The sequence below is a fragment of the Coleofasciculus sp. F4-SAH-05 genome (assembly GCF_040222985.1).
GTDB lineage: Bacteria > Cyanobacteriota > Cyanobacteriia > Cyanobacteriales > Coleofasciculaceae > Coleofasciculus > Coleofasciculus chthonoplastes.
In genome coordinates this window covers 1-44,014 of record NZ_JAVKBY010000057.1, presented here as the reverse complement: position 1 = coordinate 44,014, position 44,014 = coordinate 1, and the positions used below count along the sequence as shown (strand labels likewise).

Annotated in this window: 41 protein-coding genes and 3 pseudogenes; 24 read left to right on the top strand and 20 right to left on the bottom strand. The window is 44.7% G+C overall.

Going from position 1 to position 44,014, the window contains the following annotated elements:
* Window positions 1–57 precede the first annotated feature (57 nt).
* Window positions 58–165, bottom strand: a pseudogene (locus RIG27_RS06625) (IS607 family transposase); the annotation flags it as partial.
* 127 nt (window positions 166–292) lie between these two features.
* On the opposite strand from RIG27_RS06625, the gene RIG27_RS06620 reads away from it, so the two are divergent.
* Window positions 293–1,999 carry a PhnE/PtxC family ABC transporter permease gene (locus RIG27_RS06620; RefSeq protein ID WP_446343556.1) on the top strand — a complete coding sequence of 569 codons (1,707 nt, stop codon included), beginning with the start codon at window positions 293–295 and terminating at the stop codon, window positions 1,997–1,999.
* Window positions 2,000–2,089: 90 nt separating this feature from the next.
* Here RIG27_RS06620 and RIG27_RS06615 read toward each other — a convergent pair whose 3' ends face one another.
* Together RIG27_RS06615 and RIG27_RS06610 are read right to left on the bottom strand one after the other, a co-directional pair.
* Window positions 2,090–2,935, bottom strand: coding sequence for a transglutaminase-like domain-containing protein (locus RIG27_RS06615; protein WP_446343554.1), 846 nt, complete (start codon window positions 2,933–2,935; stop codon window positions 2,090–2,092).
* A 297-nt stretch (window positions 2,936–3,232) separates the two neighbouring features.
* The gene (locus RIG27_RS06610; RefSeq protein ID WP_446343552.1) at window positions 3,233–3,643 is read right to left on the bottom strand and encodes a DUF2294 domain-containing protein; all 411 of its coding nucleotides are present in this window, start codon (window positions 3,641–3,643) and stop codon (window positions 3,233–3,235) included.
* Window positions 3,644–3,768: 125 nt separating this feature from the next.
* Between RIG27_RS06610 and RIG27_RS06605 the strand changes: the two genes are divergently transcribed.
* Entirely contained in the window at window positions 3,769–4,200 is a 432-nt protein-coding gene (locus RIG27_RS06605) for a hypothetical protein (protein WP_446343550.1), read from the top strand.
* Window positions 4,201–4,271: 71 nt separating this feature from the next.
* Window positions 4,272–5,057, top strand: coding sequence for a response regulator transcription factor (locus RIG27_RS06600; protein ID WP_446343548.1), 786 nt, complete (start codon window positions 4,272–4,274; stop codon window positions 5,055–5,057).
* A 158-nt stretch (window positions 5,058–5,215) separates the two neighbouring features.
* Here the strand turns inward: RIG27_RS06600 and RIG27_RS06595 are convergent, their stop codons facing one another.
* From RIG27_RS06595 to RIG27_RS06585, 3 genes are all read right to left on the bottom strand, one after another.
* Window positions 5,216–6,022, bottom strand: a complete 807-nt coding sequence (locus RIG27_RS06595; protein WP_446343546.1) for an ABC transporter ATP-binding protein — start codon at window positions 6,020–6,022, stop codon at window positions 5,216–5,218.
* Window positions 6,023–6,028: 6 nt separating this feature from the next.
* The gene (locus tag RIG27_RS06590) at window positions 6,029–7,237 is read right to left on the bottom strand and encodes a hypothetical protein (RefSeq protein WP_446343544.1); all 1,209 of its coding nucleotides are present in this window, start codon (window positions 7,235–7,237) and stop codon (window positions 6,029–6,031) included.
* 369 nt (window positions 7,238–7,606) lie between these two features.
* Window positions 7,607–8,203 carry a hypothetical protein gene (locus tag RIG27_RS06585; RefSeq protein ID WP_446343542.1) on the bottom strand — a complete coding sequence of 199 codons (597 nt, stop codon included), beginning with the start codon at window positions 8,201–8,203 and terminating at the stop codon, window positions 7,607–7,609.
* Between the two features lie 267 nt (window positions 8,204–8,470).
* On the opposite strand from RIG27_RS06585, the gene RIG27_RS06580 reads away from it, so the two are divergent.
* Both RIG27_RS06580 and RIG27_RS06575 read left to right on the top strand, forming a co-directional pair.
* Window positions 8,471–8,752 (top strand): DUF433 domain-containing protein, encoded by a 282-nt coding sequence (locus RIG27_RS06580; RefSeq protein WP_446343540.1) that lies wholly within the window; start codon window positions 8,471–8,473, stop codon window positions 8,750–8,752.
* A complete protein-coding gene (locus RIG27_RS06575) occupies window positions 8,749–9,096 on the top strand; it encodes a DUF5615 family PIN-like protein (RefSeq protein WP_446343538.1) in 348 nt (115 codons plus the stop codon). The genes RIG27_RS06580 and RIG27_RS06575 overlap by 4 nt, the downstream gene beginning before the upstream one ends.
* A gap of 154 nt (window positions 9,097–9,250) precedes the next feature.
* On the opposite strand, the gene RIG27_RS06570 is transcribed toward RIG27_RS06575, so the two are convergent.
* A complete protein-coding gene (locus tag RIG27_RS06570) occupies window positions 9,251–9,592 on the bottom strand; it encodes a 2Fe-2S iron-sulfur cluster-binding protein (RefSeq protein ID WP_446343536.1) in 342 nt (113 codons plus the stop codon).
* 83 nt (window positions 9,593–9,675) lie between these two features.
* On the opposite strand from RIG27_RS06570, the gene cimA reads away from it, so the two are divergent.
* A complete protein-coding gene (gene cimA, locus RIG27_RS06565; protein ID WP_446343534.1) occupies window positions 9,676–11,406 on the top strand; it encodes a citramalate synthase in 1,731 nt (576 codons plus the stop codon).
* 348 nt (window positions 11,407–11,754) lie between these two features.
* On the top strand, window positions 11,755–11,973 hold the full coding sequence (locus RIG27_RS06560; protein ID WP_446343381.1) for a DUF4327 family protein: 219 nt from the start codon (window positions 11,755–11,757) through the stop codon (window positions 11,971–11,973).
* 55 nt (window positions 11,974–12,028) lie between these two features.
* Here the strand turns inward: RIG27_RS06560 and RIG27_RS06555 are convergent, their stop codons facing one another.
* The 4 genes from RIG27_RS06555 to RIG27_RS06540 form a co-directional block, all read right to left on the bottom strand.
* Complete coding sequence (locus RIG27_RS06555) at window positions 12,029–13,255, bottom strand: protein kinase domain-containing protein (protein WP_446343532.1); 1,227 nt, start codon at window positions 13,253–13,255, stop codon at window positions 12,029–12,031.
* 147 nt (window positions 13,256–13,402) lie between these two features.
* On the bottom strand, window positions 13,403–15,550 hold the full coding sequence (locus tag RIG27_RS06550; RefSeq protein WP_446343530.1) for a serine/threonine phosphatase: 2,148 nt from the start codon (window positions 15,548–15,550) through the stop codon (window positions 13,403–13,405).
* Window positions 15,551–15,832: 282 nt separating this feature from the next.
* Window positions 15,833–16,417 carry a pseudouridine synthase gene (locus RIG27_RS06545; RefSeq protein ID WP_446343375.1) on the bottom strand — a complete coding sequence of 195 codons (585 nt, stop codon included), beginning with the start codon at window positions 16,415–16,417 and terminating at the stop codon, window positions 15,833–15,835.
* Window positions 16,418–16,437: 20 nt separating this feature from the next.
* Window positions 16,438–17,325, bottom strand: a complete 888-nt coding sequence (locus RIG27_RS06540; protein WP_446343373.1) for a mechanosensitive ion channel family protein — start codon at window positions 17,323–17,325, stop codon at window positions 16,438–16,440.
* Between the two features lie 622 nt (window positions 17,326–17,947).
* Between RIG27_RS06540 and RIG27_RS06535 the strand changes: the two genes are divergently transcribed.
* Window positions 17,948–18,784 carry an SPFH domain-containing protein gene (locus tag RIG27_RS06535; protein ID WP_446343527.1) on the top strand — a complete coding sequence of 279 codons (837 nt, stop codon included), beginning with the start codon at window positions 17,948–17,950 and terminating at the stop codon, window positions 18,782–18,784.
* 306 nt (window positions 18,785–19,090) lie between these two features.
* Here RIG27_RS06535 and tatA read toward each other — a convergent pair whose 3' ends face one another.
* Window positions 19,091–19,255 (bottom strand): twin-arginine translocase TatA/TatE family subunit, encoded by a 165-nt coding sequence (gene tatA, locus RIG27_RS06530; RefSeq protein WP_446343369.1) that lies wholly within the window; start codon window positions 19,253–19,255, stop codon window positions 19,091–19,093.
* A gap of 281 nt (window positions 19,256–19,536) precedes the next feature.
* Here tatA and RIG27_RS06525 point away from each other — a divergent pair.
* The 5 genes and pseudogenes from RIG27_RS06525 to RIG27_RS06505 all read left to right on the top strand — a co-directional run.
* Window positions 19,537–19,617 (top strand): annotated as a pseudogene (locus RIG27_RS06525) (RNA-guided endonuclease InsQ/TnpB family protein); the annotation flags it as partial.
* Between the two features lie 146 nt (window positions 19,618–19,763).
* Entirely contained in the window at window positions 19,764–20,504 is a 741-nt protein-coding gene (locus RIG27_RS06520; protein WP_446343525.1) for a phycocyanobilin:ferredoxin oxidoreductase, read from the top strand.
* Window positions 20,505–20,689: 185 nt separating this feature from the next.
* On the top strand, window positions 20,690–22,108 hold the full coding sequence (locus RIG27_RS06515; RefSeq protein WP_446343523.1) for an HlyD family efflux transporter periplasmic adaptor subunit: 1,419 nt from the start codon (window positions 20,690–20,692) through the stop codon (window positions 22,106–22,108).
* A gap of 179 nt (window positions 22,109–22,287) precedes the next feature.
* Window positions 22,288–23,436 (top strand): ABC transporter permease DevC, encoded by a 1,149-nt coding sequence (gene devC / locus RIG27_RS06510; protein WP_446343521.1) that lies wholly within the window; start codon window positions 22,288–22,290, stop codon window positions 23,434–23,436.
* A 339-nt stretch (window positions 23,437–23,775) separates the two neighbouring features.
* Window positions 23,776–24,507, top strand: a complete 732-nt coding sequence (locus tag RIG27_RS06505) for a DevA family ABC transporter ATP-binding protein (protein WP_446343519.1) — start codon at window positions 23,776–23,778, stop codon at window positions 24,505–24,507.
* Between the two features lie 113 nt (window positions 24,508–24,620).
* Here the strand turns inward: RIG27_RS06505 and RIG27_RS06500 are convergent, their stop codons facing one another.
* The 3 genes from RIG27_RS06500 to RIG27_RS06490 all read right to left on the bottom strand — a co-directional run bounded on the left by RIG27_RS06500 (window position 24,621) and on the right by RIG27_RS06490 (window position 28,690).
* Window positions 24,621–25,397 (bottom strand): hypothetical protein, encoded by a 777-nt coding sequence (locus tag RIG27_RS06500; protein WP_446343562.1) that lies wholly within the window; start codon window positions 25,395–25,397, stop codon window positions 24,621–24,623.
* Window positions 25,398–25,707: 310 nt separating this feature from the next.
* On the bottom strand, window positions 25,708–27,369 hold the full coding sequence (locus RIG27_RS06495; RefSeq protein WP_446343517.1) for a D-Ala-D-Ala carboxypeptidase family metallohydrolase: 1,662 nt from the start codon (window positions 27,367–27,369) through the stop codon (window positions 25,708–25,710).
* A 55-nt stretch (window positions 27,370–27,424) separates the two neighbouring features.
* The gene (locus RIG27_RS06490; protein ID WP_446343515.1) at window positions 27,425–28,690 is read right to left on the bottom strand and encodes an RNA-guided endonuclease InsQ/TnpB family protein; all 1,266 of its coding nucleotides are present in this window, start codon (window positions 28,688–28,690) and stop codon (window positions 27,425–27,427) included.
* 98 nt (window positions 28,691–28,788) lie between these two features.
* Between RIG27_RS06490 and RIG27_RS06485 the strand changes: the two genes are divergently transcribed.
* The gene (locus RIG27_RS06485) at window positions 28,789–29,331 is read left to right on the top strand and encodes an HAD hydrolase family protein (protein ID WP_446343513.1); all 543 of its coding nucleotides are present in this window, start codon (window positions 28,789–28,791) and stop codon (window positions 29,329–29,331) included.
* On the opposite strand, the gene RIG27_RS06480 is transcribed toward RIG27_RS06485, so the two are convergent.
* On the bottom strand, window positions 29,299–29,451 hold the full coding sequence (locus tag RIG27_RS06480) for a hypothetical protein (RefSeq protein WP_446343512.1): 153 nt from the start codon (window positions 29,449–29,451) through the stop codon (window positions 29,299–29,301). The genes RIG27_RS06485 and RIG27_RS06480 overlap by 33 nt on opposite strands.
* Between RIG27_RS06480 and RIG27_RS06475 the strand changes: the two genes are divergently transcribed.
* A complete protein-coding gene (locus RIG27_RS06475) occupies window positions 29,434–31,266 on the top strand; it encodes an aspartate kinase (RefSeq protein ID WP_446343510.1) in 1,833 nt (610 codons plus the stop codon). The two genes, RIG27_RS06480 and RIG27_RS06475, sit on opposite strands and share 18 nt — an antisense overlap.
* 312 nt (window positions 31,267–31,578) lie before the next feature.
* On the opposite strand, the gene RIG27_RS06470 is transcribed toward RIG27_RS06475, so the two are convergent.
* Window positions 31,579–32,868 (bottom strand): TetR family transcriptional regulator, encoded by a 1,290-nt coding sequence (locus RIG27_RS06470; protein WP_446343508.1) that lies wholly within the window; start codon window positions 32,866–32,868, stop codon window positions 31,579–31,581.
* Window positions 32,869–32,978: 110 nt separating this feature from the next.
* On the opposite strand from RIG27_RS06470, the gene RIG27_RS06465 reads away from it, so the two are divergent.
* A complete protein-coding gene (locus RIG27_RS06465) occupies window positions 32,979–33,827 on the top strand; it encodes an acyl-CoA desaturase (protein ID WP_446343506.1) in 849 nt (282 codons plus the stop codon).
* 255 nt (window positions 33,828–34,082) lie between these two features.
* Window positions 34,083–35,006, top strand: a complete 924-nt coding sequence (locus tag RIG27_RS06460) for a DUF3326 domain-containing protein (protein WP_446343504.1) — start codon at window positions 34,083–34,085, stop codon at window positions 35,004–35,006.
* Window positions 35,007–35,052: 46 nt separating this feature from the next.
* On the opposite strand, the gene RIG27_RS06455 is transcribed toward RIG27_RS06460, so the two are convergent.
* Entirely contained in the window at window positions 35,053–36,543 is a 1,491-nt protein-coding gene (locus RIG27_RS06455) for a hypothetical protein (protein WP_446343502.1), read from the bottom strand.
* Between the two features lie 5 nt (window positions 36,544–36,548).
* Window positions 36,549–36,712, bottom strand: a pseudogene (locus tag RIG27_RS06450) (excisionase family DNA-binding protein); the annotation flags it as partial.
* A gap of 97 nt (window positions 36,713–36,809) precedes the next feature.
* Here RIG27_RS06450 and RIG27_RS06445 point away from each other — a divergent pair.
* The 7 genes from RIG27_RS06445 to RIG27_RS06415 all read left to right on the top strand — a co-directional run bounded on the left by RIG27_RS06445 (window position 36,810) and on the right by RIG27_RS06415 (window position 43,753).
* Window positions 36,810–37,094 carry a DUF3326 domain-containing protein gene (locus RIG27_RS06445; protein WP_446343560.1) on the top strand — a complete coding sequence of 95 codons (285 nt, stop codon included), beginning with the start codon at window positions 36,810–36,812 and terminating at the stop codon, window positions 37,092–37,094.
* 38 nt (window positions 37,095–37,132) lie between these two features.
* On the top strand, window positions 37,133–38,326 hold the full coding sequence (locus RIG27_RS06440; RefSeq protein WP_446343500.1) for a TauD/TfdA family dioxygenase: 1,194 nt from the start codon (window positions 37,133–37,135) through the stop codon (window positions 38,324–38,326).
* Entirely contained in the window at window positions 38,323–39,165 is an 843-nt protein-coding gene (locus tag RIG27_RS06435; protein WP_446343498.1) for a TauD/TfdA family dioxygenase, read from the top strand. Before RIG27_RS06440 ends, RIG27_RS06435 begins: the two co-directional genes overlap by 4 nt.
* Window positions 39,166–39,419: 254 nt before the next feature.
* On the top strand, window positions 39,420–40,493 hold the full coding sequence (locus RIG27_RS06430) for a threonine aldolase family protein (RefSeq protein WP_446343496.1): 1,074 nt from the start codon (window positions 39,420–39,422) through the stop codon (window positions 40,491–40,493).
* 6 nt (window positions 40,494–40,499) lie between these two features.
* Entirely contained in the window at window positions 40,500–41,135 is a 636-nt protein-coding gene (locus RIG27_RS06425; RefSeq protein ID WP_446343494.1) for a class I SAM-dependent DNA methyltransferase, read from the top strand.
* Window positions 41,132–42,466 carry a CmcI family methyltransferase gene (locus tag RIG27_RS06420; RefSeq protein ID WP_446343492.1) on the top strand — a complete coding sequence of 445 codons (1,335 nt, stop codon included), beginning with the start codon at window positions 41,132–41,134 and terminating at the stop codon, window positions 42,464–42,466. Before RIG27_RS06425 ends, RIG27_RS06420 begins: the two co-directional genes overlap by 4 nt.
* Before the next feature lie 87 nt (window positions 42,467–42,553).
* Complete coding sequence (locus RIG27_RS06415) at window positions 42,554–43,753, top strand: LL-diaminopimelate aminotransferase (protein WP_446343490.1); 1,200 nt, start codon at window positions 42,554–42,556, stop codon at window positions 43,751–43,753.
* An 82-nt stretch (window positions 43,754–43,835) separates the two neighbouring features.
* Here RIG27_RS06415 and RIG27_RS06410 read toward each other — a convergent pair.
* Window positions 43,836–44,014: RRXRR domain-containing protein (locus RIG27_RS06410; RefSeq protein ID WP_446343558.1), on the bottom strand; the 179-nt coding region annotated here is incomplete at its 5' end.

Below are 44,014 nucleotides of genomic sequence, written 5' to 3'. Positions count from 1 at the left end.
ATATGTCTTTGGGCTAGTAGCATTATTGTCCGTGATATTTTAACTCGGCTATAATCTTATCGTACCAGACGGCAATTGATGACCGGTCAAGTTTCCTTGTTTCCACCACCTCCAGGCAGTTCGATAACTGATTCCTGCTTTTTTGGCATAGTCTGAGAGTTTCATGTCTATATATTACCTAACATGACTACATCTGACTATATTCTTATTGAAACTTTACAATACTATTTGCTCTAAAATGTCGCCTATTTAACTATGTCCAACCCTTCCCCAGCTTCCCGATTATCATCCTGTGAAACGTCAGCCCTTATCTCGTCCCCCAATTCTCAACCCACAAACGGTTTGGGGATTGGTATTTATCGGCGCGATCGCACTTTCTCTTTACCAGGCGGGTATCTGGGAACAGGATATCTTGAATCCAGGTGGATTTTCCTTATTGGGGCGATTTCTCCAAGCTAGTCTACAACCGGAGTTAAGCCTTGAGTTTCTCCAATTAACCTTAGAGGCGACGCTTACCACGTTAGCCTATGCTGTCTGTGGTACGTTTCTCAGTGTGGTGCTGGGAATCGTTGGCGGGGTATTAACCTCTGAGGTGTGGTGGTTAGCGGTTTTCCAGGGTGCAATCGAGAGACACCCTGCTCAAATTTGGTTGAGTTTGCGGGGATTGTTGGCGGTTCCCAGGGCGATTCACGAAATGCTGTGGGGACTGTTTTTTGTGAATATTTGGGGACTTGATCCCTTAGTCGCCATTTTAGCGATCGCGCTTCCCTTTGGGGCAGTAGTGGCGAAGGTTTTTGCCGAAATTCTGGATGAGACTCCCCGTCACCCTCTAATTACGCTGCTTAATAGTGGGGTTCCACCCTTAACTGCGTTTCTCTATACCCTGATTCCCCAAGCCTTCTTAAATCTTCTCTCCTATACCTTTTATCGCTTTGAATGTTCGATTCGTTCGGCGGCGGTGTTGGGAATTATCGGGGCTGGGGGATTGGGATATGAGATTTTTCTGAGTTTACAGTCGCTGCGTTATCAACAGTTGTGGACATTTTTCTATGCCCTATTTATCTTAAACGGGATGGTTGATTTGAGTAGCGCTTGGTTACGCGATCGCTTAGGCTGTAGCAGTCGGCTGGATTTAAATGCTGATCAAGGTTCTACGTCTCCAAGGAAATTCTATCAGCGTGATCCGTTGATTACTCTGGTGGGTATCGGGGGGGTGCTACTCATCCCCTTTTGCTTTTGGTATGTCCATCCTGACTTTACCCAACTTTGGTCACCCCGCACGGGGAAATTATTGGTGGATGCGATAACCGTATCCTTTCCACCGGATATCAGTTGGGAACAATTGCCAGAATTAGTCCGATTATCAACCCAAACCCTATCCATGTCCATTCTCGCGATCGCACTGGCGGGTATGGGTGGTATTTTACTCTCGTTTCCCGCGACTCGTAATTTTTTCCTACCTGGAGGATTACTCAATCCGAGTCGTCAAGGAAGAGGGCGAGACGAGAAGATTTGGGTGTGGATTACCTTTTTACTCACCCGGGCGATTTTACTGGTGTGTCGGGCAATTCCGGCACCAATTTGGGCGTTAGTGGCGCTGTTTATCTTATTTCCAGGTATTTTACCGGGTGCGATCGCGTTGGGGTTGCACAATTTTGGGATTTTAGGGCGGCTGATGGCAGAAGTGACAGAAAATCTCCCCCAACCTCCATTACAAGCCTTGAAAGCTCAGGGAACCCCCGCTACGTTGGTGTTTTTATATGGGGTGCTACCGATGACATTACCCCGTTTTCTGGCTTATATTCTGTACCGTTGGGAAGTCTGTATGCGAGAAACTGTCATTGTGGGATTAGTGGGGGCGGGTGGGTTAGGGCGGTTATTGAGTGAACAATTGAGTAGTTTTGACGCGCCCGGTATTGTTACCACTATCACCTGTTTGATTATGCTGACAATTCTGGTGGATTGGGTGAGTGGAATCAGTCGGCGATCATTGCGTTAATGATTTGTGGGAAAAATTAAAGTTAACGGAGAGGATCGTTATTTGTCATTCGTCATTCGTCATTCGTCATATCATGTCTGTCTTTCAATACTAAATTAACGCGATCGCACGATTGGTATAGTCGGGAAGTTCAGGCGTTTTTCCATCCTGATCCGGAACCGCTTCGACAAACACATCCTTATAGTTCATCTGAACATCACCAAAAATAGTGGCAAACGCGACATCAGCCGCATCGCGCCCGATACCAATGCGAATTAACCCATTACAGGGGGCGAGTCGGGTAGGGTCAAATAAATACCAGCGATCGCCTAAATACGCCTCAAAATAGGCATGAAAATCTTGCGGTTCTAAATTATAGGCATATCCCGTCACAAATCGAGCCGGAATATTCAACGCCCGACAAAACGCAATTCCCAAATGGGCAAAATCTCGACAAACCCCTGCTCGTTCTGTCGCGGTATCATAAGCCGAGGTATGTTGATTCGTGCTACCCGATAAATAGGTGACATTATCGTAAATCCAGTTACAGATAGCCGTAACTCTGGAATAGTCAGGAATCAAATTACCAAACTCATTCTGTGCCAGACGCATTAACCGATCTGACTCACAGTAACGTGATGGATAGAGGTAATGTAAGGTTTCTAACGGTAACTTATCCGGAGGATTTTCTGCAATCGAACTGGGGTCTTCATCCCGATAATATAAATCCACAGTGGCTTGATAGGACACCTGTAAGTCACCTTGGGGTACATAGACTCGTAGATATCGGTTTTCCATCCGAGGAGAAACATACTCCTCATAATCCATGGATGGTTCAATTCGCAAGCTTTCTTGCAGAATTCTTTGATGCTTTTTCTCAACAACGCTGAGATTAAAAATAAAAGTGCTACTTGCCGCAACACTATAATTTAATTGACAGCCCAGATTGAATTTCATAATTAATCTAAACGAGGATTTGTTTTGGTTTTTCCATAGTACAGTAAATCTTCCATTATTTTATAGTTAAAGTCATCTAACTCAAGGAAGAGTTTTATCGTGAACTCCATAGACTATAGTTTTGTCAAAACCAATTCTTTATTGAACAAATCACAAATAGCAAATGACATTCTAAGTACCTGGACACAAATTCTGTATCCTGTACTAAGAAATGTTAACAACCCTCAAACCCTTACTGTTCCCTGTTAAGAGTTCCCTAATCTCAACCGTTAACTTTAATGCAAGTCCGACTCCTGATTAATAAGGTTGATGAGTCGGCTGTTTTGATGCTGAACCCGAACAGCGAAGTTGAGGATTATCAGCTAACACAGCAATGATTCCCAGCCTTTTAGTTTCTAAGGTAGTATCACTAAGCAAATCAACCACCTCTACTGCCAAAACGTCCTGGATTCGCTCTCTTAATAGAGGTTTAATGGCAGCATTTAAATCTGAGCGCACCTGCTGAGTTAGCGCTTCCTCTCCTTGGTTGGCGAGTAACTGCTCGGGCTGAGTCACCGCCTCTTCCAGAATCAGCGTAACTCGATTACCCTCAATACTGCTGGTTATTTTGCTCGGTTGATGCCCAAGTTGCTCACGGTACAGGGATTGTATGGCTTGAGAAAGGCGGCGTTCCAACTGCCCACGGGTCGGAAGTGCTTTTTTTGACATAGTATAATAACGGACGTAACGTAGAGGATGATAGCGATGAATTGGCTCAGATGGATGCTTGGAAATTAAGCGTACCACAAAATGTCACACCTGAAGCAGCAGGTAAGCATTGGCGTTAACTGAAGTTGAAAGCAAATTTTCCCCAAACCCGACACCCCAAACCCCAAACCCGACACCCCAAACCCCAAACCCCAAACCCCAAACCCCAAACCCGACACCCTACACCCCAAACCCCACACCCCAAACCCCACACCCTACACCCCAAACCCGACACCCTACACCCCACACCCCACACCCCACACCCCACACCCTACACCCCAAACCCCACACCCCACACCCTACACCCCACACCCCAAACCCCAAACCCGACACCCGACACCCGACACCCGACACCCCAAACCCGACACCCCACACCCCACACCCCACACCCCACACCCCACACCCCACACCCCACACCCGACACCCCACACCCGACACCCGACACCCGACACCCGACACCCCACACCCCACACCCCACACCCCACACCCTCAGCTATCACCCTCAGCTATCACAGTAACAGTTGTTACAAAATCTTGACATTAGCTTTGTTAACCTGAGTAACAATGCCGAAAAAGGAAACAAAATGCCGTGGGAGCATCGGTTTGTATTCAGATTATCGAGGGGAATCCCCATTTGCGATCGCTGCTAGGTTGGCACTTGCAGCAAGCGGGCTATTGGGTTTATCAATCTGCCTCCCTCTATCAAGCCAGAGAGACATTCTATAATCGCCAACCCACTCTCGTCATTCTCGACTCTGACTTACCCGATGGTGACGGGGTAGAATTTTGTCGCTGGATTCATCAGCAGCGACATTCGTTAATTTTAATGCTGTCTGCCCGTAATCATGAAGTTGATATCGTCCAAGGGTTAAAAGCGGGTGCCGATGATTATCTAACCAAACCCTTTGGGATGCAGGAATTTCTGGCAAGAGTTGAGGCGCTGATTCGCCGCATCCGGATGACGGCTGTACCAATGACGCTGGAATATGGTGATCTCAAAATTGATTTAGTTCAGCGCCGGGTGTGTTACAAAGGGGAGTTTGTTGATTTAACCCCTCAAGAATTTAGTTTGCTTTACGTCTTAACCCAAGCGGAAGGATTGCCCTTAAGTCGTTCTGAATTACTCCGTCGGGCGTGGCCCGATGCGATTGATAATCCTCGTACTATTGATACCCATGTCCTCTCACTACGCAAAAAAATTGAAACTGATCCCCGACAACCAAGTTTAATTCAAACGGTGCGGAATGTGGGTTATCGGTTTAATTTAGAAATGCTGGAGAGCAGCCAATCAACTGGAGGAGAAGCAGATCCTCATTATCCAACTTCTCGACCAGATGTTGCACCCGTAGCCGCGAGTACAGCTTGGCGACAATAGTGTTCTTGGATGGAGAGGGGCAAATGTATACAGAGACAAGGAGGTTCACTGCACAATTTAGTCAGGGCGGGTTTTGTATAAACGTTACCCTAAATAGCGATAAGAAAGTCCCTAAACCCGCCCCTACAAACCAGGTTCCCTTGAGGGAAGCAGACGGATCAAAACTCTTCCACTCCCCACTCTTGTGCTGCTTGGGCTTTGGCTTGAACTAAGGATTCTCGTAACAGGTTCCAGTCCAAATTAGTCGCTGATGTATCTTGCATGAGTTGACCTGTCTGGAGATACAATATCCGATTACAGAAGAGTTGAGCCATGTCTAACTGATGATTGACCATTAAAACAGTGATCTGATCCTGATTCGCCAAGTCAGCTAAGACACCCAAAAAATGAGAAGCTGTACCCACATCAAGGGCGGATGTCGGTTCATCTAATAGGATAATTTTAGGTTGACAAATTAAAGCCCGTGCGATCGCAACCAGTTGTCGTTGTCCCACTGAAAGTTGTAATTCCGTGCGTTCTAGCCAATCTTCTGGGATGTGCAGCTTTTTTCGATAGGTTTGAATCCGTTGTGCGATCGCGGATTTTCCTAGTTGCTGTAACACCAATGGGTAAGCTAGCGCCTCCCGTACCGTCATTCCTAATAGCTTCGGTTCTTGGCAAACCAGCATAATTTGCCGTCGTAACTGCAACACGGGAATCGTCTGAATATCTTGATTCTCCAGATAAATCGTACCACTGGTGGGATCACTCAATCGGTTCAACAGCCGCAGCAGTGAACTTTTCCCCGCACCAGCCGGACCAATTAAGGTTACGCGATCGCCTCTAGCTACTTCAAAGGAAATATCGCTGAGAATCGTGGTTCCTGGAATCGCGCCTTTGGCTGATGTAACCAAACTCACTTGTTTGAGTTGGAGTTGAGCCAGCGTCGGGGATAATGAATCATCAGATACCGTGGGCGAGTTCATGGTTACTTATTTTTCTCCTGATTCCTCTATTTCTCTTATTTCTCGGATTTCTTTAACGTTTCCCAGTTTTACCGTCGTTTCCGCCCGGGCAATCACATCTTTGGCTAACCGTTCACTAAAGCCAACTGTAAACGCGATCGCAAAATAAAATAATTCTTCTTTTCTACCAGTAGCCTCTGTTGGGTTCGTATCCAGGGGAATCAGTCCAGAACTAATTAGGGTATACATAAAAACGCCAAATGATGCCCCAATAATTGGCTTAAACGCCCCGATTAAAAAGGGGATAACTGGATCGAGGATTTCTCGAAACTCTACATCAAACTCCTTCAGTCGAATTAAAATACTGACTACACTTCCCAACGCTCCCGATGCGCCAACCACAAACACTCGGAAAATAATTTGAGAATCTTCTGGCGATAAAGAAATCGTTTCCAAACCAAAGGGCAAAGTGATAGTTAATTGTTTAGCCGATTGATTTTGTTCCTCCATTAATTGAAGTTGTTGCTTGACCTGATTATCGAGGGATGTCAACGTTGATTCAATCTCGCGGATTCTTTCTTCCATTGGAGTTGGACGGCTGTCCGCACCTAATGAACTTAACGTTCTTTGTGGTACCTCCATATCTGCTAAACTTTGTTTTATTTCTTCACGTTCATTGCTGATTTTCTCCAAAGATTCACTAACTTGTGATAGTTCGGATATTTGAGTTCCATAATTCAAAAAATAAACCGAAGAAATTAGTGCAATAATCCCGGCAAAGGAAAAAGGAAAGCACAGTCCGATAATGACTTTAGTGGGTACTGAATCTAAATAGTAAACATCGATAAAACTATTGAAAATTGAGCGTCGGAGGATGAAGAAAAATGATTCGTGTCTCCGTAACGATCGCAACAGCCTAATGCGGGTCTGTTTGACCAGAGAAATACCCGCTTTGCCATCCACAACCGATTTAACCGCTGGAATTAAAACCTCAACGATACTGGTAAGTTCTAGAACTCTGGGTTCATGTCCTCGGTCAACTTGCTTCTTTTTTATACTTAGTCTTTCAATCCGTTGAATAAATACTAAAATATTAGAAATCTCATCAAGAATATTTTGGCGAGATTTTGACGATTCATCAATACTGTTCTGTTTATTGATTAATGCATTAACTAACTCCATAACTTCTTGCTTTTTTATAGCAAAATTATGCATATAGTCTTGAGTTAAATTCATTTTATATCAGAGTCAAAAATTGATAGATTAGTATAGCCTTACTAAGGCAGGTTAGGACATTTTCTACTGTTCCCTGTTCCCCGTTCCCCGTTGGGATTAACTGATGTCCTAACGTATCCTCGTAGTGCTATATTTTTAGATAGCACCGACATCATCCATGTCTGAAAGCTCCAGATGTAGGGGCGGGTTTGACCTAGTACTGTCCCGCTTAAGTTGACTAAACCCGCCCTTCTACGGGAGCTAATTGCTAAAAACAAGGCTGGATCAGGGTTTAGATCAAGCTAATATCAATAATCGACGTGCGCCCATAAAACCGATAAAATCTACTGTACTTAAACGGATCACACCTGTAGGATTGGTTCAAATTTTTCAAGCCATCAAACCTTGGCTAAAAACCGTCCAAATTGTCCAACCATCGACAAGTAATAGCAATAGCGTCAATCCTAACAAAATTAGATACATCCAGGGTTGTGCTAAGGGACGAATATCAGAAGTATCGATACCCGTATATGTTTCCACCAACTTAACTAACCGCGCAAAACCCACCACACGCATCGGTAGTAAATACGCTCGTTCCGATGACTGACTGACAAAATAGTAAACCAATCCACCTTGTCCCGTCGTCCGCATTTTTAAATCTTTAACATCCGCCCAAGGTAACTCCCAACCCTTACGGAAAAAACCAGGAACCCATTTGGGATAAGTCACCTGAATTTTCTCGTCATCCACAATGACTCGTTCACTCAACGCCCCATACAGCGCGAATAAACCCAAACCAATTCCTCCCCACAGCAATGCTGGCGGTAGGGGAGCATCAGACACTTGAGCTAAAAAGGGTAGAGGTACAGTTAGCGCCACGTATAAACTCAAAAGCGTGATCCGAATTAAGGGAGAGAGGTAAAACGTAGAAGGACTAGGTTGAACGTCTTGTTCTGATTTTGATAGAGTTTCAATGTTTGATGACATAGACTTAAACGTGCCTATAAAAATATTTTTTTCCAAATTTCACACACCAGCTAAATCAACTAGCCTTTTTAGCTTGTTATTGTACCATTTTAAAGTGCTACACTATGCTCCAGCAAGACTTTACGTAAATTAAGCGGTCATGCATTTAAATTGGGAATGGGTAGGGAGCAAGATGCTCGCACTACAGGAATTCCCATGAATTTACCCTCAGAAAGCATCGTCAAGCTAAAATTGATCTGAGATTTACCCTTCACGGAGTAATCATTAATGGTAAGGTTAACAGATCATTGTCACATTGTCAGAAATGACGAAATACTGAATAGCGAACCCATTATCAAAGGCACCCGAACACCAGTCAGGGCAATAGTGGAAATGTGGCGTATCGGAGTTTCGCCGGAGGAAATTCCTCAGCGGTTAACCCATCTTGGTCTATCACAGGTATTTGATGCACTCAGCTATTATCTGGATCATCAGGCAGAAATCAATGAATACATTGAGCGCAACCGTATTCCAGACGAACTTATTGATCCACGAGTTCGTAACGTATGACTGATATTTTTATTCATGTTTATTTGGACGAAGATGTTGATGTATTGGTCGCAAGTCTTTTGCAATCTCGTGGTTTCCAGGCAACAACAGCACAACAAGCCGGACAACTCGGTAGAACAGATGCTGAACAGTTAGAATACGCGACAAGTCAACGGTCTGCTATCCTAACCCATAATCGTATTGATTTTGAAGATCTTGCACGGATATACTTTAATACAGGAAAGTTCCATTCTGGAATTATCATTGCGGTCAGGAAACCATACTTGGAAATTGTGCAGAGGTTGCTCATAATCCTAGATTACACCACAGCAGATGAAATGGAAAACCAAATTCTTTACATCTAAATGATATAGACTCAAAAGAGTGATCCGAATGAAGGGAGAGAGGTGAGAAGGTATGAGTAGCGAGCAAGATGCTCACACTACAAAGATTTCACCATTATTGTTATTATTAAATGCCGAATAGCCTCCTCATCCGCCCAAATCCAGCTTATCTTCCCTATCTCCCTTCTGCTGTCCAAACAATATCCTTGCCTTGTCCCCAAAAGCCGTCATATTTTGTCACCTGAACATCTCCCAAAACCTTGGTCTGACAGGCTAAACGACGATTAGCAGTGGGAGAATGGGGCGGAAGAGAACGCCTTGCCTTATCTTTCCAGTTCGCCTCTGAAACCTCCCCTTCTACCTCAACCGCACAAGTGCCACAACTACCAATCCCCATACAGTTGATAATTTTGGCATTGCCGTTGTAAAGCGGTACACCATGCTCCAGCAAAACTTTGCGTAAATTACTGCCTGGATCACATATAAAGGTTTTCCCTTGAGCTGTTACTTTAGGCATTGATGATTTATCTATCGTAGTAGACTACACTCTTACTTTTTCTAGTTTACATTTCTTGACAATTTACACAACTATCTTTACTTATGGCTTCACAAGCGCCCAATCCCATCTGGATTTACGACACAACCCTGCGCGACGGTTCCCAGCGCGAAGGTCTTTCCTTGTCCATCGAAGATAAACTCCGCATCGCCCGACAACTCGACCAATTAGGGATTCCCTTCATCGAAGGCGGTTGGCCCGGTGCTAATCCCAAAGACGTGCAATTTTTCTGGCGACTCAAAGAAGAACCCCTAACCCAAGCAGAAATTGTCGCCTTTTGCTCAACGCGACGTCCTCATAAAACGGCGGATGAAGATCCGATGTTACAAGCTATTTTGGCAGCGGGGACACATTGGGTCACCATCTTTGGTAAGTCTTGGGGTCTCCATGTCACAGAAGGGTTAGGTACTACCCTTGACGAAAATCTGGAAATGATCCGAGATACTATAGAATACCTTCGTAGTCAAGGGCGGCGGGTTATCTATGATGCCGAACATTGGTTTGACGGGTATAAAAATAACCCCGATTACGCCCTGAAAACCCTGAAAACAGCAATGGATGCGGGGGCAGAATGGTTAGTCTTTTGCGACACAAATGGTGGAACTCTACCCCATGAAATTGGTCAAATCGTCCGAGATGTTATCGAAAGTTTAGAACTCAACCCTGAAAACCAAGGCAGGGCGGGTTTTGAACCAACGTTATCACCAACAACAGAACCAGATGAACTCAACCCGCCCCTACAGACGCGCCATGGCGCGTCTCTACATTCGCCTCGATTGGGCATTCATACACACAATGACTCCGATACCGCCGTGGCGAATGCGTTGATGAGTGTGGTGGAAGGCGTCTGTATGGTTCAGGGAACGATGAACGGCTATGGTGAACGCTGTGGTAATGCGAATCTGTGTTCTTTGATTCCTAACTTACAGCTCAAGCTAGGGTATCACTGTATGCAAGAGGAACAATTAGCTACACTAACTCAAGTTAGCCGTTCTATTAGTGAAGTGGTTAATCTTGCCCCCGATGACCATGCGGCATTTGTAGGTCGGTCGGCATTTGCCCATAAAGGCGGGATTCACGTTTCCGCCGTTGAACGCAATCCACTCACCTACGAACATATTCCGCCCCAACAGGTGGGGAATCAGCGAAGGATTGTGATTTCTGACCAATCTGGACTCAGTAACGTTCTGGCAAAAGCCAAGAGTTTTGGACATGAACTCCACAAACAAGACGCCGCCTGTCGCCAAATCTTGGGACGCCTGAAAGAGTTGGAAAATGAGGGCTATCAATTTGAAGCCGCCGAAGCCAGTTTTGATTTACTAATGCGAGACGCCCTGGGGCAGAAGCAGCAGCACTTTGAACTGAAAGGTTTTCAGGTTCACAGTGATATGCTTCAAGGTATCGGCACGCCTTACAGTAATGCGATGGCGACAATTAAGGTTACGGTTAATGGTGAGGATATTTTAGAAGTGGCGGAAGGCAATGGACCCGTGTCAGCACTGGATGCCGCGTTACGGAAAGCCTTGGTGCGATTTTATCCAGAGATAGGAACCTTTTACCTGACCGACTACAAAGTGCGGATTCTGGATGGTGCGGCTGGCACATCAGCAAAAACTCGTGTGTTGGTGGAATCAAGTAATGGCAAGCAGCGCTGGACGACAGTGGGTGTTTCTGCCAATATCCTAGAAGCGTCTTATCAGGCGGTGGTTGAGGGGATTGAATATGGTCTGTTGTTACAGTCTGCTGTGAAGACAGCGGTTGAACAGAACGTGTGAACTAGAGGAGAATCTAAGCCAACTGACTTAGATTCTCTTAACCCATAAAGAAAGTCAAAACCTTTATCGCGACAGCTATAATTTTTTCTTCCCCAGCTCCCCCAGCGCCCAGACGTAGCATGCTACGTCTCTACATTGCTCCCCTTAACGGCAGCCATTCCAGGGGCAATGGTAGTGATTTCCGTACATTTTTCTAAAAAGGGTTGCGTAAATGTCCTCGGATGGGTTATAAGAGTATGGTAATGCTTCCTTGCCGAGAGCCAACTCTACGAACCGGCAAAAATAAATAATAGGAAGCGTTTTTTTGATCCCAGCATTTGCAAAAGTTATTTCGAGAAAATTGAGAGTATGACTCAGCAAGTTACTCACCCCATGGTGAAGATGCAGCGTCAGGTGCGTTCACTCGTGGAATCCAAGATAATCAAACCCAGCGACAGTATATGGAAAATCGCCCTGCTTTATGGCGACGACTGGTCGTTCTGGAAAAAGGAACTCATCGAATTTGGCTTCACCATGCAAGATCCAATTGGTGACTTACTCGCCGTGGAAGCATGGGATGAAGAATAGGTCCTGACAACCGTTAATAGCGAATAATAGCGAAGCGATCGCGCCAGCAGAAGCTTTAGACGCTTGTCGCTAAAGCTTCTGCCAGCTCTTTAGCCGTTTGGTAGCGCTCGCAAACTTTGAGTTGGCATACCCGGTCGATTACTTCCCGTAACGCGGGATTAATCGTGGGGGCTTTGGACAAGTCAAATCCATAGCCTAAACTACGGCGGCGATAAAATTTAAGGGGAGTCATCCCAGTTAACAGAAAAATCAGGGTCGGACCAATGGCATAGAGATCGGATTGAGTGACTGGAGTCCCTCGGTCTTGTTCAGGGGCGCTATACCCTTCAGCACCAATTCGAGTTCCTGGCATTGTCCCGATCTCCTTCACGGCGCCAAAGTCAAGGACTACTATGCTGTTGTCTCGATGACGTACTATCAGATTCGCGGGTTTAATATCCCGGTGAATTAAGGGCGGATCGCTGGAATGGATGTAATCTAGAACATCACAGGTTTGAATCATCCACTTAATGGCTTGATCTGGGGTAACGGGTCCAGCCATCAAAATCCGTTGCTCCAAATCTTGTCCGTGGATGAGCGCCATTGCCAAATACTTTTTACCCCTTTCGACAAAAAAGTCATAATACTGAGGAATTCCGGGATGATGCAGGGCTTGTAAGGCACGCGCCTCTCGCTCAAACAGTTCTTGGGCTTTAGCAATTTGTGCCACATCCGCATTCATTTCTTTGAGGACGAGTAACATCGGGCGTCCCTCGATTTTGCCTGTATTATCCCAGGCGAGATAGGTTGTCCCCATTCCTCCCTGTCCCAGGGTTCGTAACACTTGATAGTGGCGGATAACTCGTTGTACAGGGACTAAAGGTTGACCACAGTGAATACAAAATAAATTACCGGGAGGATTGCCCAGGTGAGTGCAAGACGGTTTAGATTTAGGCGTTGGCGAGACTAAGCCAGAATTTGGCACAGAAACCGGGTTCAGTTCAAATTTGAGCATCGGTCCTTCTCGAGCCAGCCGAATCAAGCCCTGATTCGGGAGTATCTCTCGTGATACCAGCACTCCATTGAGAAACGTGCCGTTGGTTCCCTGATTAACCAACTGCCACTTATGTCCAGATTGGACGCCGGTGACTCTCAATTCTAGGTGATACCGAGATACTAACGGATTGTTTAGAATCACATCATTATCTGGCGATCGACCAATACGAATTGTAGACTGGTTGTGGAATTTCCACTGTTGTAATGGAGTGGATGCCTGCGGATGTAGAAGGGTCAGCGTGACCATAGTCCTCAGTTTTTTGTCCTTAACTCACAGGGCTTGTTTCAATGTATTGGCGGGAGTCCCTTGAGCCAAACTCTGGCTCTTGAAGCCCGGTTTGGTATCCGTGGTTTATTATTTAGACGGATTGTATGACAAATGACCAATCATCAATCACCAACTCCGTTGCTGAAAATTAGGTCGCACTTTTACTCGGATGAGTATCGCTGTGATGTTGTCGTGACCATTCTGCTCATTGGCTAGGTCAACTAACTGTAGGATACCCTGCTCAAGGTTAGCGCGAGAACTGAGCAAAGGAGCCAGGTGGGTCTGCCAGTTATTCTCGATAAGTTCATTATCGGACAACCCATCGGAACACAGAACGAATAAGGTATCCTCATTCAGTTCCAAAAAATTGATGTCAGGAGTAACAAACTGGTCGCTGCGGGGTCCTAGGGCTTGAGTAAGTTGATAAGCATCCGGGCGAGAATAGGCGATCGCTTCTTCTACACCGCGTTTCATTTCCCGTTGACCGACTTCATGGTCTACGGTGAGTTGCTCTAAACCGCCTTTGCGGGTTAACCGATAGAGACGACTATCGCCAACATGGGCGATCGCGACGTTGGTATTCTGAACCAACATCATTGCCAAGGTTGTCCCCATGCGACCACTGCCTGATCGCGCATTTTGTTGGTTGACATCATAAATGTCCTGGTTCGTTAGGCGCACCGCTTCGCGAATACTTTCTTCTGTGGGTAACTCGTCCTGCCAATGGTCTTGAAAATACGCCTCCAGCTTTTCCACCGCCATAGAACTCGCCACTTCTCCGGCAGCATGTCCACCCATTCCATCACAGAGAATATAAAGACCGCGAGCGTCTAAGGTTCGACCTATGGGGGTTTCGTGCTTTTTCACCTGCGCCTGAATCCCAAAGCAGTCTTCATTGTGATCCCGTTGACGACCAATATCCGTGCAGCCAACATCATCAAGGCTGAGTAATTGCATGGGTAGAACAACCGTAGGACCGCCATCGTCGTAGCTACCCACGTCCCCTGTGGGCATTTCCAGAAAACTCATCATCTCTTCAGACAGGGGTTCAGCCATATCTAAGGTAACTGCCGTTGCCTGTTCTGCTTGTGCCTCTTCTTCAGCGTGAGCGATCGCTTCTAACTCGGATCGCAATTGGTCAATCGTGGTAATTTCCTGGGTACACATCTGCCGAAATACCGTCCCCAATGAGGTCAGTTGAGTCCGTTGGGACTGGTTAAATAGCAGCCGCCACATTTGCCCCAAATCCTCTAAAAGGGGTGGATCATCTTCAGAATCATGATAGAGGCGCTCTAACCCCAGCACCTGGTCTTCATCAACTCGTAAATTGGTAATTTCTAATAGACTTTGACGACAATGCCAGGGTTCAAGTGCTTGCCAAAGTCGTGCCATTTCATCAAGCCAATACAATAGCTGTAAGGTCGATAATGTTTCACTGCCCCACAAGTCACCGAGAAGTTGCCAGCTTGAGCGATCTTCAAGCAACATTACAGACTGATTATCCTGCTGCCACGCATCATGAACCTCTGGCACAGTCGGATAATGGTTTTGTTTCAACGCCAAATAGGGTTGTGCGATCGCCGGAATTCCCAGGATTGGCGAGGATTGGGATGGGGATTGCTCTGATTGTTGCTCTAGTAGGGCTTCCAGAAGGGATTTCTGAAAGGGCTGGCAGTCCAACACTTTGACAAACGTTTCTGATCCGGCGGGGGCATCCGCTAAGGTGTCGGGATTTAGGGGTTCGATGAGTCGGTAACGTTGTTGAGCATCCAGATAGGCGATCGAGTGAGCATTGTAAGCAGAACTTGCCTCAGATGTCGCCGTCGATGAGGCTTGAGTCTCTAGATCGGGTTCAACTGTTGATTGTGCCATCAACGTCGGACTCTTTGCCGTTTCTGGTTGATCCGTTTCCTGAGAAAAAGCCTCAGAATCGGTTTTGGCATCATCGGGAATTTCGGCAGACGTTAATTCACTGTCCTTCGTTTGTGTCCCCTGGGCTGATGACTCTAAATCCGCAGGGCTAGCGATTGGCTCAGAATTAGTTGAGGCACCTTCTGGAGCCGGGGTTAAGGTTACGCCATACTCTGGCTCTTTGGCAATAATTGCCCACCAAACCGTTCCCGTAAACGCACCGCAATTATGGCAGGTTTCAGCATTAACGGGAACTTGGGTATCGCATTCAGGACACACCTTATGGATCAAGGAAGTTCCACATCGCTGACAAAACTTGTGAGTATTCGGGTTTTCAAAATGACACTGGGGACAAATTAACATAACGGAACTTCCTCAATTCCTATCGGGTTTCTCAGGCTGGGATTATAAGCTAGCTGCCATCTAGTTTGCCACGCCAGAATCAAAGGTTGCAGCTTTTAAGGGAGTTGTTATCGAGTGTATTGGCGCAACAGAGCAGTATTGGCAAGGGAGTTAACTAAAAACTCAGCCAGGGCGGGTTTAGTGTAGAGACGCGCCATGGCGCGTCTGTATCAGGGTTTTCTCCTGAACGTTATCGGTAAAACCCGCCCCGGAAAGACGCTTCTGGCATCATGTCTGGAACACTCAAAACTTCACCAGTTTCTGGAGACAGACAAGTTCCGGGGGCGTCAGATCACGCCACTGACCCGGTTGCAACCCAGAAAGACGCAGATGAGCGATCGCGACCCGGATTAATCGTAAGGTGGGAAATCCCACGGCTGCTGTCATGCGCCGTACTTGACGGTTACGCCCTTCGGTCAAGGTGATTTCTAACCAGCAAGTCGGTACAGTTTTGCGAAAGCGAATCGGGGGATCGCGAGGTGGTAGATCGGGTTCTTGGGGTAATCGCTGCACTTGAGCTTTTCTGGTCTGATAATCTTTAATCACTACACCCTGGCGCAATTGATTCAAGGCAGCTTCATCGGGGATACGTTCCACTTGCACCCAATAGGTACGGGGATGTCGAAAGCGCGGGTTAGAGAGACGATGCTGCAAGCGTCCATGATTGGTCAACAAGAGCAATCCCTCGCTGTCTCGGTCAAGGCGTCCGACGGGGTAAACCTCCGACACCGGAATATAGTCTTTGAGCGTTCGACGGGGACAGTCCTCCCTATCCGTAAACTGACTTAAGACATCGTAGGGTTTGTAGAACAAAAGGTATCGATACACATTTTCAATCTTAACCGTTGTCAGTTAGAACCTTCATCTGGGGACGGGGGTAAATAATCATTGAATCGTTGCTGGTCATAGAAGTAAAGCGTGCGAATAGGATAAGGAATATTAATGTCGGCGTGATCAAAGGCTTTTTTAATCGCCATAATCGATCGAGTTTGCACCTGACGGACTCGTTGCTGCTGGGGTAAAGTCCAATAGCGGACAACGAAATCAATGGAACTGTCGCCAAAGCTGACTAAATCGATTTCTGGTGAGGGCTGGGACAAGACACCCTCGACCTGAGTAATGGTTTGCTCGAGCAGTTCAGCTGCTTCAGACAAGGGAGTATTGTAGTCAACTCCGACACCTAAATCCGTTCGTCGCTGTCCGTAAGCTGTTCTGACTTGCACCGCACTGGTAAATACCGTTGCATTCGGTAGGAGAACTCGTTCGCCTTGATAGGTACGAATTTGGGTAGTACGGATGTCAATCTTCTCCACCGTTCCTTCATAGTCTTCTATAATCACCTGATCGTTGATGCGAAACGGTTCTTGCACCAGTAACAGCACCCCAGCTAAAAAGTTTTTGAAGATATCTTGAAAGGCAAAACCAACGGCGACTGAACCCAACCCCAGCGCCGCGATAATGTCACCAAGCCGCAAGCCAGGGAAGGCGATAACACTAGCGGCTAAAACGCCAACCACCCACGTTGCTACATAACTCATTTTCGCCAGCAGCAGTTGCAGCGATTGGCTACGGATTGTACGCTCTCCTATCTTAGCGGTGACTTGCTCAACACCATCAGCGCTGTAGCGAGTCAACAGGACGATGATCACTCCGCCGATAAGTCCGGGCAAAACCTCAATGGTCGAGCCAAGTAGATTGAGTAAACTGGATTGGATTTGTTGAATGAGACTGTTCACAACTCGATTAGTAAAGGTTTAGACTGGCTTACACTAGACCTTAAGAAAATATCCCACCCGTGTAATTGGTCTAGAGGTTACCAGTCAGGATAAAATCGGCAACGGGTAGGTACGAGGACAGAGGACGGGAAAAGGCAATTCTACGTCTTGAGTCCAGCCAGGGGGACGCCGAAGAAAGCATCTACAGCTCTTATCCTTTCACACAGGGTCTATGAGAGTGGCAGAATTTCTCGAAAATTCAGCTAAAATGCTGAAATAACCTGGCTGAATCTAGCTTATTATTCTGGCACAAGCCAAGGATGTTTCATTGGGAGTCAACTACCGCACACTGAACCTACGGGTTCAGATGTCCACCCCACTTGCCGCATTTAGGCGTGGGTATTGTCCCTCCTTTCGGAGGTCTTACCTGAAAGTAGATTGTAGGTAACACTTGCTGCCAGACAAAGCGGCTTGAGGACAAGCCTCATTTGAGGAAATCTGAAGTTAGCTTAGATCTAACTGTATGTAAATTCAAGCTAGGTGTTACCCACAACCTTATTGAATAACATTCTAGACAATTCTATTTGTCACTCCAATTCATTCATTAACCTTCTAGTGAAAGTTTAAAAACATGGGATCTTTTTTGTCGTATATTTTTGCACTGTGTTTAATCGTCAGCGGCTACGGCATCGGTTCCGCCAAAGTTATCAATCAGGGCAATCAAGCTATAGTTGAACGTTTGGGGAAATATAAGAGGACTTTACAGCCTGGACTAAGGGCGGTTTGGCTTTTTTGGGAACGTATTGCCGTGGAGGAAACCCTCCGTGAACAAGTTTTAGACACCGAACCCCAGCAGGCAATCACGAAAGACAATATTTCTGCGTACGTCGATGCGGTGGTGTACTGGAGAATAAACAACCTCTATAAAGCCTACTACGATGTTGAAGATGTAAAAGAAGCAATTGGAAATTTAGTTATCACGACGTTACGGTCGGAAATTGGCAGAATGGATTTAGATGAAACCTATTCATCCCGCTCTGAGATCAATGAGAATTTGTCAGTTTATCTCAAAGAGGCTGCCGATAGCTGGGGGGTAGAGGTGATCCGCGTGGAAGTCCAAGGAATTAAACCACCCCAGACAGTTTTGGACTCCTTGGAGAAGGAACGGGCAGCAGAAAGCCAGAAAAAAGCAGCAATTTATGAGGCAGAGGGGGAGAGAGAAGCCGCGATCGCCCAGGCAGAGGGAACGGTGAAATCCCTAGAGATGATCTCAAAAGCGCTGCTCGAAAAGCCTAACAGTCAGGAGGTGTTGAAGTATTTGATTGCCACTCGTTATGTGGAAGCAAATGAGAAATTGGGTGAAAGTACCAACTCCAAAATCGTATTCATGGACCCCAAAGCCTTGACTGAAGCGATGACCGATTTAATGGAAATTTCGGAATTACCTATCAAGAGGGATGGTGGAAATGGCTCGAATTAAGCCTTCGGATCAGTAATTCAACCGAGGCATTTCCTGATCGAACGTGGTCACGAAAGTATCTTTACTTACCCGGCTTTCCCCAGAAGGGCTGGTTTAGTTAAGTTATCGGTTTATCGCCATAAGTTATCCGTCAAAAGAAGCTCCTATACCCCCTACTTTTTACCTTAAGTTGACACCAATGGCGGCGGGCGCGAGCCACAATTGTAGGGGCGGGTTTAGGAAATACAATCAGCTATCCAGAAATAACTGAACAACAAAACCCGCCCTTATTCATACATCATAAAATAGAGGATGGACGGCTAAACTCTAGTCAGCGTCATCCCCTTTAGATGTTGGAGTATTCATCTCTTCTTTAAAACCTTTAAGCGTTTTTCCTAATGCGCGACCCATATCTGGGATCTTCTTGGGACCGAAAATTACCAGGGCGACAATCCCAATAATCGCCACTTCGGGCCATCCTAAGCCAAACATACTCCTCTGCTCCTATAAACTCTGCTTACTTATATTGACATCTTTTCTGATTATCAAAGCCCTACCCTTACTATATCTACGCCGTGCACCTGTTGACAAAGGCTACAACCTATGAATAAAAGAGACAGGGATTAAGCCAAGACGCGCCATGTTCGGTAATGACAAAAAGCAGGCAGATTTAAGATTGTGGCTATGCCAATGGAATCGCCATAATATAATTTAGCTCTGTTCGCCGGAAGCCCCACACCAACCTGGGTACAGGTATGGTGTCGGGATGGATAGCTATCAACATAAAAAATAGAGCGGAGGGGCATCCCGTTCTTAAAGCTCAACGTCTCCTACGCAATAGCCGGATTGGTTGAGAAGCCTACACTATACCTGTACTCAGGTTAGTGTAGGAGTATGTCACTACAAGCTAATCTTTGATTGACTGTAGGAGTAAGCCAAAAGCTGATATCCTAGACCTACCCCCCTATCATGATTGATTTAGCATTTCACGTTTTAAGGAATGTCAATAACCACCAAGCCTTCCCTGCGAGAGCAACAACACCCTCTTATTCGCCAATTAGCCGACTGTATTGAAGCTAACTGGCGGCGTTACCTGGATTTGTCGCCCTATCAGCTTCCCTCTGACTTAGGCTATGTAGAGGGGCGTCTAGAGGGTGAGAAACTCACGATTGAAAACCGTTGTTATCAGACACCACAGTTTCGTAAACTGCACTTGGAACTGGCAAAAGTGGGAACAATGCTCGATATCCTCCACTGTGTCATGTTTCCTCGCCCAGAGTATAATCTACCCATGTTCGGCTGTGATTTAGTCGGCGGACGGGGGAAAATCAGTGCCGCGATCGCAGACCTTTCTCCAGTGAATGCTCAGCGTATCTTACCTGACGTCTATCGCCAACCGTTACAAGCCTTACCAACCCCTCATTTCCAAGACGTTCGTGAGTTGCCAGAGTGGGGCGACATTTTTTCGGAATTTTGCATTTTTATTCGACCCAACACTCCTCAAGAGGAACAGCAATTTTTATCGCGAGTAGAGAATTTTCTCCAAATTCATTGTACTCATGCGGCTAATGCGACACCCGTCTCGGCTGAAAAACAAGCAGAAGTTTTAGCGGGTCAGCATTATTATTGCACCAAGCAGCAGGAAAATGATAAAACCCGTCGTGTGTTAGAAAAAGCCTTTGGTGCGGATTGGGCAGAGTATTATATGACAACGGTATTGTTTGACTTGCCATCTGTGTGATTAGTCATCTGTCATTCGTTGATTAGGAACTCTCTCCCCCTGCTTCCACAGCTCCCCCAGCTCCCAGACGTTCCACCGGAGGAGTCTCTACTACCCCATCCCATTAGACGTGCCTTATTCCTAGCGTCTATAACTGAAGGAGGGGCGCGAATTCTAGAGATTAATCCTATTTATATTAGGAATATATGGGGCATAAACCAGGGATGGATGAAGGACTATTTTCAAAACCGATAACTCGTTGGGCGATCGCGCTAGCTGTTGGCGGAACCCTGGCGACTGGAATTGCTGCCGTTTACAGCCTACATCGGGTTCAACTCCGTCCAAATCAATCAAGTTCACAGCCTGCGGCTACACCCACGCTCGAAGCTGTAACCGCCTTAGGACGCTTGGAACCCGCTGGAGAAGTTCTGACTATATCCGCTCCGACATCGCTGGAGGGAGCCAATGTAGTGAAAGCATTACTCGTCTCGGAAGGCGATCGCGTTCGGGAAAATCAAGTGATTGCGATTATGGATAACCGCGATCGCTTACAAGCGGCTGTCGATCTTGCCAAAAAACAAGTTGAAATTGCTCAAGCGAATCTAGAACGAGTGAAAGCAGGTGCTAAAGCGGGTGCAATTCAAGCTCAACAGGAAACCATTAATCGTCTGGAAAAAGAATTAGAGGGAGAAACAAAAGCCCAACAGAGCAAAATTAATCGCTTAGAAACTGAACTGAGAGAAACCACCAAAGCTCAAGAAGCCACGATTCAAGCCCAACAAGCCACTGTTAAAGGTCAAGAAGCTACGATTAGACGAATCGAGGCAGAAAAACGCAACGCTGACAACGACTTTGCCCGCTATCAACAATTAGCCGAAGATGGAGCCATTTCTACCTCAGAATTAGAAAGCCGCCGTTTGAGGGTGGAAACAGCCCTAGAACGCCTGAGTGAGGCACAAGAAAACCTCAGTCAACAACAGGCGAATCTAATTCAAGCCGAAGCAAACAAAGCTCAAACCATCGCTAATCTTAACGAACAGCTTGAAGAAGCCAGAGTCAACCGCAACAAAACAATTGGCATTCTCGAAGCTCGGATTAAAGAAGAAGAAGCCCGCCTCGAAGAGATTAAAGAAATTCGTCCGGTTGATATTAAAAAAGCCGAAGCTGAAGTGGAAAGTACACTAGCTGCCGTTGAACAAGCCCAAGCTGATTTAGATTCATTAGCTTACGTGCGGGCTTCAGAAGATGGTCGGATTTTAGAGATTAATACCCGGGCGGGGGAAACCATTAAAGCAGGGGAAGGAGTTGTCGAACTGGGAAAAACTGACGAGATGATAGTGGTTGCTGAAGTCTACGAAAGCGATATTAGCAAAGTCCGTCTCGGACAACGTGTTGCCATCCGTAGTGAAGGCAAAGCATTTGAGGAAAAACTTCAAGGAAATGTTAGCCAAATTGGACTACAAATTGGCAAAAAAGATATTCTGGATACCGATCCGGCTGCTGATGTTGATGCCAGAGTCGTGGAAGTGAATATTCGTCTACGTCCAGAAGATAACCAAAAAGTTACCGGATTAACTAATTCAAAAGTTATCGTAGAAATATTCCTAGAATCAGAGTCGAATTAATTGAAAACCATGTCCTTTAGCGAAGCGAAGGATCAAGTCGAGGTGGGTTTAATTATATCAGGGTCAGGCAATAAATGATAATAGTGAAACCTGCCCCTACACACAACTTAAAATTTAAAACCAGGTTCCCTCAAACAAAATGAAGGGTCAACACGAAAAACTCAACCCTCGAAACTTCAATGAAAATTCCACTCGCTTGGTTACAACTAAGCCGCGAAAAAATCCGATTATTGGTCGCGATCGCGGGAATTGGCTTTGCTGATATTTTAATGTTTATGCAACTCGGGTTTCGTGATGCCTTGTTTGAGAGTAACGTGACCCTACATAACAAGTTAAAAGGTGACATTTTTCTCATTAGCCCTCAGTCCACATCAACTATCGCAATGAAAAGCTTTCCCCAGCGGCGATTATATCAAGCTTTGGGTTTTGAGGGTGTTCAGTCTATTAGTCCACTCTATATGGATTTTGGATTATGGAAAAACCCGCAAACTCGAGCAACTCGCGCCATTATGGTTTTGGGATTTAATCCAGCTAATCCAGTATTAGATCTACCTGATGTTAACCAAAATTTGAATAAGATAAAAATAGAAAATGGGGTTTTATTCGATGATACTTCTAGACCAGAATATGGTTCAATTGCTCAACTATTTCGTCAAAAAGAAGAGGTAACGACAGAAGTAGAAGAACGCCGCATCCGGGTGGTGGGATTATTTAGTCTAGGCGCTTCCTTTGCTGCCGATGGAAATATTGTTACAAGTGATCTCAATTTTTTGCGGATCTTTCCACGACGAGATAAGGGACTAATTGATATTGGTATAGTTCAATTACAACCCGGAGTAAATATCCAAAATGTTTTAACTAACATGAGACAGGAATTTCCTGATGATGTCACAATTTTGTCCAAGCAAGAATTTATCGATTTTGAAAAAAATTACTGGCAAACCAGTACCGCGATCGGTTTTGTATTCACTTTGGGAACAGTGATGGGGTTTGTTGTCGGTACAGTGATTGTTTATCAGATTCTTTATACCGATGTTTCCGATCATTTACCCGAATATGCCACACTTAAAGCCATGGGCTATACCAATCGTTATTTATTGATAGTGGTTTTCCAAGAAGCGCTTATTCTGGCGGTTTTAGGATATATTCCCGGAATGGTAATTGCTTCTGGATTGTATGGTTTAACAAAAGCCGTAACTCGTTTACCGATGATGATGTCCTTGACTAAAACTATAACTATTCTAATTTTGACAATTATTATGTGTTGTGTATCAGGGGCGATTGCTGTGCGGAAACTGAAAGCTGCCGATCCTGCTGATATTTTTTAGAGGGTGAATAAGGGAGAAGGGAGATGGTAGAAGACAGTTTAAAGGCAAGTGTACACAAGGGATAGAGAAGGTTATCAAATTTGATTTTGGATGACGTATTAATTATGAATAAGGGCGGGTTTTGTTGTTCCGTTATTGGTGAGGAGGGCGGGTTTTGTTGTTCCGTTATTGGTGAATATCTGAATTGAGTCCCTAAACCCGCCCCTACGATTGTCCCTAAACCCGCCCCTACGATTGTCCCTAAACCCGCCCCTACGATTGTCCCTAAACCCGCCCCTACGATTGTCCCTAAACCCGCCCCGACAAGAGACGTATAAAATTATAATAGATTTATGAGTTATGACTTATCACGTATTACGTAAATCTCCTGTTGTCTCGATTAAAAATCTAAACCATTATTTTGGTAAAGGTTCTCTACATAAACAAATTCTCTTTGATATTAACCTAGAACTATTATCTGGAGAAATTGTCTTAGTGACGGGTCCTTCGGGTTCAGGGAAGACAACCTTATTAACCCTAATTGGCGGCTTACGTTCACCCCAATCGGGTCAAGTTCAGGTTTTAGGACAGGAACTTGTCGGTGCAACAGAAGAAAAACTGGTGCAAGTGCGCCGTCATATTGGTTATATCTTTCAATCTCATAATTTGCTCAAGAGTCTTACGGCTTGCCAAAACGTACAAATGTCAGTGGAACTTCACCCCGATATTTCTCCCGTCGAGGCGGTAGCGAAATCAACAGCGATATTAACCACAGTCGGTTTAGCCAATCATCTTAATAACTACCCGGATAACCTTTCTGGCGGACAAAAACAGCGGGTGGCGATCGCACGGGCGTTAGTGAGTCGTCCTCAGTTAGTTCTAGCCGACGAACCCACAGCAGCTTTGGATAGTCAATCTGGACGGAATGTAGTGGAATTAATGCAACAGTTGGCAAAAGAACAAGGATGCACCATTCTACTCGTGACCCACGATAACCGAATTCTGGATATTGCCGATCGGATTATTCATATCGAAGATGGACATATTCAAAGATGTCATAACCATGCCCTCGATGGTCGCGAAGGGTCATAAGCAATAAGTAATACGTTATAAAATGGAGGATTTAGTAGCATCAGTTACTTGGATTAAGAACGACATTTATGGTTGAGCAACTTTATCTAATGATTGGTAGATGGTAAATGGGTTTAGTTAATCCGCGCCCGATTTGTTCTTAAGGTCACGTTAACCCCCTCACTGGATTGCTGAAGCACCAGTAAAGGAGTTGGTTTAGCCTTTTGATCCCAGTGAATTGAAACAATTCGTCCTTGAATCGTGGGTTGCCAGCTTTCATCCTCTGGACTAAGAAAAGTTTCGATACAATCAATAATCTGACTAATCGTGGCTGAGGTGGCTTGAGTCGGTAATTTAGTCAACTTGATTTGAATCCGGAATAGCACTCGCATGGTACGTTTACCACTGCTTTCTGTCTCATACTTCACATCAAACAGTTCATCAACTTGTCGTCCCGTGGTACTAGCAATCCCGATCGCGCTTTGAGTCGCCTGATTCGGTCGTAGCGCCACACTGATGATGTTTTTAACCTTGATTTTGATTTGATTAACGATAGCAAAATGGAATACCTCTTCCTCCATCCGCAATCGCAGATAGTCTAAATTGAACTCGCGAGAGTGAACCAAATCCGGATTCGTTTCCATTTTACGGATCGTGTTGAGCGCCAACTTCAACTTTTTCTGGAGGTCTTTGGTTTTAAACTGCTCAAATTTCAGCTTTTTCGTCGCGGCATTCAATTGCATTTTGCCATAGACCAGTAAGCCGATCACGAGTAACAACAGTCCCATGGAGACAAACATCCAGGGTGATCCGAAAGACTCATTGTTTGGGGGTGAAGGAGAGACAGCCGTGGGTGACGGCTGAGAAACTTGAGCTAATGTAGATTCTCTAGGGATAATCGAACTGGACATAATGCCTGCTGGAGAAAACGTAAGAGTTATTTCTAGAATGCCTTCCAGGGAGTGCATCGGGTGCAATCTCGCCCTTGCTAAATCTGCTGGGGTATACCGACAGCCATTTTTTGTCGGTGGGGAAAACACTGTACCGAGTCGTAAACTCTTGCGAAAGTCCCCTAGGACTCCGCCATGAATGTTAGATTGTTCTGGATTTGTGTGGTTGATCTATTTGTCGCTTCAATTACAGATGCACCCATGCAGATTTTGAATTACAGTCCTGGAAAAAGGTAGCAGCAAACAGAGGTGTTTGTGCTGATTGTTACCCTTAGTGGCGCCAGCGTGCCCGGTAGCTGCGAGCATCAATGTGGCACAAATTAGGAAACCGACTATAGCGACCTAAACCACCGGGCCACCATGGTTCCAGAGACCAATAAATCTGATTACCACTTAACCCTTCACACACAAAATCCATGGCATCTCCCACCAGATGCCGACTATACGTGGCACCCCCAACTGCTCGATTAATGTGAGGAGGACGATACCAACTGGTGACGATAAAAGGTCGCCCAATGCGATCGCGTGCCCGTTGTGCCAGTTTCGCAATGCGAATCATAGCATCCACTGTAGCTTGGTTAGGGGGCATACGTGTACCTCCATGGGTGGCTTCCGCCCAGGTAAAGTTACCATCGGGAATAATTGGTGCTAATAGCTGAATATTGTAGGGTGTCCACCGTTCAGGACGTTTGGGAGTCAAAATAGGCGTCGGCTTGGGCGGTGCTTCTTGGGCTTGGCGACGGGCTTCATTCATCCGTTTTTGGTCTTCCAGGAGAGATTGCACCGCCTGATTTCGGGTGGGCAAATCTCGCCACAGTTGCACCAGACGAATTAACGCTTCCCGTTGGTTGTCCTCTTCTTTATAGTCTTTGGGTATCTTGCCGACAAAGCTGATCAGTTCTCGATCGAGTTCCGCTGCCAGTTTTTGCATGGCGGTGGGATCAGTAGTATTCGCTTGCAGGATGTCTGGATTAATGCCGAGGTGACTTAATACCGTGGCGCGGGAGTCAAATTGATTCCAGAGTCGAAAGCCTTCGGTGAGGGCATTGCGTTGGCTACCTTGTCCCTGATAGAATTTCGGCACACGCTCGACGAATGCCACCAGAGCCGGATCAATAATATCCAGATTTTCTTCGGGGGAGGCACTTTTTTCCAAAGACGCGATCGCTTCTTCTCGAGTTCGCAGTTGACGCCATAGTTGACTTAGGCGCAGCAATGCCTCTCTTTGATGGGGATAACCGCTATAGTTGGCAGAAACCCGCCCCATAAATTGCTTTAGGGGAATATCCAATCGGGATTCATCCTCACGCGCTGATTCTACCTGATCCGTTGGCACTAACGAAGCAATCGCCGCATCCGGCGTATCCAGTTCCCGCCAAATTCGCACCCCTTCGAGCAACGCATCCCGTTGATGAGGTAATCCCCTATAGTAATCAGGAAGTCGATCCACAAGCGTCAGTAAGGCTTTATCCAGATAGGCAAGGTTTTGGGGCAGGTTTTCACTGGTGAAGTCGGCAGCTAAATCCGCTAGATAGGCTTGTTTAAGAGACTCAAAGTTACTCGGTTCTAAACGTGCTATATGGGGTTGACTAGCTGGCGGTGCATATCCGCTGGCTACGTTTTGCAGGAACTTATCACTATAATGTCCCTGTTCAGACAGCCATAAATCATTCCCCTGCTGTCCTTGAGCAATTAAACTATCAGTAAGCGATCGGATCGCATTCGCCGCATACTGGACTTGTTCTGAGAACGTATTCACCTGATCAGGGGATACCCGATTAGCCGGGGATATGCCTAACCCTGTTTCCTCATCACCCAGGGTGGGAGAAGAATGAACCTGATAGAGAGCCGCCAAAATTGGCTTGTGAATCCCCGCTCGTTCGGCAGCTAGAAGATAATAATAATTCCGTTGGTCTGGTGAGAGTATTGTCATGATAAATTTTGATAATTCAAGCTATAGCACCCATTACAGATTGACACTCCCCCGGTTAAAACGCGGGGGATACCTTCTTCTCCGACTCGCCGTTAGACGACAGGATTGCTCCAACCGTCCAAGAGGGCAAATCTCCCCAAGCGTAAGTTCCGGTGTGCCCCACCGTACTTAATCCTTTTTGCAGGATGTTTAAACTAGCTGCAATATCCCTGTCCTCAACATACCCGCAGTTACCACAAACCATGTCCTCGAACGAAGTGAAGGAATGGGTTCGTTGAGACAGGGATTTTTTGACTCGATGGTGACACTCTGGACAATCTTGGGAGGTGTAGTGCGGAGGAACCGCGACTGTCACTTTCCCATACTTGTGTCCAAAGTATTCTAACCACCGTCTAAATGTAGACCAGCCTGCATCAGAGATAGACTTAGACAAGTGACGATTTCTTACCAAACCTTTAACATTTAAGTCTAGCCTTCGGCAAGCCGCTGGCGCGTCTACGTATGCTACCAAGTCGTTAGATTGGATCACGGAGTATGCGACTCGCTTGCAATACTCTTTTCGCTGCCTACTTACTCTTAAATGCTTCCGGGCATATCGGCAACATGCTTTTTGATAGTTGTTTGACTGCGGTTTTGCTCCCTTTTGGTACTTCTTAGACTTCTTACGGTTGGCTCGATTGAGCTGTCTTTCCGATTGGCGGTAAAACTGCGGCGACTCTTCTGTATGTCCAGTTGAGTCAGCTAGGAAATATTTGATTCCTAGATCTAATCCGATGGCTCTACCTGTTGGTTGAGTTTTTATTCGGATATTAGCTTTAACCGCAAATTGTGCATAGTAGCCGTCAGCACGTCTAACTAACCTTACCCGTTTGATTTGGTCAATAGAGTAGAAGAGGAGGTCGTAAGTACCCTTAAGCTTTAGTCGCCCTATTCCTTTCTTGTCGCTAAAGGTAATGGCTTTTCGATTTTCAGACAGTTTCCAGCCGCTCGTCTTATACTCGACAGAGCGGCAATTCTTCTTGAATCGGGGGAAGCCAATATTTCCCTTGATTTTGTTTCGACAGTTTTCGTAGAAGCGACTAATTGCACTCCAAGCACGTTCAGCCGATGACTGACGTGCTTGAGAATTGAGTTCCCCAGCAAAGCTAAACTCTTTTGCTAGTACGCGGCAATATTTGTTGAGGTCGTACTTGTCGATACCTTCGTTATCTATCCAGTACCGCAAGCACTTGTTCTGGACGAACTGTGCCGTCCGAATCGCCTCATCAATGGCAGCGTATTGAGCGGGTTTAGCTTTTACCTTAAACTCAAAAACTATCATTGTTTTTGCTCAAGATTATAATGTTCACTATAGAATAACTAGACCAATTGCGCCAGCCACAACTAAAGTTGTTAGGTTGAACCTTGCTCGGTGAAACCTTGAGCGAAGTCGAAAGGTTTCATCCCCCGACTAAAGTACGGAGGTTTTCACCATCGCGTTCTATAACTACCCATCGCCAACAGTTAGCTCAAACCTATCAACGCCTCAAATCTGAATTTCCCCAGCTTCACGAATCCCCTGACAATCGCTTTCGGATCACCGACTGGACGTTTGATAATCGCAATCTCAGCGTGGAGCAACTCGAACACCTTAACGCTCTTTGTATCTCAATGGATTGGGGATTTACCTATAGTTCGGTGCAATGTCACATCAAACCCCGATCTCAGGATAAAGCGACTGGATTAATCCAAGTGTTACGTGACCATTTTCCCCAATATCAACCGGAACAAGTTCTGACAGTGGGTGATAGCCCTAACGATGCCAGTTTATTTAACCCCCAGTTATTTCCCCTATCCGTAGGCGTGGCTAATGTTTTGGATTATAGGGATGAACTGGACTATAAACCCGCTTATGTTACCGATGCTACAGAAGGTGAGGGATTTTGTGAGTTAGTAGAGTACCTGCATCAGGTAGGAAGGTAATTGCTCCCTGACTCTTGACAAATGACTCTTGACAAATGACAAATGACAAATGACAAATGACAAATGACAAATGACAAATGACAAGGTGTAGGAGCAAGATTTATGGTGCTGGTTGTCCAAAAATACGGTGGAACCTCGGTGGGATCAGTTGAGCGGATTCAAACTGTCGCTCAACGCCTCTTAAAAACAGTCAAAGCGGGTAACTCTTTAGTCGTCGTCGTGTCAGCCATGGGTAAAACCACGGATGGGTTAGTTAAACTGGCTCACGAAATTTCCGCCAATCCCAGCCGTCGGGAAATGGATATGTTACTCTCCACTGGCGAACAAGTCTCCATCGCTCTACTCGCGATGGCGTTGCAGGAAATAGGACAACCTGCAATTTCTCTGACTGGCGCACAGGTGGGGATCGTCACGGAAGCCCAATATAGCCGCGCCCGTATTTTTAATATCCACACCGAACGAATTTCTCGTCATCTCGACGAGGGTAAAGTGGTAGTGGTAGCAGGGTTTCAAGGAATCAGTAGTATGACTGACTTAGAGATTACCACTTTGGGACGCGGCGGATCAGATACCTCCGCCGTGGCGTTAGCAGCATCATTAGGGGCAGATCGTTGTGAGATTTACACGGATGTCCCTGGTATTTTAACCGCTGATCCGCGCTTAGTCTCTGATGCTCAACTCATGGACGAGATTACCTGCGATGAGATGCTGGAATTAGCAAGCTTAGGGGCGAAGGTACTGCATCCGCGTGCGGTGGAAATTGCTCGCAATTACGGGATGCCTTTGGTTGTATTATCCAGTTGGACGGATGATCCGGGGACGAAGGTGATTTCTCCTACGCCACAACCCCGTTCGTTAGATGATTTAGAAATAGCTCGATCAGTGGATGCGGTAGAATTTGATACCGATCAGGCAAAAGTGGCAATGCTGCGGGTTCCGGATCATCCCGGTGTCGCCGCCCAATTATTTGGAGAGATTGCGGGTCAAGATTTGGATGTGGATTTAATTATCCAGTCGATTCACGAGGGGAATACGAATGATATTGCCTTTAGTGTAAGTAAGGGTATTCTCAAACGGGCTGAAGCCGTGGCAGAAGCGATCGCGCCCGCTTTCCGTAGCCCCACTAATCCCAGTGATGATGAGGCGGAAGTCTTAGTGGAATCAAATATCGCCAAAATCGCGATCGCGGGGGCGGGGATGATTGGACATCCGGGTATTGCGGCGCAAATGTTCACCACCTTGGCAAATGCGGGAATCAATATTCAGATGATTTCCACCTCTGAGGTAAAAGTAAGCTGTGTGATTGATGCTGCCGATTGTAATCGTGCGATCGCGGTTTTGTGTGACCAGTTTAATATTAAGAGTTCCCCTGCCCGTTTACCGATTTCTGATAATGTAGAGACGCGCCATGGCGCGTCTCTACATTCAAACCCCGTCCGAGGGGTTGCCCTTGACCAAAATCAAGCCCGTTTAGCCATTCGCTATGTTCCTGATCGTCCAGGTATGGCAGCTCGCATATTTAGTATCTTAGCCGAGCAAACCATTAGCGTGGATATGATTATTCAATCTCAGCGCTGTCGAGTAATTGATGGAATTCCCACACGCGATATTGCCTTCACCGTCGCCCAAGCTGAGGCAGAAAATGCCCAGAAAATTCTCCAAGAGGCAGCACCTATTTTAGGATACGGCAAGGTTCTCCTGGATGCCGATATTGCTAAAGTCAGTATTGTGGGTGCAGGAATGATTGGACAACCCGGTGTAGCCGCGCGAATGTTTGCCGCCCTTTCTCAACACAAAATCAACATTCAAATGATTACCACGTCGGAAATAAAGATTAGTTGTGTAGTGAATAAAGAACAAGGGGTGACAGCATTACAAGCCATTCACCAGGCATTTGGTTTAGCCGGAAATCAGCAAGTTGAAGTTCCCACATAGGAGTGTCCATTTTATGTTGTCTGCCTTGATTATTCAGCTAGTGTGGATAATACACAAGAGATGTCGTTGAAATATACTCTTGATGGAGATGCTGGAATAGACTTTGATGGGAGTAATAGTTTTACAGATATTCTACTGCCTAAAATAGTACCTCCAAAAGTTGAACTACTTAAGGCGATCGTTAGACGTAAATTGGATGCAATTGTCAGACTGTAAATTCACTTTTTTACAGAACAAAACAACGGAATATTTACCTACTGAAAGAAGGCATAAATATAGCAATTTTAGCATCTCAGACAAAAAGCGAGTTACTCAAGGCTTTTGATCTAAACGAATCGCCCGATCCAACGCCGTTTTTTCTCTTGACCGACGAACATAAGGCTCTAATTCTTTGACATCTAAACCGCTTAAAATACTCAAATCCTCCACATTCATCCCTCTCATTAACAGTTCCACACACCATGTCTGTCGCGCTTGCTCAATTGAGGGAGATGGCGTTTCCAACTCAGAGGTAAAATTACGCCATGTAGCTCTTAATTCTGCCACAGACATCCGTTCCAAGGCTTCATTAACAAACAGGGGTGAACGATCATCTTTACGACTTTTGAGCCATTGGTTTAAGGGATTGCGGGTGTAAGAACCATAACGCTTACCCATAATCCACTGATTTACAGGGACTTGGCGCACATTACCTTGTGTCACTTGTAACAAATGTCTGTGAGCGTCACTAATTTGGTGCGATCGCTCTAAGGCAATAATTTCTTCTATCCGCAACCCCGCACCAAAGAGGACATAGGCGATAGCATAATCCCGTAATCCACTTTTTTTGGCTTGTTGCAAAATGTCATGAACTAAGGATGCGGGTAAATCGGCTACAGTCTCAGAGGAGATCACCGGAGAAGGCGCATTCGGTGAAGAATTGGTTACAGGCGGGCGCACTGTCTCCCCTGTGTCGCCGCTTCCCGGTTCTTCCTCCGCCTCTTCCCGTCTCTGTAGCTCTGTGTCTGCAAAAGCTCCGTGTAAGATGAGTTCGAGCAAACTTTGCAAAAACTCCTCCTGACTTTGCCACAGCTGGTGGAACTCGCTAGTTAGTTCAATCACCAGATACCCGAATAACATCACATTAACCAAGCGGGCTAATTTTCCCGCCGACAATCGCAACACTAAGCGATCGCGTTGAATCACGGTGGTAAGATAATCAGCAAAGTCCAGGTTGGCTTGAGTAACCCCTTCTCCTAACGCCTGACGATGCTCAACCGTATATTTTCCTGACTCCCCAACCACAGAGCGCAGTAATTCGGGCATCTGTTTGAGAACCTGAAGGCGATCGCGTCCATAATTAATCAGCGCCTGCTCAAATGTCGTTGTCTGATCGACTTGGGCTCTGAGTGATTCACCCAGACGGGTAAACACGCCAGAGTCTTCGATCACGGCTAAAAGCAATCCTTGTTTGTTCCCAAAGTGACGGAACAGTGTGACTTCATTAACCTGGGCTAATTCAGCAATCTGACGTGTGGTTGTCTCAGTAACCCCCTGAACGGTAAACAACTCAAGCGCTGCTTGAATTAAACGCGCTCGTGTTGTAGAACTGGTACGAGACATAGTTTAACAATGTAAGTGATACTTGCATTTTGATGGAGTAGTGGTTAAGCTGATGGTATAAGTGTAAGTAAAACTTGCACCTCAATTCCTACTGTAACGATTCTCAATAGATGACTAATTCCTCAATCTCAGCGCCTCCTCAAAGTCGCGCTAATCTACCCTTCCATTGGCCCAGTCTGCTGTTTTTTGGCACAATTCACGCCTTGGCACTGCTGGCACCCTGGTTTTTTTCATGGTCAGCCTTGGGAGTAATGATACTTCTCCACTGGCTCTTTGGCAGCATTGGCATTTGTTTAGCCTATCATCGGCTTTTGACCCATCGGAGTCTTCAAGTGCCTAAGTGGTTAGAATATATCCTGACCACCATCGGGGCTGTAGCTCTCCAAGGAGGACCAATCTTTTGGGTAGCAGGACACCGTCAGCACCATGCTCACCCTGATGATGCAAACAAAGACCCTTACTCAGCACGAAATGGGTTTTGGTGGAGTCACATGCTTTGGCTGTTCTATCATAAGCCCGAATTTTTTGATTACGACGTATATCAAAAATACGCTCCTGATATCGCTAGAGATCCTTATTATCGCTGGTTAGATCGCTATTTCTTATTGTTACAATTTCCGCTGGGTCTATTGCTTTACGTCGTCGGGGGATGGCAATTTGTATTCTGGGGTGTCTTTGTCCGAGCTGTACTACTGTGGCACAGCACCTGGTTAATTAATTCTGCCACTCACCTGCGCGGTTATCAGACTTATGAAGTTAATGATGGGTCTCGCAATCTCTGGTGGGCAGCAATCTTAACCTACGGAGAAGGTTGGCATAACAATCACCACGCTCATCCCAATGTTGCTCCGGCTGGACGTAAATGGTGGGAAATCGATATGACCTGGTGGGCAATTCAACTACTACAAGGAGTAGGTTTAGCCAAAAAAGTCGTCCTACCGCCCAAAAAGGCAGCTTAGTAACGTTCTTTGGGAATTAAAAAGTATGACGGTATGTGGCGCAACGTTAGTGTAGAGACGTTGCATGCAACGTCTCTACAACTATCAAAAAGGTTTTCACCCATTCAGGTAACAAATGTAACGACAACACCATAAACCCTGATGTCGCAAGTCTATACCAAAGATTTTGAAATTCAATGTCCTCCCCAACAACGTAGTTGGAGAAAAATTGCTCAATAAATTGGCAATCTTCCTTTACCCGGTGTTCCGATTCGCTTGATTTTAACCAAGGTTGACGGAGATACGCTAACCTTTGAATCCAGCTTTATCGAGACGGATAGAGAGCCGGTTTGGTCATCATTACTTGATATTAATCTGCGTCAACGGGTTTCTGCCCAACCCTTTGTCGCCGTGAGTATTATTCCGACAGGCGTTAGAGCCGAAATTGGTGGTTTTGCTGGAGATGCGACTCCAAGTACTAATCTTTTAGCGGCGGCTTGTGATTATCTGGTGACTAATCCCAATGCTGTAACCGCATCGGATATCTATTTGGCTCAGGATAATGTGCTTTACCTGGAAGGGAATCTGATTTGTCAGTTACTACTGGGTAATATTGGCGTGATCCCACAGAAGCGCAACACTATCGCCGCGATTATTGAAAAGCCACGAGATCAGCGATTTTTAAACAATGTTCTTAATGCTCTCAATGGCTTGCGGGCTGTGGGCGGAATTAATATTGATCCGGTTGTTGTCACCGGTGGGGCAGTGGAAACTGCTTGTACCTATTCCCCGTATGGTAATGCTTCTGCAGAATTTAACGGGATGGAGGAGTTGATCAAGGCGTTAGATGTGGTGGAAACGTCTTCGGCTAGGGCGGTGGCGTTAATCACTACGTTGCACGTTGATGATCAAGTGCGTCAAGCCTACTACCAAGGAGAGTCTATTCCCAATCCTTGGGGTGGTGCAGAAGCGATTATGACTCATCTGACAACTAATTTCTATCCGTTTACGGCTGCCCATGCCCCTTTATTATTGGAGTGGGAACATACGGGATTTGGTAAATTAGTCGATCCCAGAGATGGTGCTGAATTAATTTCTAGTGCTTATGTTTGTTCGCCTTTACAGGGTTTAATTAATTCTCCCCGCCCGGTAAGGTTTGATACCGCTTCTAAAAACCTAGACAAACCTACCCATAAGTAATTCTGCCTTGGTATAAGTCCACGGTGTAACTTTTGGTCGATAACCGTTAACGCTTACGCTTGGCTGATACCCGGCATTGTTGCTCGATATCAGCCTTAACCAACGGCTCCCAGTTAGAGACACTATAGTAATCGTGTCTACGATTGACTACAGGGCATCGACCCATAAAATTATTAAATTGATATAGAGCGCTCCATACGTGCTTTCTCGGATTCACTCCGAGATAGGCGGACACAGAGCGCGGCAATCTTTCACTATACTTCATTCCTCTTCTGGCAATTGCTAGGGCCGCTGCCACATCAGATGATAGTCCATACATTCGACTATATTTAACCAATCCAATCAAACTCGTGTAAGCTGGATTGACCAACTGATAAGCTATTCCTCGGTTGGATAAAATCGATGACAAAATCTGATAAAAACGACTGTATGCCCAGGCAGAAAGCATTCGAGCATATTTTTTGCCACGCTCTCGTAGTTGAGCTTTCTTTGTCGAAAAATCTAAGCTTTCGCACAGAATAGGGATCTGAAAATCCCTGGCTAAAGCTGCCAATTTCAAACAAACCTCTACAATTTGAGCCTCTTGTTTGCCTGTGGGTAAACCCGTCTGAAAAGGAAGAGTCCCCCATGCTCTTAAATTTCCTTGACTATCAACATAAGCCCAACCGATAGAACTAGGATTTAGATCGATACCCAGGGCACCATACTGAATTTCTCTACTAACTTTCTCTACCGATGCGGGCGTGAATTGAACAGCGACCACCCAGCGATTATCCTTTCTATAGAAGTGCCATGTTTTCGCACCACTATTGGGTAATCTATTAATCTTTCTTGAGAAGCTGCCAATTTTTGATGTGACATATTTTCCAAATTTGGCTTCTAGACAATCGGGAACCCTCAACTTGATCGTATCCCCAGACCATTGACAAGTTTGATTCCCATAACTTTCATCCTTGGAACCAACAATAAATAGTTCGCCTCTGGATACCTTCACTCTAATTTTCGCCGATTTCAGATGTTTAATTTGATTTTGAAGTCGGTGGATATATCGCTTTTTCTGATGCAGACCTTGACGCAGATGATACCCGTTAGTTTTTCTCGTCTTCAGGTTTGACGACAAGGGAAAATTACAGCCGTTTTTTGAGGATTGCCAGTTCTTTTTTTTATAGAACTTCCGAGCCAACTTAATTTTCTTTGTGGCTTTGGCTACCCAATCTTTCGCTGACTTAACTCGTGATTCTAATTGCTTTATCTGGCGCTTTCTGCATTCTTTAGCTGAGGAAGTTTTTCCTCTAGCTAATGCAATGACTCCGTTAGCATAACGCTTGCTGATTCCGTATTTCTCTTGAATATGACTATTCCAACTGGATTGATTAAATTTAACTTCTTTATTTAATAAATGGTTAACGGTTTCAACTGTTGCTTGATAAAATATATCGGACAATGAAGTTAACAACATCTCCAAGTCGGTGAAACCGATGGGATTAAGTTCATCGGCGGGAGTTGGCAAGCCTTTGCAATAAGTTATCGTCGTCATAGCTATTCGTTACCCGATTTCTTACCAATTAAGTCAACGATATCGATAAGACGATGACCACCAGCGATACGATAAGATTGTATTTTACCATTGAGTTCCCATCGGTGCAAAGTGCAAGACCGTGGCACCTAGTCGAGTAGCTGCTTCTTGGGGGGGTTAAACTAGACATTGCTTGACTATATCATAGAAAATGTCTAGTTATGTCACTAATTGTCTAGATATTTACTGACTGTTAGTTAACCCCCGTAGCCCCAGGGGAAACCCGCATATCTGTAGAGAATGTTTCGGCGGTAGTGATGCCAGAAACAACTGTGGGGAATATCCCTTTCTTGGCGTCGTTAGACCAAGGTGTGCCGATAATCTTAGTCAAAGATAATCCCACCAAGTACGATATTACCCCGGAACGGTTGCAAATTGAGACCCAAGGCAGGAAAATATATCGTGTCAATAGCTACATGGAGGCGGCGGGATTGCTGTTAGCGTTACGGAATGGTATTGCCGTTGAGAGTATAACTCGTCCGCTCCCACAAATTGAGCCAATTTTCCTGTAGCCAAGGCGGAAACTTTATCTTGGAGAAAGCTTAGAGGAGTGAGTTTCTTGAATTGTACGGAAAAATCCCAATTATCTTCATCTGACACCCTTCAAATTCAATCTTGGCAAACTGGAGACAAGGGAATCGAAGTGGATTATGTCTCTGGAGTCACCAATACTTTAAATAGGGTAAGCTTGCCCTGGATGTGGCTGCGAGATCACTGTCAATGTAGTTCCTGTTTCACCTCTACGGCACAGAGAGAATGTGATGTGTTCATTGGCTGGGATAAATTTAGATGGGAGGAAGTCTTTGTCGATACCGATACCGCCGGGCTGATTATTCAATGGCAGGATAATCACAAAAGTTACTTTTCTTACGATTGGCTATGGAAAATGCTCAACATTGAGAACTCCGTAGCCGTCGATGAACGAACACACTGGACGAATGATTTCCCAAGTCTTGATTATCGAAATATCCTGGATACAGATATCGGATTAAGACAGTTGGTTGAATATGTCGCACAAGTCGGAGTATGTAAAGTTACGGGTGCTAAGCCGAGTCAAGCTGAAGCGGCTAAACTTATGCAGAGAATTGCCTATCTTCGGCAGAGTCATTTGGGCAATCTCGTCGAAATTAAGCCATCAAGTCATTCCGGCTATGATGAAACACATATTCATACCGAGGGAACGTTTAATTACGATCCTCCAGGGATTAAATTAGTTCAATGCCTGGACAAAAATACTTCCCCCTGCGAACTAATTTTGGTAGACGGGTTAGCGCTTGTTGACAGAATTAAACGTGAAGCACCGCAGACTCTACGTTTATTGCAAAATCATCGGGTGTCTTATCAGTACCTGAATCAGGATATTAATTTGATTGCTTCCGATTCGGTTGTCACCCTAGATCGGTATAATCGACTCAAGCGTATCCGCTATAATCGGAAAACCAAAGGTTCTTTTGCCGAGCCGGATTTGCCGAAAAAACAAGCGTTTATAGCCGCTTTTGAGCAGTTTGAGGCATGGATTGAGCAGGAATCCCAACAGCGAAAACTTAACTTGAATCCAGGAGAGATGGTGCTGTGGGATAATTGGCGTGTCTTGCATGGTGGCGGCGCGATGGATGGCACTCATCACCTTGCCGTTTGCCTGTCAAATATGGAAGATTTCCATAGTCGTCTGCGCGTAATTCAGACTAAATCCGATCAACGTCCTGTTCCCCTGGCTCGTGAAAAAAAGGGAGTTAAACCATGACAAATTTAAGCACGATTGACAAAGATTCGACGCGCCAAAATCTAATCCTCTGGACAGCTAACACATTTGCTAATGGGCTACCAACAGTCACTTTCAATGAAGTCATGACTGAATCTAGGGGATTAAAAAAATGGTTAGAAAACATTGCCTGTTATGGTTTGGGCATGGTATCAAATACTCCACACAATCGTGAGTCAACCCGCGCCCTGGTTGAAAGGGTAGCCTATATTCGGATGGATATTTTTGGCGGTTTGGCTGACTCCGATATGAGCGAACCACACGCTGATAGCGCCTATGCCAATGGATATCTTGCTGCCCACACGGATGGAACTTATGCCTACGATCCGCCGGGACTGATTTTATTTCATGTTCTGGATAGGGATTATAGTGGGGGAGAGAGCATTTTCATTGATGGCTTCTATGCGGCAGAAACTCTACGACAATTATCTCCTGACGCTTTCTCTTTGCTTACCCAGGTTGATATGCCAGGACATTACTTAGAAGTTGATACCCATTTAGAAACAAGGCAACCTCTAATTCAACTTGATCCGGAAAACCAGGTTAAGCGAATTCGATTTAATCACATGGATCGCGCCCCGTTTTACTGGGGTGAAAAAACCACACAGGTCTATGAAGCGCTTTGGGAATGGCGTAAAATTATTGATGACCTAGCCAATCAATATCGCTTTCGTCTCACACCCGGAAATGTTCTCTTGTTTGACAACTGGCGTCTTTTGCATGGACGATTAGCTTATGTAGGGGAGCGGCGCATGGTAAACTGCTATTTGAACATGGAGGACTTTGAAAGCCGACTGAGAGGACTTCGAGCAACTCTCTAAGTAGGTGGGGACAATTAATGTGAACGGTGGAGATCGTCATTCGTCATTCGTCATTTGTAAGGGTTGGAGGGGTGTTTACATAACCTAATATGGTTGAGTTTATTTCCACCAACCTACTTAGAGCGTCGGTAAGCGTAACCAAAGTTAGTGGCTCTTAAGAAGTCAAAAGCCTGCCCTCTTTCCGAAGTCAAATGACAAATAACAAATGACAAATAACAAATAACAAATGACAAATGACAAATAACAAATGACAAATGACAAATGACAGAAGAGGTTTTGCCTCAGATAATCAGGCTGGAGTCGATCCGGAAATGATGAAGGCTATATTAGCTGCTAATCAGGGACACGCTTATGCCTATGGCGAAGATGAATGGACACAGTTAGCGATAGAAGAATTCCACAAGCATTTTGGTGCGGATTGTCAGGTATTTTTTACCTTCGGGGGTACGGGTGCCAATGTATTCGCTTTGGCTTGTTTGTGTCGCTCGTTTGAAGCGATATTATGTTCTCGTGATGCCCATTTATACCATAGTGAATGTGGGGCTGTGGAGAATTTCATTGGTAGTAAAGTCGTTCCGATTGAAACGGCTGATGGGCGTTTAGATATTCAAGCGATCAACGGTTATTTGTCTTGGCAAAACGATGTTCATGCTTCTATCCCGCGTGTGATATCTATAACTCAGTCTACGGAATTGGGAACGGTGTATCGCCCCGATGAGATTTTAGCGTTAGTAGAATATGCCCATCAGCACGGTATGACTGTTCATATGGATGGTACACGTTTGGTTAATGCCGCCGCTTTACTGAATTGTTCCTTGGCGGCGCTGACGACGGAACTTGGTATCGACGCGGTATCTTTTGGCGGCACTAAAAATGGGTTTTTGATGGGAGAAGCGGTTATATTTCCTCACTCTGACGCTGCGTTGTCTCGGAATTTTTCGGCTATCTGGAAACAAAGTATGCAGATGCCTTCAAAAGCTCGATTTATCGCCGCCCAGTTTTTAGCCTTATTTAAAGATGACCACTGGTTACAAAATGCTAGCCATGAAAATAAAATGGCTCAGTATCTTGCTGAACAAGTATCTAATATTCCTGAAGTGGAAATAGTGTATCCTGTAGAGACTAATGCTGTTTTTGCTAAAATTCCACTGGATTGGATTGAACCGCTGGTCAAGGTTTGTCATTTTCATGTTTGGGATAGTTCGACTGGATTAGTCCGATGGATGACTAATTTTGATACTCAGCCTGAAGATATTGAGCGATTTGTCGGCAAGCTTTCTTCTCTTTCTCGTGTCTCGGTAATTCCTGAAAAGTCCATGATATTATAACAGAGTATGTCTGAAGAAAAAGTCAAAAATATTTCAGAAACAAGACCTTGGTTCTCGATAATTTTTGATAGCCAAAGCCCTGAGGAATTAAAAACTAAATACGATAGTTGGGCAAATACCTACGATGCAGATATAAGAGACGATTGGTCTTTTATGCCTGTTAATATAGCACGGACATTAAGTAAGCTACTTCCGAATAAAGATGCCACAATTTTAGATGCTGGTGCGGGTACGGGGTTAGTGGGTGAAGCGTTGGCACAAGCAGGATATACTAATCTAACTGCTGTAGATTTGTCAGAAAAAATGTTAGCGATCGCTGAAGACAAGCAAGTCTATCAAAGCTTGTATCAGTGTAATTTAGAAAATTCCCCTATTTTTAGCGAATCAGTAAGTTTCGATGCCATTATCGCCGCAGGGGTTTTTACCCATGCTCATGCAGGAGTTAGAGCTTTAAACAATCTATTTGGTCTTTTAAAGGAAGAAGGACTATTCTTTTTAACCATACGGGAAGACTATCGCAGTGAAATGCAGACAGCTTTAGATAAATTACCCTGGACATTAGTTAGTAAAGAGGATTTTCATATCTATGATGAAGTCAAGTTGATGTATCTTCTGGCTTTTAAAAAGGAGCGATCACAATGAAGAATAAAAGTATTCACAAATCAACTATATCTGAGCAACAAACCTTAAAATATAGAAGGTTTGTAAAAATATATGACCGAGAAGATAGATGTGATATTCCCAAATCTGCTTGGAGACCTCTGACAGACAATGCCTATTTACAAACTTGGAAAGGGGTACTTCTGGAAAAAGATCCCATGCAAATTGCAGCTTATCCGATGCTGCTTTACGAGTTGCAACCAAAGACAATTATTGAGTTGGGCGCTTTGAAGGGAGGAAGTGCAATTTGGTTAGCAGATCACTTAGAATTATTTGGTATTCAAGGTGAGGTTTACTGTGTTGATAACGATCTTTCTCAGCTTGATGAAAAAGCTAAAACCGACTCTCGAATTCATTTTATAGAAGGTGATTGCCAAGAAATTAGTGCAGTTTTACCCACAGAATTACTGTCTAAATTACCTCATCCTTGGTTAGTGATAGAGGATATTCATGACAATCTAGTTGGTATCCTCGAACATTTTCATCACAATGGTTTGCAAACTGGTGATTACTTGATTATTGAAGACACCAATAAATTTATGTGGGAAGTTTGGGATGATTGGGAAGATCAAGAATTAATTCAGCGAGGTTTGCGCAAAATGGATGACTTAAGAAGCTGGTTAATGAAGCATCAAGATGAGTATTTAATCGATACTTACTACCAGGATATGTATGGTTATAATGTTTCCAAGAATTGGAATTCTATATTAAAAAGAACTTCAATTAATGAACAAAAAATATTATTAGAACAAGAGTACAAAAAAACAGGAGCAAAAATTTTCTTGGCTTCTATGGAATATATTCATATAAAACACTTGATCAAACTTACTCAAAACCCAAGTACAATAAATGTCATGGATAAGAGTGGGTTTCTAGGACTTGAGGAGCTTAAACTTGATGAGACTAAAAAATTTATACAGGCTATTTCAGCTTATGCCTGTCCTTACTCCCGAGAAAGTGAGATCCTATTGCTTGGAATTTACTTGGAATTAAAAGGACTACCAATAGGGTATGTAATATTAAAAGGGTTTAATATGGATTTGTTAACCGCTGAAGTTGGTATGGCAATTCTAGACAAAAATTATCGAAATAAAGGATATGGAAGATTAGCCTTAAATAGAATGATTACTTATGCGTTTAATGAACTACATTTTCAAACAATTGGAGCAATGGTTTTAAGGTCAAATAAAAAAATCATTAATATCCTTAAAAAAAACGGATTTGTTATTAAGGAGACTCTATATAAATCATGGTCTATGTCTAATGGAGAATTAGTAGATATGTTATGGATGGAATTAAAGAGCAAAACATAAGCATTTCCAGAATTATAATTATTGCATTAGTTCAAACTCAGGTTAATTTTTTATTTTACAAGAGGTTTAATAACCGAAACTATTAATATGAGTATAAAAAATCCCAATCTCAGTAAATTATTTAATTCTTATCCCTGGTTTACACTTCAAACTACGCTGAGGAAGAAAATTGAAGAACATCAATTATCAAATCCTCAACAAGAATTGTATATGATGACATGGGGTGATACAACTCAGCCTTTACCATCAAAAGTTGTTGAAGCTTTAGTTGATGCTGCTACTAAGCTAGGGAATAAGTCAACTTATACTGGATATGGGGAATATCAAGGAAATATTAAACTAAGAGAAGCTATCTGCAACAATTACTATAAAAAGCGTGGAATTGACCTAAAACCAGCAGAAATTTTCGTCAGTGACGGTTCTCAACCTGCGACTTTTAGTGTTCAACAACTCTTTAGCTTAGATAATGTCATTGGATTACAATCACCAATGTTTTTTCCCTTTTCAGATGAAAATATTTTAGCAGGTAGAAAGAAAATTATCTATCTAGAGTGTAACGAGAACAATAATTTTATTCCCGAGCTTCCTACATCAAAAGTTGATATAATTTACCTATGTTTTCCTAACAATCCAACAGGTGCGGTTGCTACAAAAGAGCAACTAAAAGTCTTTGTTGATTATGCAATAAATCATAATTCAATTATTATTTTTGATGCTGTTTACAGTGTTTTTATCACAGATCCTAACATTCCCAGAACTATTTACGAAGTAGAAAACGCAACAAAATGTGCTATTGAAATTGGTAGCTTTTCCAAAATGGCTGGATTTACTGGATTAAGATTAGGTTGGTCTGTCGTTCCGTTTGATCTAACTGTTGAACACACCGTAGCAGGAGAGTTGACGGAAATGTTTAGAGTTCTTGAACATACAAGGTTTTTGGGTGCTTCTAATTTAGTACAAAAAGGAGGGATTGTCGCTTTATCACCACAGTGCCAACAAGAGTATCAAAAAATTATCAACTATTATCTGGAAAATGCTAAAATTCTCAACAAAGGTTTAGAGACTTTTGGACTTAAGTGTTTTGGTGGGAAGAATAATCCTTATATATGGGCTAAAGGAGCGGAAGGGATGAGTTCTTGGGAAGTTTTTGACCAACTCTTTTCCAAAGCTGGTATTGTTAGCGTACCTGGTAGCGTATTTGGTTCAAGTGGTGAGGGTTTCTTACGTCTAAGCACTTTTGTTAATCGAGAAGACATAGAAAAGGCAGTAGAAAAACTTTTATGTTGAGAATCAGAAATGGGACAGTCTTCTCAATCAAATTCTGGAGCCCAAACTCCCATAAGGTGAAATTAAGCTAGTTTCCAGAACATCAATAACTGCAGCAACTGCTGTTTGAATTGCCCCCGCTCCCGGAATAAAGTTTCCCAGGATCTATGCCTACGGCTATAGATTGAGTGTTTTCTTGAGTGTCAAAGGTTAACTGAATGCCAAAGCAATCTAAGTCGTTGTGTACCACTTTGGCTTTACCCTCCTTTAGCCAACGTCTAG

Coding starts and splice junctions, on each gene's coding strand:
- RIG27_RS06590 (WP_446343544.1), bottom strand. CDS start 7,237: ATGAATTTAACTCAAGACTATATGCATAATTTTGCTATAAAAAAGCAA.
- RIG27_RS06555 (WP_446343532.1), bottom strand. CDS start 13,255: ATGGTCACGCTGACCCTTCTACATCCGCAGGCATCCACTCCATTACAA.
- tatA (WP_446343369.1), bottom strand. CDS start 19,255: ATGTTTGGCTTAGGATGGCCCGAAGTGGCGATTATTGGGATTGTCGCC.
- RIG27_RS06520 (WP_446343525.1), top strand. CDS start 19,764: ATGTCAATAACCACCAAGCCTTCCCTGCGAGAGCAACAACACCCTCTT.
- RIG27_RS06420 (WP_446343492.1), top strand. CDS start 41,132: ATGAAGAATAAAAGTATTCACAAATCAACTATATCTGAGCAACAAACC.
- RIG27_RS06495 (WP_446343517.1), bottom strand. CDS start 27,369: ATGACAATACTCTCACCAGACCAACGGAATTATTATTATCTTCTAGCT.
- devC (WP_446343521.1), top strand. CDS start 22,288: ATGAAAATTCCACTCGCTTGGTTACAACTAAGCCGCGAAAAAATCCGA.
- RIG27_RS06550 (WP_446343530.1), bottom strand. CDS start 15,550: ATGTTAATTTGTCCCCAGTGTCATTTTGAAAACCCGAATACTCACAAG.
- RIG27_RS06500 (WP_446343562.1), bottom strand. CDS start 25,397: ATGTCCAGTTCGATTATCCCTAGAGAATCTACATTAGCTCAAGTTTCT.
- RIG27_RS06570 (WP_446343536.1), bottom strand. CDS start 9,592: ATGCCTAAAGTAACAGCTCAAGGGAAAACCTTTATATGTGATCCAGGC.
- RIG27_RS06455 (WP_446343502.1), bottom strand. CDS start 36,543: ATGACGACGATAACTTATTGCAAAGGCTTGCCAACTCCCGCCGATGAA.
- RIG27_RS06435 (WP_446343498.1), top strand. CDS start 38,323: ATGACAAATTTAAGCACGATTGACAAAGATTCGACGCGCCAAAATCTA.
- RIG27_RS06615 (WP_446343554.1), bottom strand. CDS start 2,935: ATGAAATTCAATCTGGGCTGTCAATTAAATTATAGTGTTGCGGCAAGT.
- RIG27_RS06610 (WP_446343552.1), bottom strand. CDS start 3,643: ATGTCAAAAAAAGCACTTCCGACCCGTGGGCAGTTGGAACGCCGCCTT.
- RIG27_RS06580 (WP_446343540.1), top strand. CDS start 8,471: ATGGTAAGGTTAACAGATCATTGTCACATTGTCAGAAATGACGAAATA.
- RIG27_RS06425 (WP_446343494.1), top strand. CDS start 40,500: ATGTCTGAAGAAAAAGTCAAAAATATTTCAGAAACAAGACCTTGGTTC.
- RIG27_RS06430 (WP_446343496.1), top strand. CDS start 39,420: ATGACAAATGACAGAAGAGGTTTTGCCTCAGATAATCAGGCTGGAGTC.
- RIG27_RS06465 (WP_446343506.1), top strand. CDS start 32,979: ATGACTAATTCCTCAATCTCAGCGCCTCCTCAAAGTCGCGCTAATCTA.
- RIG27_RS06490 (WP_446343515.1), bottom strand. CDS start 28,690: ATGATAGTTTTTGAGTTTAAGGTAAAAGCTAAACCCGCTCAATACGCT.
- RIG27_RS06560 (WP_446343381.1), top strand. CDS start 11,755: ATGACTCAGCAAGTTACTCACCCCATGGTGAAGATGCAGCGTCAGGTG.
- RIG27_RS06505 (WP_446343519.1), top strand. CDS start 23,776: ATGACTTATCACGTATTACGTAAATCTCCTGTTGTCTCGATTAAAAAT.
- RIG27_RS06585 (WP_446343542.1), bottom strand. CDS start 8,203: ATGTCATCAAACATTGAAACTCTATCAAAATCAGAACAAGACGTTCAA.
- RIG27_RS06595 (WP_446343546.1), bottom strand. CDS start 6,022: ATGAACTCGCCCACGGTATCTGATGATTCATTATCCCCGACGCTGGCT.
- RIG27_RS06475 (WP_446343510.1), top strand. CDS start 29,434: ATGGTGCTGGTTGTCCAAAAATACGGTGGAACCTCGGTGGGATCAGTT.
- RIG27_RS06470 (WP_446343508.1), bottom strand. CDS start 32,868: ATGTCTCGTACCAGTTCTACAACACGAGCGCGTTTAATTCAAGCAGCG.
- RIG27_RS06415 (WP_446343490.1), top strand. CDS start 42,554: ATGAGTATAAAAAATCCCAATCTCAGTAAATTATTTAATTCTTATCCC.
- cimA (WP_446343534.1), top strand. CDS start 9,676: ATGGCTTCACAAGCGCCCAATCCCATCTGGATTTACGACACAACCCTG.
- RIG27_RS06515 (WP_446343523.1), top strand. CDS start 20,690: ATGGGGCATAAACCAGGGATGGATGAAGGACTATTTTCAAAACCGATA.
- RIG27_RS06575 (WP_446343538.1), top strand. CDS start 8,749: ATGACTGATATTTTTATTCATGTTTATTTGGACGAAGATGTTGATGTA.